Here is a 57,523-nt window from a genome sequence, read left to right as displayed (position 1 = left end):
GTTCCGGAGCCCTTAGCTGCACGGACAATGACCCTTAGTTTACCCGCGGGTATTCGAAGCGACAGGTCCCACCGCCATACCTGTGGCTTAGATTGGACTTCATGACCTTAGCAAGTGCATCCGCCCCTGTCGGGGAACTACCTGCTTTGGTGGCGCCCGGCGCGGACCTCACCCGCGACGAAACCGAACGCTACTCGCGCCACCTCATCATCCCCGGGTTCGGGTCCACGGCACAGCGCCGGCTGAAGAACGCGAGGGTGCTGGTGGTGGGGGCCGGCGGGCTGGGCTCCCCCGCGCTGCTTTATCTGGCTGCGGCGGGCGTGGGCACGCTCGGCATTGTCGACGACGACGTCGTGGATGTCTCCAACCTGCAGCGCCAGGTCATCCACGGCGTATCCGACGTCGGCACCCCCAAGGCGGAGTCCGCGGCCCGCTCCGTGGCGGAGCTGAATCCGCTGGTCGAGGTGGTCCTGCACCGCGAGCGGCTGGACAACTCCAATGTCCTGGCGATCTTTTCCGGTTATGACCTGATTGTGGACGGCACGGACAATTTCGCCACCCGCTACCTGATCAACGACGCCGCGGAAATCCTGGGCAAGCCATACGTGTGGGGGTCGATCCTCCGCTACGACGGGCAGGTCAGCGTGTTCTGGGGCAAATACGGTCCCACCTACCGGGACCTGTTCCCGCAGGCGCCGCCGGCCGGTTCCGTTCCTTCCTGCGCGGAAGGGGGCGTGCTCGGGGTGCTCTGTGCGCAGATCGGCTCGGTCATGGTCAATGAGGCCATCAAGCTGATCACCGGAACGGGCCGGACCCTGCTGGGCCGGGTCCTGGTCTTCAACGCCCTGGAGATGAGCTGGCGCGAGCTGAAGGTCCGGCGGGACCCGGAGGCCCTGCCCGTGACGGTGCTCAGTGATTACCAGGCATTCTGCGGCCTTGCGCCGGCGGAGCCTGCACCCGCCGGGGCGGAAGTGGACGTGGCCGTGCTGCGGGACCTGCTGGCAGAACGCTCGGCCGGGTTCCGGGACTTCGAACTGCTGGACGTCCGGGAGCCGGGGGAACATGACATTGTCCGCATCGACGGCGCCCGGCTGGCGCCGCGGGGCGCCGTGCTGGCGGGGGAGTTCCGGCCGGAGCCGGGACGGCCGGTATACGTGCACTGCAAGTCAGGGGCGCGGTCCGCCGAGGTTGCGGCCTACCTGCGCCGCGTCGGCTATCCGGAGGTCTACAACGTCACCGGCGGCATCCTGGAGTGGGTACGCCGGGTGGAACCGGAGAAGCCGGTCTACTGAGGATCCCTACGCGGACTTCGACTCGGCGTCGTCATCCGAGCCGGCGGCGCCGTCGTCGGCAGGGGAACCGGCACGCTTGGCGGGCGCCGCGTCGTCGCTGCGCTCCACCGTGATCCCGTACAGGGCCTCAAGGCCCCGGATGTAGTCCTCCTGCTGGCCGCTTGCGGCCAGTTCCCGGGCGCGGACGGTGGGAACGTGGAGCAGCTGCTTGACCATGCGGCGCATGGCGAACTCCACTTCCTGTGCCGCTCCGGTGCACCCGTGCTGGGCGCGGACCTTCTCCAGCTCCGATTCCAGCACGTCCAGGGTGTGCCGGCGCAGGGCGACGATGGCTGAGTCCATTTCGCGGCTGAGCTGCTGCTTCGCAAAGTTCTTCGCGGCATCGGCGACGATGGTGCTCGCCTGCTTCAGCGATTCGGCCTGCTCGGCCGGTGCGGCCAGCCGGACGGACTCCAGGGTGATCAGCTCGACGCCGTCGATCTCGCGGACGGCCGGATCGAAGTCGTGCGTCAGGGCAAGGTCAATGATGATCAGCGGCTTGCCGGCCGCTGCACGGACGCGGCGGACATCTTCGGCGCTGACCTGGCTGTCGCTGCCGCTGCAGCCGATGACGACGTCGGCCCGGGTCAGTGCCTCGGGCAGGGACGAACGGGTCAGGGGCTTCCCGCCGCGGGAGGCGGCGAAGGACTCTGCGCGGTTGGAGGAGGAGTAGACACTGATGTCGGTGCAGCCCCGCTCCTTGAGCAGGGCCATGGTGGCGCCGGCGTAGGCACCGGTGCCGAACACGACCACCGACTTCCGGGACCAGTCGCGGTCCTCGGACAGGTCCGTGGCCAGGCCCAGGGCAACCGAAACAATGGAAAGCCCCCGTTTACCGAGGGCTGTAAGGGCGCCGACGTCCTTGGCGGTGCGGGAAGCGGTCTGGAATAGGCGGGTGAGGCCGCCGCTGGCGGTTCCGCTCTCCTGGGCTTCAATCAGTGCCCGGCGCACCTGGCCGGCGATTTCGCGTTCGCCGACGACGGCGGAATCCAGGCCCGCGCCGACGGCAAACAGGTGCTGGGGAACGGACTCGCCGGTGTTCGTGGCAAAGGAGCGGGAGACCAGGTCTTCGCTCATGCCGGAGTGCCGGCTGATTTCTGCAACAACGGCGGAACGGGCGGCTTCAATGTCCGCTTCCGAGCCGGTTTCGCAATACACCTCCAGCCGGTTGCAGGTAGCGAGGACAACGGAGCCGGAGACGGCGGTTCCGGAATCGACCAGCGAAGACGAGACCTCGGATGCGCCGGCGCTCAGCCGGGCGACAGTCTCCAGGTCTACGTCGGTGTGCGTAGCAATGAGGGAAAGTAGAACCACAGTAGGTCAATACTAGCCACGCCCGGGAGGATACCTTCAATCGCACTGCCGGAATTGGCCCCTCACGGGTGTGAGAAGCGCCACTGCGGCCGCCGGGAGTGGCCCGGTTATGGCTTGTCCCCGATTTTGGGGAGAATCAAGGTATGACTCTTAGCGCCACGCACCCGCTGCTGGACGGCCGGACGGCCGATTCCCCCCTGATCACCGCGTACCGCGGCGGAACCCCCGCCCGCCGCCCGGTGTGGTTTATGCGTCAGGCCGGCAGGTCCCTGCCCGAGTACCTGAAAGCCAGGCAGGGGATCGGCATGCTGGAATCCTGCCTCCGGCCCGAGCTGGCGGCGGAGATCACCCTGCAGCCGGTGCGCCGGCACGACGTGGATGCGGGCATCTTCTTTTCCGACATCGTTATTCCGCTGAAACTGGCCGGCGTGGACGTAGACATCGTTCCCGGCGTCGGACCGGTGCTGGGCAGTCCGGTGCGTACCGCCGCCGACGTCGCCGCCCTGCCGCGGCTGACCGAAGAGGCCCTGGAACCGATCCGGGAAGCCGTGCGGCTGACGGTTGCCGAGCTTGGTTCCAAGCCGTTGATCGGATTCGCCGGCGCGCCGTTCACCCTGGCCGCCTACATGGTCGAGGGCAAGCCGTCCCGCGACCACCTCGGCCCGCGCACCATGATGCACGCTGATCCCGATGCCTGGCAGGCGCTGACCGCCTGGGCCGCCGACGCGTCCGGAATGTTCCTGCGCGCGCAGCTGGAAGCAGGCGCCAGCGCCGGCCAGCTCTTCGACTCCTGGGCCGGTTCCCTTGGTTTGGCCGACTACGTCAAGCACGTAGCGCCTGCCTCCTCCCGTGCCTTGGACCATGTGCGCGGCCTCGGCGCCCCGCTGGTGCATTTCGGCACCGGCACGTCCGAGCTGCTGGTGGCCATGCGCGACGTCGGCGTGGACGTTGTCGGCGTGGATTACCGGCTGCCGCTGGACGAAGCCAACCGCCGCCTCGGCGGCACGACGCCGCTGCAGGGCAATATTGACCCGGCACTGCTGAGCGCCCCGTGGGACATCCTCGAAGCACACGTCCGCGAGGTCCTTGCTGCAGGCGCGGACGCTCCCGGCCACGTGGTCAACCTGGGCCACGGCGTGCCGCCGGAAACCGACGCCGGCGTCCTGACGCGGGTGGTCGAACTGATCCATTCTGTGGAGCCGTAGGCATGCCCCACCGTTTCCTCACCAAGCCGGAAAAAGCCGCAAAGGCGGAATCCGCAGGCGGCCCGGTCCCGAGCGGTCCCACGGCCGTTGTTATAGGCGGCGGCATTTCCGGCCTCATCGCAGCCCGGGACCTGCAGCGCGCAGGCGTCCAGGTGACCGTGGTGGAGGCCTCGGACCGGTTCGGCGGCTGCGTCGGCCGGCACGAGGTGGCCGGCGTGCAGCTGGACAGCGGCGCGGAATCCTTCGCCACGAGGTCACCGGCCGTTCCGGACCTGGTGGGGGAACTTGGCCTGGCAGACGCGGTGGTCCTGCCCAATCCGGCCGGGTCGTGGCTGCAGCTGGCGGCCCAGGACCTGCCGTCGGGAGCACAGCAGATGCCGAGCAGCGGCCTGCTCGGTATTCCCGCAGACCCCCGGCATCCGGACATTGTCCGTGCCCTGGGCCGCGCGGGAGCAGCCCGGGCAGCCATGGACAAGGTCCTGCCGGTGGGTAACCTGAGCCGCCGCCCGTCCATGAGCCTGGGGGAAGTGGTGCGGGCCCGAATGGGTGAAGCAGTGCTTCGCAGGCTCGTCACTCCGGTGGTCGGCGGCGTCTATTCCTCCGACCCCGATGTGCTCGACGTCGACTCCGTGGCACCGGGCCTGCGCTCTGCGATCTCCCGGCACGGCTCCCTGGGGGCGGCTGTCGGCGCGATGCGCGCGGCGGCCCCTGCCGGTTCGGCCGTGGCCGGACTCGACGGCGGAATGGGCCGGCTGACCGAAGCGCTGGTCGCCGATCTGGAAACCTCCGGTGCCCGCCTGCGCTCCGGCATCCGTGCCGAATCCCTTGCCAGGGGTGCCGAAGGGTGGCGGATCCACTGCAGCGGCGGGCCGGAACTGGCAGCCGACGCCGTGGTGGTGGCGGCCGAAGGCCCGGCAGCTGTTGACCTCCTGGCCACCGCGCTGCCCGAGGTGGCGGCCTATCGTCCGCAGCCGGGACCGGGGGTTGCCCTGGTAACCCTGGTGGTGGACCTGCCGGAACTGGACGCCATGCCGCGCGGCACCGGCGTCCTGGTGTCCAGGGAAGTGGACGGCATCGATGCGAAGGCAATGACCCACGCCACCGCCAAATGGCAGTGGCTCGCCGATTCCACCGGTCCGGGCACGCATGTGCTGCGCCTTTCCTACGGGCGGGCGCTCTCGCCGGAGGACTCCGCCGCGGAACCCTCGCACGTGGCCCGCGCCGACGACGACCTCTTCCGCCAGGCCGTGGCCGACGCGTCCGGTCTGCTGCAGGTGCGCATCAAGGCCGACGACGTCGTCGGGTGGGATGTGGTCCGGTGGGTGGGCGCACTGCCCTCCGCCGCCGTAGGGCATAAGGACCGGGTGGACGCCGTCCGCGCGGCGGTGGCCGAATCGCCCGGACTGGAAGCGGTGGGAGCCTGGCTTGCCGGAACCGGACTGGCCGCGGTCACCGCCGACACCCGCACCCGAATGGCAGCGCTCGCCAACGCACTGCTGTGATCTTCCGCACTTTCTACACTTTGTAGAAGTGCGGTGTTTCGACTTACCTATACGCAAAGGGCAGACTGTTAAACATGAGTGAGACGATGGACCGCAGCGCCGCCGGAACGGCCGGCAACGACGAACAGTTCTTTACCCTCTGGACCGTTTTCAAGCGGTCCTCCATGCCGAAAGCGCCGGTCTCGAACGGTGCAGTTGATGCCTTCGAGGCCCTGACCAAGGACCTGGCAGCCAGCAACGTCACGCTCCGCGGCCTGTACGACGTCTCCGCCATGCGCGTGGATGCCGACGTGATGGTGTGGCTGCACGGCAGCGCGCCGGAAGCGCTGCAGGCGGCCCTGCGGCAGATCCGCCGGTCCGAGCTGTTTGCCGGCACCGAGATCGCCTGGTCCGCCATGGGCGTGCACCGCGACGCGGAGTTCTCCAAGAACCACTGGCCGTCCTTCGCCCGGGGCATCGATCCCGAGACCTGGATCTGCGTTTACCCGTTTGTCCGCTCCTACGAGTGGTACCAGCTCCCCGCCGAGGAACGCGGCAAGATGCTGCGCGACCACGGCATGCTCGGCCGCGAATTCCCCCAGGTCCTGGCCAACACCGTGGCCTCCTTCGCCCTGGGCGACTGGGAATGGATCCTGGGCCTTGAAGCCCCCAACCTGGTGGACCTCGTCGACATGATGCGCCACCTGCGCGCCACCGAGGCCCGCAACCACGTCCGTGAAGAAGTCCCGTTCTATACCGGCCGGCGTATTCCGGCCGCCGAAGTTGCCGAGGTACTCAAATGACATCCGCTGTTTCCAACGAGCCTGCCTTCGACCCCTTTGAGGGCGTCGACGAAAACGGCCGCATGGCCCCGAAGCATTACGACGCCATCCTACTGGCCTCCTTCGGCGGTCCGGAAGGCCAGGAAGATGTCATTCCCTTCCTGCGCAACGTCACCGCCGGCCGCGGCATCCCCGACGAGCGGCTGGAGGAAGTGGCCACCCACTACCGCGCCAACGGCGGCATCAGCCCCATCAATGAGCAGAACCGTGCGCTGAAGGCTGCCTTGGAAGCAGAGCTGGCGCGCCGCGGCGTCGAACTCCCCGTCCTCTGGGGCAACCGGAACTGGGCTCCCTACATCAAGGACGTCCTGCAGGAGGCCTACGACGCCGGCCACCGCCGCATCCTCATGGTCACCACCAGCGTCTACTCCTCGTACTCGAGCTGCCGCCAGTACCGCGAAGACCTGGGCATGAACCTGTTGAAGACCGGCCTGGACAAGAAGCTGCACGTGGACAAGGTCCGCCAGTACTTTGACCACCCGGGCTTCGTGGAACCCTTCATCGAAGGCGTCCGCGGGTCCGTGGCGAAGGTCCGCGAGCAGCTTGCGGCCCAGGGCGTGGAAAACGGGAAGATCGAGATCCTCTTCTCCACCCACTCCATCCCCACCGCCGACGCCGAAGCCTCCGGCCCGCGCGACCGGGAGTTCGAAGAAGGCAGCGCCTACGTTGCCCAGCACCTGGCCAACGCCCGCGCCATCATGGACCGGATCCCCGAAGCCGCGGGCCTGGACTGGCAGCTGGTCTACCAGTCCCGCTCCGGCGCCCCGCACATCCCCTGGCTGGAACCGGACATCAACGACGCGATTGCCGAACTGCCCGCCAAGGGCGTCAACGGCGTGGTGATTGTTCCGCTGGGCTTCGTCAGCGACCACATGGAAGTCCTCTGGGACCTCGATACCGAGGCCATGGCTACCTGCCGGGAACTGGGCCTGGCGGCTGACCGCACCCCGACCCCGGGCATCCACGAGACCTTCGTGTCCGGCCTGGTGGACCTGCTGCAGGAACGCACCCTGGAAAACAACATCGCCATCCGCCCCGCCCTGACCGAACTCGGTCCGTGGTACGACGTCTGCCGCCCCGGCTGCTGCGCGAACCTGCGCGGCGAAAAGCCGACCATTGCAGGCGCCGATTCCACAGTGGGCGTCCAGTAGTGGCGCACTCGCCCGTCCTGATCGGCACCCGCGGCAGCGCCCTGGCCGTCACCCAAACCACCACCGTGGCCGAGGCCCTGTCCGGGCTCGGCGGCTTCGACGTCGAACTGGTCCGCGTGCGCACCGAGGGCGACATCAACCGTGCCGCCCTGTCGCAGATCGGCGGCACCGGCGTGTTCGTTGCCGCGCTGCGCGAGTCGCTGCTGCGCGGAGACTGCGATGTTGCCGTGCACTCGCTCAAGGACCTGCCCACCTCCCCGGCGGACGGCCTTGCCCTGGGCGCCATTCCGGAACGGGTGGATGTCCGCGACGTGCTGTGTGCCCGTGACGGACTGACCCTGGCACAGCTTCCCGCCGGTGCGAAGATCGGCACCGGTTCCCCGCGCCGGGCAGCCCAGCTGCGGGCCGCCCGCCCGGACATCGAGATCGTGGACATCCGCGGCAACGTGGATACCCGCCTCGGCCGGGTTGCCGGCCTGGTCGAAGGGGCCCCCGGCGACCTCGACGCCGTGGTGCTGGCGGCCGCCGGCCTGGCCCGGCTGGGCCGCCTGAACATGGTTACCGAGTTCATTGATCCCGCCGTGATGCTTCCCGCCCCCGGGCAGGGAGCGCTGGCCGTGGAATGCCGTGCGGACGACGCCGTTGAAGGGCAGCTCGCGACGGCACTTGCCGCGTACGACCACCGCGAAAGCCGCCTTGCGGTGGCAGCCGAACGGGCCATGCTCGGCAGGCTTGAAGCAGGGTGCACGGCTCCGGTCGGTGCGCTGGCCAGTGTCGCAGCCGAAGGCATCACGCTCGAAGCAGTGGTCTGCAGCGACGACGGTACCCGGCTGATGCGCCGCACCGGCGTTGCCGGGCAGCTCACCGAAGACGCCGCCCGCGCCTTGGGCGTGCAGGTTGCCGAGGAGCTGCTTGCGGCCGGCGCCGCGCAGCTCACGGACCTGCCTGCCAGCTGATGCCCCGCTTCCGGAGCTGCTGAGATGGCGGCCAGACACAACGGTCCGGACCTCGCCGGGCTGAACGTTGTCCTACCACGCACCCCGGACCGGGCTTCGGCCATGGTCCGGGAACTGCAGGACTGCGGGGCGTCGGTGACGCTGATGCCCCTGATCGATTTCCAGTTCCCCGCGGACACCGCACTGCTGGACCGCGCACTGAATTCGTTGAAGGCCGGACGGTTCGCCTGGGTGGTCTTCACCAGTGTCACCACCGTGCGGGCCGTGACCCGCCGGTGTGCAGCGCTGGGCATCTGCCCCGAGGCCCTGGTGCCCGCCGATACCCGGATCGCGGCAGTCGGTGCCGGAACGCGGCAGGCCCTGGAAGAAGTCGGCTTCGATATCGATTTCCTGCCGGACACCGACCAGTCCGCCCGCGGCCTGGCCGCATCCTGGCCGGATCCCTCCGGATCGGATCCGGAGGGCGGCGACCTGCGGGTGCTGCTGCCGCAGGCCGATATTGCCGACCCGTCCCTGCATGAGGCACTGACCGCCCTGGGCTGGGAGGTCCGCGCCGTCACCGCGTACTGCACGGTGGACTACCCGGCCACCGGCGTGCGCTTCACCCCCGCGGTGACCGGGGGAGGACTGCTGGACCCCGAGTCCTTCGCCGCGTCGGCACCGGCCGGACGCCGCGCCGTCGTCCTCACCTCCCCGAGCATCGCCCGACGGTTCGTCCGGCGCTGTGTGCCGGTACCGGCCGGAACGCTGCTGGTGGCCATCGGCGACAGCACGGCTGCGCGGATGCGTGAACTGGGTGCGGCGCCGGCTGCCGTGGCGAAGCAGCCAACGCCGGCGGGAATAGCCCACGCACTCTCCGTTGCTATGTCTACGGGTCCTACTCCCTAGTTCCCCATCATTACCGGAAGGCAGAACCATCCCCATGAGCTTCCCCCAGCACCGTCCCCGCCGCCTCCGCACCACCCCCGCCATGCGGCGGCTGACCGCCGAATTCCGGCTGGATCCGGCCGAACTGATCCTTCCGGTCTTCGTCCGTGAGGGCATCACCGAGCCCAACCCGCTCACCTCCATGCCCGGCGTCGTCCAGCACACCATGGACAGCCTGAAGAAGGCTGCTTCGGAAGCGGCAGGGCTGGGCATCGGCGGCATCATGCTGTTCGGCATCCCCGCCGAGCGTGACGCCGTCGGCAGCGCGGGCACCGATCCCAACGGCATCCTCAACCGCGGCATCGCGGCCGTCCGCGGGGAAGTCGGCGACGACCTCGTCATCATGAGCGATGTCTGCCTGGACGAATTCACCGATCACGGACACTGCGGCGTGCTGGACGAACACGGTGTCGTGGACAACGACGCCACGCTGGAAATCTACGGCCGGATGGCGGTGGAGCAGGCCCGCGCCGGCGCGCACGTGCTGGGCCCGTCGGGCATGATGGACGGACAGATCGCCGTCATCCGCCACGCCCTGGATACCGCCGGTTTCACCGACGTCTCCCTGTTCGCCTACGCCGCGAAGTACGCCTCCGCGTTCTACGGTCCCTTCCGCGAAGCCGTGGACTCCCAGCTGAAGGGTGACCGTCGGACCTACCAGATGGACGCCTCGAACCGCCGCGAAGCCCTCCTCGAGGTGGAGCTGGACCTCGAAGAAGGCGCCGATATGGTGATGGTCAAGCCGGCCATGAGCTACCTCGACGTGCTGGCCGACGTGGCCGCCATGTCCCCGGTGCCGGTGGGCGCTTACCAGATCTCCGGCGAGTACGCGATGATTGAAGCTGCCGCCGCCAACGGCTGGATTGACCGCCGCCGGGCCATCGAAGAGTCCGTGCTGGGCATCAAGCGGGCCGGCGCCAACATGATTCTCACCTACTGGGCCACCGAGCTGGCGGCCTGGCTGAAGGAAAGCAAGTAATGTCCTCACCTGTCTCCTCGTCCGAAGAACTCTTTGACCGCGCCCGGGCCCTGATGCCCGGAGGCGTGAACTCCCCGGTCCGGGCCTTCGGCTCCGTGGGCGGCACGCCGCGCTTCATGGTCTCTGCCAAGGGCCCGTACATCACCGATTCAGAGGGCCGCGAATACGTGGACCTGGTCTGCTCCTGGGGTCCGGCGCTGGTAGGCCACTCCCACCCGGACGTCCTGGCCGCCGTCCACGCAGCCGTGGACAACGGACTGTCCTTCGGTGCGTCCACCCCGGCCGAAGCCGAGCTGGCGCAGCTGGTCATGGACCGCGTGCCCGGCGTGAAGCGCCTGCGCATGGTGTCCACCGGCACCGAAGCCACCATGACCGCCATCCGGCTGGCCCGCGGCTACACCGGCCGGAACCTGGTCATCAAGTTCGCCGGCTGCTACCACGGCCACCTCGACGGGCTGCTCGCCTCCGCCGGCTCCGGCCTGGCCACCCTGGCACTGCCCGGATCGGCCGGCGTCACCGAAGCGACCGCCGCGGAAACCCTGGTGCTGCCGTACAACGACGTGTCCGCCGTCGAAAAGGCGTTCGCCGAGCACGGCGCCAACATTGCCGCCGTGATCACCGAAGCCGCCCCGGCGAACATGGGCGTGGTCACTCCGGACGAGGGCTTCAACGCCGCCCTGTCCCGGATCACGGCCGAGCACGGCGCGCTGCTGATCCTCGACGAGGTACTCACCGGGTTCCGCACCGGACCGGCCGGCTACTGGGGCCTGACCGGCGGCGCAGCCGACGCAACGGAACCGTGGACGCCGGACCTGTTCACCTTCGGCAAGGTGATCGGCGGCGGCATGCCCGTGGCAGCCCTGGGCGGCCGGGCAGACGTGATGGATTACCTCGCCCCGCTGGGCCCGGTCTACCAGGCCGGCACCCTCTCGGGTAACCCGATTGCGATGGCGGCCGGCGTCGCCACGCTGAAGGCCGCCACCGCCGAGGTCTACGCCAATGTCGACGCCCGTTCCGCGGAGCTCTCCGCCGCAGTGTCCGCCGAACTGGACAAGGCCGGCGTGGACCACAGCATCCAGCGCGCCGGAAGCCTCTTCAGCGTCGCCTTCGGCACGTCCGCCACCGGCGTGCACAATTACGAACAGGCGCAGGCGCAGGAGGCCTTCCGGTATCGGCCGTTCTTCCACTCGATGCTCGACGCCGGCGTGTACCTGCCGCCGTCGGTGTTCGAGGCCTGGTTCCTGTCCGGTGCCCACGACGACGCCGCGATGAACCGGATCTACGCAGCGCTGCCGGCTGCCGCCCAGGCCGCGGCTGCGGCGCAGCCGTAAGGCCGGCCCGGCTTTTAGGGCAGTAAAAAACCCCGCACCTCCCCTTGAAACGGGAAGTGCGGGGTTTTTGTCGTCCTGCCCTAGAAAGCGGCAGTCACGTCGCCGTTCGGCCAGGTCTCTTCAATGAAGGCCTTGGTTTCGGGGGAGTGGAGCAATTCCTCGAGCTTGTCGATCCGTGCGTCCTTGTTGCCGGTCTTCCAGACCAGGAAGTTGGCGTACGGGTTGTCCTCGGCCGATTCCACCAGCAGGGCGTCGTCGGTGTTCAGCCCGGCTTCGAGGATGTAGTTGCCGTTGATGATGGCGAGGTCCACGGTGGGATCCCCCAGGTCGTTGACCAGCAGCTCAGGGTTGTTTTCCTGGAAGTCCAGGTTCTTGAAGTTCTGTTCCTCGGTGAGGGTCAGCACCGAGGAATCGTCGGCGATGTCCTTCACGAGGTCGGCCTCCTCAAGCATCTTCAGGGCACGGGCCTGGTTGGAGGGGTCATTGGTGACCATCACCCGGGCGCCGTCCCTGATGGAGGAGACGTCGTCGTGCTTATCGGAGAACGCCGCGTACGGCTCCACGTGGATGCCTGCGCCGTGCTCGAAGTCGTAGCCCTGCTTTTCCATCTGGGATTCCAGGTAGGGCAGGTGCTGGTAGAAGTTGACGTCGCTGTCGCCGTCGTTCAGGGAGATGTTCGGCGTGACGTAGTCGTCAAACTCCTGGATCTCGATTTCCAGCCCGGTGCCCTCGGCGAGGTTGTCACGGACAAACTCGAGGATCCGGGCGTGCGGGGTGGGGCTGGCGCCCACGGTCAGGGTTACCGGGTTTGCGGGGTCAAGGCTCTCCACGGCGCTGGAGGCGGAATCGGATCCACCGCAAGCCGTCAGCGCCAGGGCCGTAGCCACACCGGTGGCAACGAGGGTAAGTGCTTTACGCATCGAGTGCGTTCCTTTCACGTGACCCGGGAAGCGGAACTCCGCTGTCCGGGGAAGGTGCAGCTAGCGGCTACTGGCTGCAGATCCGGCAGCGCCGGGGCAGGGCCCCGTACTGCCGAAGACGGAGACTAGACAGAGGTCTTGTCGAATTCGCGGTCCGTGCCGGTCCGGGGAACGGCGGCGGCGTCGGTGACCGCAGCGGCCGGACGGCTGCGCCGGCCGGTGCCCGCGGCGGACCGGTGGTCCACCCGGCGGGAAACGAAATCGCCGGCAAGCTGGATGATCTGTACGAGGGCCACGATGATGATGATCGTGACCACCATGACCTGCGTGTCAAAGCGCTGGACGCCGTAGTTGTAGGCCAGCCGGCCGAGACCGCCGCCGCCGACAATGCCGGCCATGGCGGAGTAGCCCACGAGGGTCACCAGCGTGGTGGTCAGGGCAGCGACGAGGCCGGGCAGGGCCTCGCGCAGCAGCACCTTGGTGACCACCTGCATCTTGGTTGATCCCATCACCAGGGCGGCATCGATCTTGCCGCCGGTGACGTCGCGGAGCGCGTTTTCCACCAGCCGTGCGAAGAACGGGATGGTCGCGATGCTCAGCGAAACGGAGGCGGCCACGGGCCCGATTGAGGTCCCGGTGATGAGGCGTGCCAGCGGAATCAGGGTGACCATGAGGATGGCGAAGGGTACCGACCGGGTGATGTTGACGATGATGTCGCTGACAATCCGGTTGACGACCTTCATCGGGAGCAGGCCCCCGGGCGCACTGACGTGCAGGAACACGCCCAGCGGCAGGCCGATCAGCAGGGTGAAGAAGCCGGAGATGCCGACCATCTGGAGGGTTTCAAGCACGGCTTCGGGCAGTGCCTTGGTGATTCCGGGGTTGTCGAAGAGTCCGGTCAGGAAGTTCATGCTGCCACCTCCACGGTGACGCCCTGCAGGGCGAGGTATTCATGGACGGCGGCCATGTCGGTGTGCGTGTCCAACTGGATGCGCAGCCGTCCGAAGCGGGTGCCGGCCAGCAGCTCGACGCTGCCGGCAAGGACGTTTACATCGGTGTCGAACCGGCGGGTGAGCGCGGAAAGCACCGGGTCCGACGTGGTCTGGCCCGTGAACAGCAGCTCCAGGACCGGGCCGCCGGGCGACGGCGGCGTTACGGGTAGCGGGATCAGCTGTTTGGCCAGGCGGCCGCGCAGGTCGGAGGCAACCTCGCGCAGCGGGCCGTGTTCCACCACCCGTCCTGCCTCGAGCAGGGATACCGAATCGCAGATCCGCTTCACCACATTCATCTCGTGCGTGATGATCAGGACCGTCAGGTCCAGGCGGCGGGTGAGATCGGAGATCAGGTCCAGGATGTCGTCCGTGGTGCTGGGGTCAAGGGCCGAGGTCGGCTCATCGCACAGGAGCACATCGGGATCGGAGGCCAGCGCCCGGGCGATGCCCACGCGCTGCTTCTGTCCGCCGGAAAGCTGGGCGGGGTACGCTCCGGCGCTGCCTTCGAGGCCAACGAGGGCCAGCAGTTCCTTCACCCGGGCGTCGATGACGCTCTTCTTCGTGCCCACCAGCTCCAGCGGGTGGGCGATGTTGGCGGCGGCGGTGCGGGAGTCCATGAGGTTCGCGTGCTGGAACACCATGCCGATCCGGCGGCGGGCCGCGCGGATCTCGGAGTCCTTCACAGCGGTCAGCTCACGGCCGTCGATGGTGACCGAGCCCGACGTCGGCCGGTCCAGCAGGGTCAGGCAGCGGACCAGGGTGGACTTTCCGGCACCGGAGTGGCCGATGATCCCGTGGATCGAACCCTTGGGCACGCTCAGGCTCACGCCGTCCAGTGCAGTGACCATGCGGTCGCCCTGCCGGTAGACCTTGCGAAGGTCGGTAACTGTGATCATTCGTCCTCGTCATATGCGTTCAATGGCCGGACCGGAGCATGGGGAAGGGGGCACGGTTCTGTGCCGTGCCCAAATGCCGGCTGTGCGGAGGGTGCCTGCCAATCTCGTGGCGCGAGACGGTACGCGCGCGTAAGAACACGGGTCCGCCTGGGGCGCCATCAGCGCCAAACACAGTAACCAGTATCGCATGTTGGCCGCCGCGCTCCGGCCAAAGTGACGGCCCGTGAAGGAGCCGGGACGGCGGCCGCGGAGGGGTCAGGCCGGGTCGAGGACGGACCCGGGCGCGTGGTCCGGTGCGGCACGGAACGGCCAGCTGCCGTCGATCACGGCTTCCGGCTCCCGGCGCCGCAGGTATTCCTGGAAGCTGGCAGCCTGGCCTGCGGCCCAGCCGATCTGGGACTCGTGCAGGGTGCGCGCATCGCACTGCAGTTCCGGATACTTCGCGGCCATGACTGCCGCCACGGACAGGGTGGCGGCGACGTCGGCCGCTGAGGTGTGTGCGTTCTCGAACCCCACGCCGTAGTGCTCGGCCATGGCGGTGAGGGTGCGCTTGCCGCGGCGGAACCGGTCCACCTGCTTGTCCAGGATGTACGGATCGATAACGGGAACCGGATGGGGAGCCGTGAGGCCGAAGCGCTCGCATTCGCGGGCCAGGACCGTGAAGTCGTAGCAGGCGTTGAAAGCCAGGACGGGAATGCCGGCTGCGAACATGCCGGCCAGCACGTCGGCCACCTCGGCCGTGACGGCGGCAGGGTTCCCGCCCTCCGCCCGGGCGCGTTCATTGGTGATGCCGTGGATGGCTGCCGCCTCGGCGGGGATCGGGATCTCGGGGCAGGCCAGCCACTCGTGGTGCTGCAGGGTTTCGCCCCGGCCGTTGACCAGGATGATGGATGCGGTGACGATCCGCGCGGTCTGCGGGTCCCGGCCCGTGGTCTCCAGGTCGAAGGCCGCCCGGGGAAGTTCATGCCAGCTGTTCATGCCTCAAACCTATCGGGGAGCGGTGACATTCCCGGGATTGGCGGCGGCGCCGCCGGCGTCGGTACCCTACTGGATATGCGCAGGGACTACGCCGACGCGGTGCTGGCTGTGGCCGATCTCATACCGCCCGGGCGCGTGCTCTCCTATGGCGACATTGCCGAACTGCTCGACGCCGGCGGCCCGCGCCAGGTAGGCGCGGTAATGTCCGCACGCGGCTCCGAGGTGTGCTGGTGGCGGGTCCTGCGGTCCTCGGGACAGCCCCCGCGCTGCCATGAAGGGCGCGCCTGGGAACACTACCGGCTCGAGGGCACCCCGGTGCGCGGGACGGCGGACGATGACGGCGCGGGCTACCGGGTGCGGATCGAAGCCGCCCGCTGGCAGCCCGACGAGGCGGAATGGGACCGTTTGGACCGCCTGCGGACCGGTCTGCAGAACACCCAGCGGGCCGCCCCGGAGGCGCCGGACTCCACCGGCCGGCAACCACCGGCGGCACCGATATCAGGAATGTCGGAGGGACATGATGAAGTGGAACCATGAGCGTTGAACTCCAACTCGTCGGTCCGGCTGCAAGCGCGTTGTCAGCGCCCCGGCTCAGCGCAGACCAGCAGGCCGTGGTGGACCTGCCAACGGGCAGCGGTCCCGTGCTCGTCCTCGGAGCGCCGGGAACCGGCAAGTCCACCGTCCTGGTGGAAGCCGCCGTCGCACGGATTGAACGCGACGGGCTTGATCCCTCCCATCTGCTGATGCTCGCCCCCTCACGGCTTGCCGCTGCCGGCCTGCGGGATGCGCTCTCGGCACGGCTGCAGGGAACCCTGAGCACCGCGCCCGCACGCACCTGGGCCTCCTACGCCTTCGACCTGATCCGGCGCGCCAAGACCGAAGGCCGCCTGCCCTACATCACGCGGGCTCCGAAGCTGCTCTCCGGCGCCGAACAGGACGTCATCATCAAGGAACTGCTGGCCGGGCACGGACAGCAGGGGGTGCCGGAACTGCCCTGGCCGGACAGCCTGGACCTTGCCCTGGGGACCCGCGGTTTCCGGCAGGAAATCCGCCAGCTCTTCGACCGCGTCATTGAATACGGCATCTCCGCCGAGGAGCTGCGCGAGCTGGGACAGCGGCACGGCCGTCCGGACTGGGTGGCCGCCGCGGAACTCTACGCCGAGTACCGGGACGTCCTGGACCTGCGCATGCCGGAGTCCTTTGATCCGGCAGGCATCATCACGTCAGCCCTCAACATCCTGGACTCGGATCCGGAATTCCTGGCCGCCGAGCGGGAACGCCAGCAGCTGGTGCTCGTGGATGACCTGCAGGAAGCCAACCCGGCCATCCACAGCCTCTACGCGCTGCTCGCCGGCACCGGGGACTCCATCGCCGCCGCCTGCCCCGACACCGTGGTGCAGGGCTTCCGCGGCGCCCGCCCGGATCTGGTGGGCCAGCTGGGCAGGCATTTTGACGGCCGTCTCCAGACCCGCGTCCTGACCACCTCGCACCGGCTGACCGGTTCGCTGGCGGGAGCCTGGACCCGGACGGCCTCACGGATTTCCGTGGTCGGCCAGCTGCCGTCCTACCGCACCGCCGTGGCCGATGCCCGGTTTATCGGGAAAGCGCCGGCGCATGTTGCAGCCGACGGCGGAACCCCCGACGACGCACCGGGTCCCGACGCTCCGGAAGCCGATGCCGCTCCGCTGGCGGGTACTGCCGAGGCCCATGTAGTGGACACCCCCATGCATGAGCAGCGCTACGTGGCGCAGCGGATCCTGGAAGCGCAGCTGCTGCAGGGCCGTTCGCTCGAGGACATCGCCGTCATTGTCCGGACCGGTGCCCAGCTGGCTGCCCTCCAGCGCTACCTCACCGGCCAGGGGATCGAAGTCAAGGTCCCCGTCGCCGAGCGGGCGGTCCGCGATGAAGCCGCCGTCCGCCCGCTGCTGGACGCGTTCGCCGTCGTACTGGATCCGGACCTGCTGACCCCTGAGCTGGCGGTGTCCCTCCTGACTTCGCGCATCGGCGGTGCCAGCACGCTGGAACTGCGCCGGCTGCGGCAGGCACTGCGCCGGGAAGAACGCAGCGCCGGCGGCGGACGGACCAGCGACGTACTGCTGGTGGAGTCGCTGCTGGACCCGGAATCGGAATCCGGCCGGGCCCTTGCGGGCCTGAGCTGGGATGCCCGCCCGGCCGCCCAGCGCATTTCAGCCATGCTGGCCGCGGGACGGGCAGCAGTCCAGGAACCGGGAGCCACGGCGGAGACCGTCCTGTGGGCGTTGTGGTCCGTTTCCGGCTGGTCCAAACGCTGGGCGGAAACGGCGCTGTCCGGAGGCCCGGGTGCCTCCCGCGCGGACCGGGACCTGGACGCGATCATGGCACTGTTCCAGACCGCTGAACGCTACGTCGACCAGCTGCCAGGCTCCACCCCGGCCCAGTTCCTGGACTACCTCACCAGTTCAGAGCTGCCCATGGATACGTTGGCCGCCCGTGCCCAGCGCCGCGAAGCAGTGGAACTGCTCACCCCGGCCAGCGCTGCGGGCCGGGAATGGCCGATGGTGATAGTCGCCGGCATCCAGCAGGATGTGTGGCCCAACCTGCGCCTGCGCGGTGAACTGCTGGGTAGCGGCGAGCTGGTGGCGGCGGTCGAGCACGGCGACAATTTCAGGGCACACCGCAGCCCGTTGACACTGATGCAGTCCATCCGCTTTGACGAACTGCGCAGCTTCTCCACCGCCATTTCGCGTGCCCGCGAAGTACTGATCTGCACGGCCGTCTCGTCCGAAGACGAGCAGCCCTCGTCCTTCCTTGACCTCGTGGCGCCGCTGGAACCGGGGGCGGAAAAACGGCAGCGCACCGAAGTCCTTCGCCCCCACACCCTGCGCTCGCTGGTGGCCGAACTGCGCCGTTACGCCCAGCAGCCCGCGGAAGATCCGGAAGCAGCCGCCGAAGCCGTCCATCATCTGGGGACCATGCTGAACCACCCCGTTCCGGTCCCGGGAGCCCACCCGGAGCAGTGGTGGGGGCTCGCCCCGCTGTCCAGCACTGCGCCCATCCTGCCCCCGGACGCGCCGATCCCGGTGTCACCCTCCAAGGTCGACGCAGTGCTGAAGTCACCCCTGAGCTGGTTCGTCTCCGCTGCGGGCGGTGAGCAGGCCACCGACTTCGCCCGTTCCCTGGGCACGCTGGTGCATTCCATTGCGCAGGACATGCCCGACGCCGCCGGCAGCGAGTACGTGCAGGAGCTGCAGAAACGCTGGCCGTCCCTGGGCATGAAGGACAACTGGGAAGGCCAGATGGACTACCAGCGGGCCGAAACCATGGTCCGCAAGCTCGCCGAATACGTCATCACCATGCGCCGCAGCGGCCGGTCCCTCGTCGCGGTCGAAAAAGACTTCGAGGTGGAACTGCCGGTGGAGATCGACGGCGCCGTCCGCACCGCCCTGCTGCGCGGGCAGATCGACCGGCTGGAAGCCGACGAGCACGGCCGGCTGTTCATCGTGGATTTGAAGACCGGCAAATCGGCCCCGAAGAAGGACGACCTGCAGGGCCACCCGCAGCTGGCCGCCTACCAGGAGGCGGTGCGCGAAGGCGCGCTGCCGGACGCCCCTCCGGTGCCCGGCGGAGCCGCCCTGGTGCAGCTGGGCACCACGAACAAGGGTGTTTCCGTCCAGGAACAGCCGCCGCTGGATCCCGATGACACCACGGCGCGGGACATGGTCCGCAATGCGGCGGCGCTGATGTCCGCCGCGTTCTTCGAGACCGTCCACGACCCGGGCCGCAGCGGTTTTGGCGGGAACGGCTGCCGGCTGCCCGAAATCTGTCCCATCTGTGCTGAAGGAAAGCAGGTCACCGAGTGAGCGTGCCCGTAACGGTACCGGGGGAGCTGCCGGAAGCGGCGCCCGTCCCGAAGTACTCCGCCCGGGAGCTGGCGGAACTGCTGCACACCGATCCGAACTCGCCGGTGCAGTACCCCACCGAGGACCAGGCCGGAATCATCGAAGGTCCCCTCGAACCCCTGCTGGTCATTGCCGGTGCCGGGTCGGGCAAAACCAAGACCATGGCCGACCGGGTGGTTTGGCTCGTGGCCAACGAACTGGTCCGGCCCGAAGAGATCCTCGGGGTCACCTTCACCCGCAAGGCGGCCGGGGAGCTGGCCTCACGCATCCGGGCGCGCCTGAACCTGCTCTATCACCAGCTCGACGCCGGGCCGGGCGGTGCCGCGGATCCGGACACCGCCGGCGGCGGCGAGGAACGGATGGAGCCCAGTGTTTCCACCTACCATTCCTACGCGAACGGGATCGTGAACGACTACGGCCTGCGGATCGGCGTCGAACGTGATTCCGTCATGCTCGGCGGCGCGCAGTCCTGGCAGCTGGCCAATGAAGTGGTGGAAGCCTATTCCGGTGAGTACGAACACTTCACCGCAGCTAAGTCCACCCTGGTCGGGGCGGTGCTCCAGATGGCCGGCGAATGCTCCGAACACCTGCGCACCCCTGCCGAGGTCCGTGCCGAACTCGAAGCCCACGTCGCCGCGGTCACGGCCCTGCCGTACCAGTTCGGCAAGCCGAAGGAACCCACCCAGGCGGCCAGGAAGCTGATCAACCGCCTTCGCACGCGCATCTCCGTGACCGAACTGGTGGAAGCGTACCGGCAGGCCAAGGCGGAACGCCGGCAGCTGGACTTCGGCGACCTCGTGGAACTGGCCGCCCGGATTGCCGCCACCATCCCCGAAGCCGTGGAAATGGAGCGCGCCAAGTTCAAGGTGGTGCTGCTGGACGAGTTCCAGGACACCTCCCACGCGCAGATGGTGCTTTTCTCCAACCTGTTCGGCGACGGCCGCTCCGTCACCGCCGTGGGGGATCCGCATCAGTCCATTTACGGGTTCCGCGGGGCCTCGGCCGGGCAGCTGGGCACCTTCCGGGAGAAGTTCCCGCTGTTCACCGACACCGGCCGGGAACTGGCGCCGCTGGCGAACCTGTCCGTCGCGTGGCGGAACTCCACCTCGGTGCTGGCGGCTGCCAACACCGTCTCCACCCCGCTCAACGGGGTTGCCCCGTGGCTTAAGCACCAGCGCCTGCCGCACGTACCCGAGCTGCAGGCCAAGCCCCTCGCCCCCGTAGGCGAGGTGTATCTGGGCCGCTACCTCTGTGATGTCTCGGTGGAGCCGGGCAAGGGCACGCCGGAACGGATCCTGGGGGAAGCCGAGGCCGTAGCCGAGCAGGTGGCGTTCCACCGCAGCCGCAAAGCGGAGCTCGGCGGGCACGACGACCGCGGGAAGGAACTGACGCCCACGGTGGCGGTGCTGTGCCGGGGGCGGAAGCAGTTCGAACCGATACGCAAGGAACTGGAGCTGCGGGGGATTCCGGTGCAGATTGTCGGGCTGGGCGGACTGCTGTCCACCCCGGAAGTGGTTGACCTGCTCGCTGTCCTGCGGGTCCTGGGTGACCCGGGGCGTTCCGATTCGATGCTGCGGATCCTGGCCGGAGCCCGGTGGCGGATTGGACCGGCGGACCTCATGGCACTGGCTGACTGGTCCCGGCACCTGGTCCGCGTCCGTGAACGGGCCGTGCGGGTTGCCGACGCTGCGGATATCCACGGCCCGGACGAAGGTCCGGACCTTGTAGTGGAGGCGGACTTGGTGGAGGCCGGCAGCCTGGTGGAAGCCGTGGACTCGCTGCCGCGTCCCGGCTGGGTGTCCAACGCCGGAAGGTCCCTCTCCGAAGAGGGTCTGAATCGCCTGACCCGGCTGCGGAACGAGCTCCGGGACCTGCGCGGTTTTGTCGGCGAGGACCTGACCACGCTGATCGGGGAAGTGGAACGCCGGATCCTGCTTGACATCGAGGTCGCCGCCAAGCCCGGCGTGACCCTGCACGAGTCCCGGCGGAACCTGGACGCCTTCATCGACGCCGCAGCCACCTTCAGCTCGTCCGCCGAACGGGTGGATCTGGCCGCGTTCCTGGCGTGGCTGGAAGCGGCCAACACCGAGGAAAACGGCCTGCCCGTGACGCCGCTTGAGCCGAGCCGGGAAGCGGTCCAGCTCCTCACGGTCCATGCGTCCAAGGGCCTGGAATGGGACATCGTGGTGGTTCCGGGCCTGAACGAAACCTCGTTCCCCAATGACAAGGATTCGCGCTGGAGCAGCGGTGACGCCGCGATCCCGTGGACGCTGCGCGGTGACAGCCTGGACCTGCCGCAGTGGGACTGGGAACAGGTGGACCAGAAGTCCTGGCTGGAAAGCGAGAAGCTCTTCAGCGAAGATGCCAAGGGCCATGCCGAACGCGAGGAACGCCGGCTGGCCTACGTGGCGTTCACCCGCGCCAAGTCCGTGCTGATCTGCACCTCCTCCGCCTGGGGCGGGGGGCGGTCAAAGGCGTTGGGAGTGTCGCGCTACCTGCAGGACCTCTACGACCTGGAGCAGTCCGGAGCCCCGGGCTACCGGCTCCTGCACTGGGTCGCCACCGAAGATGAGGGGACAGAAAACCCGGCCAACGCCGAGGCGGAACGGGCGGTATGGCCGGTTGACCCGCTGGGACCGCGCCGGCAGGCGATGCAGGCCGCCGCAGAGGCCGTGCTGGAATCGGCCGGAAGCCGGGCGGCAAAGCCCCGGAACCTGAACGGGGCCGTGGGGGAGGGCCCGGGAGAAGAACGTCAGTCCGGGCAGGATTCCGGGCCTGCTGATACCGCCGCTGCGTCGCTGATCGGGCGCTGGAGCCGCGAAACGGAACTGGTGCTGGCGCGGCACCGTCCGCCGAACGAGGTGGTGCAGGTGGAACTTCCCGCCCACATTTCGGCGTCCATGCTGGTGGACCTGAAGGACAACCCGGCGGAGGTTACCCGGCAGCTCCGCCGTCCGGTGCCGAGGCAACCGGGCATGGCCGCCCGCAAGGGCACGGCCTTCCACGCCTGGGTCGAGGAATTCTTCGGTACCAGCGGCATGCTGGACATCGACGAATACCCCGGGGCTGCCGACGCCTATGTGGATGAGGCCTATCAGCTGGAGGACATGATTGCCACGTTCGAGGCCTCGGACTGGGCGCAGCGGACGCCGGCCTTCATTGAGGTGCCGGTGGAGACCAAGGTGGACACCGTCGTCGTCCGCGGCCGGATCGACGCCGTGTTCCAGGACGCGGACGGCACGTGGGACCTCATCGACTGGAAAACCGGCGCTCCGCCGTCGTCGCAGAAGCTCGATGTGCGCTCCGTACAGCTCGCCGTGTACCGGCTGGCCTGGGCACGGCTCAAGGGGGTTCCGCTGGAGCAGGTACGGGCTGCCTTCTACTATGTGGCCGCCGATAAGCTGGTGCGGCCGTACAACCTGGCGGGCGAAGACGAACTCGAGGAGATCATCCGGGAGGCAGCAAAAACCCCGTCCGCCGGATACTGATTCGGCGGACGGGGTTCGGGCGGTGGGACCGGTCGGGGAGGGTCAGGGAACGGCTCGCCGAAGCGTGGCGTAGGACGTGAGGGCAAGCAGCGCGCCGGCAGCCAGCAGCCAGCCGGCCAGGGAAAGCGGCGTCAGCTGCACTATCCAGGCGCCGACGGAGGGCCAGGCCTCCCGCCAGGTGATCAAGGCGATGACTCCCAGCAGGACGGCGCCGGCGCCCACCAGTGCTGCCGTGAGTCCAATCGTCCGCCAGCGCTTGTAGATGGTCGAACTCCAGAAGCCCAGGAGGAACAGCAGGATGGTGACCGCGAAATAGAAGAGGATCTGGGTGTACCAGGCGCCCTCGGCAATCCACGGGATGGCGAAGATGGCGCCCTTCATGCCCCAGCCGTCGGTTGCCTGCTCCACCAGGCCCAGTACCCAGTACAGGACCGCGAGAGCCAGGGCGACCAGGGAGAACAGGCCGATGGTGCCGATGTAGAAGGCTCGGCGGCTGACGCTGAGGGCCTGCGAGAAGGGGAAGAGCAGGGTCATGGCCTGGATGCCCAAGGCAAAGAAGTACCACATCACGGCCTGCCCGGAGCCCGAAATGACGTTCGATGCGTCGTCGGGGATCATCGCGAAGATGGCCAGCGAAATCAGCGTGGAGGCAACCAGGATAATCAGCGGGATCCACAGGTAGATCCATTTATTGGTCAGCTGCATTCGCGCCACGGCTACTGCACGGTTCATTGGAACGCCTCCAGGCTGTCTGTTGCCGCAGTGCCGGACGGCTTCTCTACGCCATCGGCCTGCAGGGTCTTGCGGACAATGAGTTGCTGCAGGGATACCGGGGTCAGCTGCAACCCAAGCTCTGCGGCTTCACGGCGCCCGGCGTCGTCCAGCCGATGCTCTACGGTCACCGAGGCAAGGGACCCCAGGGCTTCGCGGTGCAGCACCGGGTACCCGGTGATGAAGGCCTCGACGACGTCCGCAGTGCCGGTGATGGTTACGGCGCTGCCCCTGATGTTCTCTGCGTCGTCATTCAGGACAATCCTGCCGTTGTCGATCACGATCACGTGCTCCAGGAGCAGGGCGACCTCGTCGATCAGATGCGAGGAAAGCACGATGGTGCGGGGATGCTCTGCGAAGTCTTCAACCAACCGGTCGTAGAAAATCTGCCGGGCCACGGCGTCCAGCCCCAGGTAGGGCTCATCAAAGAAGGTGATTTCCGCCCGCGATGCCAGTCCGAGAACCACTCCGACGGCGGAAAGCTGGCCGCGGGATAGCTTTTTCAACCGGCGCTTGACCGGCAGGTGGAATTCCTCCGCGAGCGAGGCGGCGAACCCGGCATCCCAGTTCGGATACAGGAGCCCGGCGGATGCGAAGGCGTTGGCCGCGGTGAAATCGTCCGGGTACTTCTGCGATTCGCGGACGAAGCACAGCCGCCGCAGCACCCGGTCATTTTCGAAGGGGTGTTCTCCGAAGACCCGTACCTCGCCGGAAGACTCAAAGCCCTGGGCCGTGAGGATGGACATCAAGGTGGTCTTGCCCGCTCCGTTGCGTCCGAGCAGCCCGTAAATGCGGCCGCCGGAGATATCCAGGTCGACGTTGTCGAGCGCTAGCTGGTCCCGGTAACGGCGCGTAAGGTTCCGGGTTTCTATCACGTTCGTGGTGCCGGCAGTCATGGCGCCATGCTCCCTTCGGTGTCGACGGCGCTGCGCTGAATCAATCCGGCGAGCTGGGTGCCGTCAATACCCAGCTTCCGCGCTTCGATTGTCAACGGACGGACGTACTGCTCATAAAACTGTTCCCGCCGCTTTTTGAGGACGGCTTCCCTGGCTCCGGGCGCCACGAACATACCGATGCCCCTGCGCTTATAGAGGATTCCCTCATCCACAAGGAGGTTGATGCCCTTGGCCGCCGTCGCCGGGTTGATCCGGTAAAAGGCCGCGAACTCATTGGTGGAAGGCACCTGGCTCTCCTCCTTGAGGGTTTCGTCAAGGATGTCGCCTTCGACGCGTTCGGCGATCTGCTGGAAGATCGGCCTGCTGTCATCTATCAAAGCGGCTCCTGTGGTTTCGCCCCGGGGACGCACGTCCCTGGTTCGCTACTTACTTGGTTCATTACTGATGTAACTAACCTAGGGCAGGAACCGAGACATTGCAATAGCTCTTAAAAGAAAAAGGTGCCCCGCCGGAATTCGGCGGGGCACCCGAGCGTAGGCGTGCTGGGCTACTTCTCCGGGACCGGGGTCAGCGGGAGGGCCGTTGTTTCGGTCCCCGGCTGGCTCGTGTCGGACTGTCCATCGCGGGATGCGGCGTCCCCGGAAGCGTTGTCCGCCTCGGATGCAGCACCGGTTTCCGGATCGTTTCCGGAGCCGGTGTCCACACCGGAAGCTGCGGCTTCATCCGCTGCGGCTTCCCCTGGTGTTCCTTCGTCGGGGGCTACGGTTCCCCGCACACTCTCATCAGGTTCCGGGCGGTCCGTTGCCGTTGCCATTGCGGTTTCGGTGCCGTTTTCCGTGTCCGACCCTGTGCCGGTATCGACCACGCGGTTGACACTGCCGGTGTCCGGGGCGGAGTCGTTTGCGCCTGACGCCGCGGGTGCCGCGTCCGGAGCAATGGGGACAACGGTAACCTTGGCGGCAGCCGGCCGGGCGGCCGCCGCGGCAGCGGCGTCGGCTTCCGCTGCCCGGGCGTCGGCAGCGCGGGCCTGGCTGTCCCGCCGGTCCGACGCTTCCTGGGCCAGTACGTCTTCTTCGAGGGTGCCGAGCATCTCCACGGCTTCGTCGACCATGGTGGAGTTCTCTGCGGCGACGCCGCGCACCAGCCACTGCGCGAGGGCGAATTCCGCAGACAAAGCTGCCCGGCGGATCAGGTGCGGATCCTCGGGATCGTTGCTGGCTTCCAAATAGGCAGCGTGCACGGTCTCCGTGAACCGGGGATCGTTGGCCGCGATCAACCACGCAAAATCATCTGCCGGGTCGCCCACCCGGAGGTCGGTCCAGCCGGTGACCGCACTGACCCGTTCGCCGGTCAGCAGGATGTTGTCTTCATGCAGGTCGCCGTGGACCACGGTGGGCTTGAAACGCCACAGCGAGACGTCTTCCAGCGCGTGCTCCCAGCGCCGCAGCAGTACAGCGGGGATCTTGCCGGTGGTGGCCGCCTGGTCCAGCTCGTTCAGGCGCCGCTGCCGGAACTCGTTGGCGCTGTAACTCGGCAGGTCCGCGGAGGTGACCAGTTCCCGGGGAATGGCGTGGATCGCGGCCATGGCCCGGCCGATCTCCATGGCGACCGAACTCCCGGCCGTCACCAGGGCATCAATGCTCCGGAGGGCGCCCGGCAGGTGGGAATAGACAAAAGTGCATAGCTCGCCTTGGCGGACGGTGCCGGCAACATACGGCAGCGCGAACGGCAATTCGGCCCTCACCGCCGGGACAAATGTGCGCAGGACCAGCAGCTCGGTCTCCAGGCGCATACTGGCCTCGAGGTGTTTGGGGGACCGGACGCGCCACCTGCGCCCGGCGTCGTCAAGCAGCAGCGCCGCGTCAAAATCCGCAGCGTCGTCCGGGGAACCGGCAACGCCGGTAGGGGTCAGCCCTGGGACGGCAGCGCTGGCCATTGCAGCCAATTCCATGGGGGTCCGTTTCACATCTTCAACCGTAGGGGCAGATGTGGTCCGAATAACCATTGGCGGGCGGCGAGTCGCCCAAACCGTGAGGAAAACCTCAGACCGGGGACGGTGCCCGGGGCCAACTACAGTTTGGGGGGAGGGAGTCAGTACGGTAGGTGGTATGAGTATCCCGGCACCGGCAGCAGAAGCAACTCCCTTGGGTTTATTACCGCTGGCGCGCACGGCCGTGGATCGGGGCTCCGAGCGCCGCGTGGCACCGGATCTCTTCGAAACAATCCGTGCCGACGGCGGAACCCGGGTCATGTACCTGGCAACAGGCCGGACCCTCGTCCGCGACGGCGCCCTGGTGCTCTTTGAACCGCCTGCGGCGGGCTTTGGCGACGTTCCCGTCTATCTGGGCCGGACCCTCGAAGATGCGCAGGTGCCGCTGGGGACCGACGTCGTGCTGGTGACCCTGCCCGAGCCGGATGAAGCGCTCGCCGTGGAAGGCGCCGCCTGGGTGAGCCTGCGTGAAGCCGCAACCCATCTGGGTGCCCTGGACGCAGGACTGTTCGTCGAGGCAGCTTCCATCGCCAACTGGCATTCCGTGCACACCCACTGCCCGCGCTGCGGTGCGCGGACTGTTCCGGAGCAGGGAGGCTGGGTCCGCCGCTGTCCCGAGGACGGCAGCTCCCACTTCCCGCGCACAGACCCCGCGATCATCGTTGCCGTTATCGACGAGCAGGACCGCATCCTGCTTGGTTCGGCCGCTGCCTGGGCGGGGAACCGGTATTCCACCCTCGCCGGTTTCGTTGAGCCCGGGGAATCGCTGGAGGCCGCCGTCATCCGCGAGGTGGCTGAAGAGTCCAACGTGGTTGTCCACAGCCCGCAATACCTCGGTTCGCAGCCGTGGCCGTTCCCGTGTTCACTGATGCTGGGCTTCACCGCCCGCGCGGAGCACGCGGAAGCGAAGGCCGACGGCGTCGAAATGTCCGATGTCCGCTGGTTCAGCCGGACGGAACTCACCGATGCCGTGGCCAGCGGCGAAATCACCATTGCAGGCCCCATTTCCATCGCCCGGAACCTGATCGAGCGCTGGTACGGCGGCACCATTACCGAACCGGAGGCCAACACCCGCGCATGAGCAGTGAATCACCAGAAGCACGAATCCTTGCAGGGCTCGACGACGAGCAACGGGCAGTAGCCACCACCCTTACCGGTCCCCTCTGCGTCCTGGCGGGTGCCGGAACCGGTAAGACCCGTGCCATCACGCACCGGATGGCCTACGGCGTGGCCACCGGCGTCTACAAGCCGCAGCAGGTGCTGGCGGTTACCTTCACGGCGCGGGCCGCAGCGGAAATGCGCACCAGGCTCCGGGACCTCGGGGCCGGCGGCGTCCAGGCACGGACATTCCACGCTGCCGCGCTGAAGCAGCTGCAGTATTTCTGGCCGCATACCGTCGGCGGAGCGATGCCCGGCCTGCTGGATCACAAGGCCCAGATCATCGCGGAAGCCGCCCGGCGCCTGAGGTTGTCCACCGACCGGGCCGCCATCCGCGACGTTGCCGCGGAAATCGAATGGGCGAAAGTTTCCATGCTTACCCCGGACAGCTACGTGCGGGCCGCCGGGGACCGGGAACCCCCGGCAGGGTTTGACCTGACGGCCATTTCGCGGATCTTCCAGTCCTACGAGGACGTAAAAGTGGACCGCAACATCATCGACTTCGAAGACGTCCTGCTGATCATGGTGGGGATCCTCCAGGAAGACGAGCGGGTGGCGGCCATGGTGCGGGACCAGTACCGGCACTTCGTGGTGGACGAGTACCAGGACGTTTCACCGCTGCAGCAGCGGCTCCTGGACCTGTGGCTGGGCGCCCGCAACGAACTGTGCGTGGTGGGCGATTCCAGCCAGACCATCTACTCCTTCACCGGCGCCACCCCGCGGCACCTGCTGGACTTCACCAAGCGGTTCCCCGGCGCCGACGTCGTCAAGCTGGTCCGCGATTACCGTTCCACGCCGCAGGTGGTCGGCCTGGCGAACCGGATCCTCGCGGCCCGCACAGCCGAGGGGGAGCGGAACCGGACGGCACCGGCCTGGCCGACGCCGCTGGAGCTGGTGGCGCAGCGGCCGGCCGGCCCGGAGCCGACGTTTACCGAATGCGCCGACGACGAAGCGGAAGCCGCGCACGTGGCTTCCTCCATCAAGGCACTGATTGAACAGGGGGTCCAGGCCAGCGAGATCGCCGTCCTCTTCCGTACCAACGGACAGTCGCAGGCCTATGAGCAGGCGCTGGCGTCAGCCGGTATCGGCTACCAGCTGCGTGGCGGCGAGCGGTTCTTCGCCCGCCGCGAAGTCCGCGACGCGGTGCTGCAGCTCCGTGCGGCGTCCCGATCCGTGGGCAACGAGCCCGTGCCCCAGATGGTGCGGGACATTCTGGCTTCCCTGGGCTACACGTCCGAGGCGCCGACAGGCGGCGGCGCCACGCGGGAGCGGTGGGAATCCCTGGCGGCGCTCGTGGCGCTCGCCGAAGAGCTGCAGGTCACCCGGACCCGTGACCCGGACAGCATCTTCACCATGCAGGACTTCGTGGCGGAACTGGAGGAACGCGCCGCGGCACAGCACGCACCCCGGGTCCAGGGGGTAACCCTGGCGTCCCTGCACTCGGCTAAGGGCCTGGAGTGGGATGCGGTGTTCCTGGTTGGACTGAGCGAAGGCTTGATGCCCATTTCCTTTGCCGATACCCCGGAGGCCGTCGACGAGGAACGGCGGCTGCTTTACGTGGGTATTACCCGTGCGCGGGAACACCTGGCGCTGTCCTGGTCCACGGCCCGGACACCGGGCGGGCGTGCCAACCGGAAACCGTCACGTTTCCTGGATGGACTGCGTCCCCGTACGGAGCGGGACGCCGGACGGACGGCAGGACCGGCGAAGCAGACCCGGCGCAAGGTCACCGGGCCGGCGAAGTGCCGCAGCTGCGGTGCCCTGCTGAACACCGGCGCCGAACGCAAGGTCGGGCGCTGCGGGGACTGCCCGGTGACCTATGAGGAAGCTACCTTCGACGCGCTGCGGGAATGGCGCCGCGAGGCGGCCGCCGAAGCAGGTATTCCGGCCTTTGTGGTGTTCACCGACGCCACTCTGGTCGCCATCGCGGAAGACCGGCCGCCGTCACTGAACCGGCTGGCCACCCTGCCCGGCGTCGGTCCGTCGAAATTGGAGCGCTACGGCGAAGCGGTACTGAAGGTACTCGCGGAAAGCGCCGGAGCCTAGCTGCCGGACCTGCCGCCGGACCTGGGCGCCGGCTACGCCACCCGGTTGCTGCGTTGCAGACGGCAGCCGCAGGCGGGGTGGTAGTCCAGTTTCCGCAGCTGCGGGTAACCGTCGGATGTCCGCAGCCTCAGGACCGCGGAGAACACAGCCGGTTGATTGATTCCATCCAGGAAGACCAGCGCCGCCATGGCCGCCGCTCCGGCGGCCAGGACCGAGCCGGCAAGTTCCTCGCCCGTGGGACCAGACGAGTCGGGCGTGCCCGCACGCTCCTGCCCGGGGGCTTTATCCTTGTCCGCCGTCAGGGCTTCCAATGCGGCGTACCACCCCGGATCGGTGTCTGCCCGGTGCCGGTCCAGGCATTCCAGGCAGGGTGTGACGCCCGGAACCACCAACGGGCCGATATCCCATCCGCCTTCCTGGGCGGTCAGTACCAGTCGGGGAACACCCTCGTCACCGTCCGGCAGATCCGACTGCCGTCCCGGCCGTCCGGGACCGGCCCCGACCGCCCGCACGGTCACCGCCAGATCCACTGCGGGCGGGACCTGGCGGCTTCCGCCCGGCGCCATCGCCAGCACCTGAAGGGTGGGGTCGATCCGGAACAGATGCCGTTTAACGGCGGCTGCCCGGTTCATTCCGATATCGGTCATCGCATAGGCCGGGCCGACATCTGCCGGGCAGACCACCCCGGGGTCGGTGAGCAGCAGGGTTCCAATGCCTGCGGAGGCAAGGGTGCGTGCCACCAGGGCTCCCGTGCGGCCCAATCCATCCACGGAGACGGCCGCACCGGCCCGCCGCCGGATCGATTCCTCACCGTTGACGCGATAGGCGGACGAAAGACGCTGTGCGTCCGGGAGGAGGCGTTCCGAGCGCAGGGAGGGAATGGGATCCGCGGTTCCCTCCTGCGGTACCAGCAACGGTCCCAGGACCTGCAGGAGCGACGCTGCCCGGTCCGGCGGGAGGGACAGTCCTGCTGCGGTGGCCGCTTCAGCACCGTCCGGAACGCCTTGACGCAGCGCCGCCAGGAAAGCGACGTCGGCGTCCTGGAGGTTGCGCAGCAGCAGGGACCCTGAGCCGATCCCCAGTTGCCGGGCGCCCGGTGAAACTTCCAGCACATGAATTCCAGGATTGATCCGCATGGCCTGCTCCCGTAGTCCGGTTCTTCCTGCGTGTTGCCAGCCTTGCCCGCCCTTGCCCGCCCTTGCCCGCCGGGCTGCCGGCACTGCCCGAACAGCCGGGCTGCTGACCATGCTGGCACGGCGTTCGCAGCCGTTCCGGGTTATCCACAGGCTGCAGGGCCCCCGGCGACGGCGGCTAGGCTTGGAATATGCCTTCCCCGCACCGGACCGCCGACGTTTCCATTCCGGCCACCACCAGCACCGGAATACCGATCCAGGTCCGCCGGTCCGCCCGGCGGAAGCGGACGGTCAACGCCGTCTTCCGTGACGGGGTGGCGCTGATTTCCATCCCCGCGCATTTTTCCACAGCGCAGGAGGCGGAATGGGTACGGCGGATGGTGGCGCGGCTGGAAGAGCGCTCGGCCGGTGTGCCGGACCCGGAAACCAGTGAGAGCGAGCTGATGCTGCGCGCCGGGGAACTATCCCGGACCTACCTCTCCGGCCGTGCCCGCCCGCAGTCTGTCCGCTGGGTAAGCAACCAGAACTCGCGCTGGGGATCGGCCACGCCCGGCAGGGGAACCATCCGGCTTTCCGACAAGCTGCAGGGCATGCCCGAATGGGTCATCGACTACGTACTGCTTCATGAACTCGCCCACTTGCTGGTGCCCTCGCACGGCCCGGCGTTCTGGCGCCTGCTGGAAAGCTATCCGCAGACGGAGACCGCCAAGGCCTTTCTCTCCGGAGCAGCGTTCGCCAGCGCCCGCGGCCTGAAGGGCGAGATGGGGGAGGACTAACCGGTCCTTAAACGCAGCTGCTCCAGAGGCTGTTGCCTCTGGAGCAGTCGCGGGGTGCTGCCGGTGAGCTAGCTGGCGCCGGGTTTTCCGTCGTCGCCCTCGGTCTTGTCCGGGCCGCCGTCGTCGGCCTTATCCGAACCGCCGTCCGAATCGCCGCCCAAACCCTCGTCGGTGTTTTCGGCCGCCGGCGTATCCGTCGCAGTCTCCCCGGAACCCTCTTCTTCAGAGCCCGGTTCGTCGGCCGGCGTGTCGAATCCGCCGTCGAGGAGGCGCTTCAGGGCGGCATCAACGTCGGAGTCGGCCGCTTCGAGAAGTTCACGCCGCCGGCTGAAGCCCTGGGGATCGTCGAGGTCCTCGGAGGTCGGCAGGAGATCCGGGTGCTGCCAGATGGCATCGCGGCCCTCAATGCCGCGTTCCTCCGTGAGATGCGCCCAGAGTGCAGCGGCATCGCGCAGCCGCCGCGGCCGCAGCTCCAGGCCCACCAGGGAAGCGAACGTGTGCTCAGCGGGACCACCGCTGGCACGGCGCCGGCGGATCATTTCCCGAAGGGCCCCCGCCGAGGGCAGGTTCGCCGTGGCAGCGGCCGTGACCTCGTCCACCCAGCCCTCCACCAGGGCCAGGGCGGTCTCCAGCCGTTCAAGGGCGGCATCCTGGGCCGGTGTGCGCTGGGGCTGGAACACTCCGCCGGACAGGGCGGCCTGGATGGACTCGGGATTGGCGGGGTCGATCTCCCGGGCGGCTTCCTCGATCTTGGACATATCGATGTGGATGCCGCGGGCGTAGCTTTCGATGGTGCCGAAGAGGTGGGACGCCAGCCACGGAGCCTGTGCGAAGAGACGGGCATGAGCTGCTTCCCGAACGGCAAGGTACAGGCGGATTTCCGCTTCAGGGATATCCAGGCCTTCGCCGAAGGCTGCAACGTTGGCGGGCAGCAGTGCCATGGTTCCGGCCGCGAGGGGCAGGCCGATGTCGGTGGAGCTCACCACTTCCTTGGACAGTGCCCCCACGGCCTGGCCGAGCTGGATGCCGAACATTGCTCCGCCCATGTTGGCGAGCATGGAGGATGCCCCGCCCATCATGGACTTCATCTCTTCGGGCATCTGCGTGGTGATGGCATTGGACAGGGCTTCCGAAATGCTCACCGCCACCGGTTCCGTCAGGCGGCGCCAGGAATCCATCGTGGCTTCAACCCACTCCGCCCGCGACCAGGCGCGGCCCAGGCTGCCGGTGGACGCGAAATCGGTGGCCGGATCCAGCCAGAGTTCAGCCAGGTGCAGCGCCTCGTCAACCTCGCGGGCCGCCGTCGGGCCCGTGGAAGGGTCGCTGCCGGTTGCCGCCACCCGCCGGGCGTTGTCCTTGGCCAGCTGCCAGTTCACCGGACCGTCCGAAGAAGCGCTGAACATGGCCTGGACCTGCTGGAAAATCATGGCCATGGCGTTGGGGTCCGAGGGCAGCCCGGCCGCCTTTGCCAGCTCGGTAGGATCCATGCCGCCCGCGCCGCCGGCGCCGAACAGGCGCGCGAGCATTTCGGACAGCGGATCCTGCGGGTTGTCCCCGCGGTCGGATGGATTGGAACTCATGGGATACCACCGGTCCTGTGAAAGAAGATAAAGCGGAAAGATACTGCGGAAGATTAATACTGCGGAAGATAGTGTGCGATGCCCGGCACCTGCCGACCATATTCCCCTTACGCTACCCGCAGGGTCCAAGCCCTGTCCCGCACAGGCCGTTTTCGTTCGCTGTAGGCAAAGCCTGCCCTGCACGCCACGGCCGGGGGCCGGGCGTAGGCTTGCAGGGTTGGCAGCCTGACCGCGGGCGCCGGATCTGAACACGAGCACAGCAAAACGAGCACAGCAAAACGAGCACAACAAAACAAGCACAGCACACGAGCGCAGGAAAAGGTTGGTCAGTTGCGCCCCTCTCATGACGACAGCAGGACCGCGGCGCAGGGCCGGCCAGGTAATCCCGTGCCCGGGGAGCCTCCGGTCCCGGCCCCGCAGCCGGACGGCAGCTACTCCGTCTATCCGTACCAGGGCCTGGGTGCGGGCCGCCCCGCGCCCGCGAAACGCTCCGCCCGTTCCCGGGCGATGATTGCTTCCGGTGCGCTTGCCGCCGTCCTCGGTGCCGCCGGACTGCTGCTGCCCGCCCAGTACGTGGTGGAGTCCCCGGGACCTACGTTCAATACGCTGGGCAGCGCCGGCGATGCGGAAATCATCGAGATCGAGGGGCGCCCGAGCTATCCCACGGAGGGCGAGCTGGACCTGACCACCGTCTACGTTTCCGGCGGTCCGAGCACGAACATCAGCATCTTCCAGGCCGTGGGCGGCTGGGCGAACAATAACGACGTCGTCTATCCCACCGAATTCCTCTACGCCCCGGGAACCACCAGCGACGAGGTGGATGAGGAAAACGCCGCCGCCATGACGTCGTCCCAGGAATCCGCCGTCGCCGCAGCCCTGAACCAGCTGGATATCGGCTATACGCAGGAACTTACCGTGGCAGCCGTGGTTGAGGGGTCACCGGCCGAAGGCGTGCTGGAGGCCGGAGACACCGTGGTTGCAGTGGGGGACACCCGAATCGACGGCATCGAGAGCCTGCGCGCCGTCCTGAACGACGGCGGCGGCTCGCCTGCGGAAATCACGGTACGCCGCGACGGGGACGAAGTAACCGAATCCGTGACCCCGCGGCAATCCGATACCGGTACCTATCAGCTCGGCATCGAACTGGCGACCTCCTTCGAGTTCCCTTTCGATGTCAACATCGGGGCAGGAATGGAACGCGTAGGCGGTCCGTCCGCGGGGATGATGTTCGCCCTGGGGATCGTGGACCGGCTCACCCCGGAACCGTTGACCGGCGGCAGGCATTTCGCCGGAACCGGGACCATCGATGCGGCTGGGAACGTGGGCCCTATCGGCGGGATCCGGCAGAAACTGATCGGTGCGTCCGACGCCGGGGCCGAGTATTTCCTGGCCCCCGCGGACAACTGCGGCGAGGTCGTCGGCCATATTCCGGCAGGCCTGGACGTGGTGCGGGTTTCCACCCTGGACGAGGCCATCCAGGCGGTCGAAAAGCTCGCCGCCGGCGGGAGTGCGGCGGATCTGCCGCAGTGCACCCCCTAGTAGTAGGCGGCCCGCCCTAGTTACGATCGGGACAAGGTTGTTTGCGGCACCGGATCTAAGTGGCAGCCACAGAGCAATCCAAGGCAGAATGATTTACGGACGGCTTCCGGGGTAACCGGTGGGGAAACAGGGCTGGAAACACGACCCGAAAGCATTCCCGCCGGTGCATCCCGGCCAGGCCGCGAGCCGACGCACCGAACGATGAGGTAACTGTGACTTCCGGACCAAACGGCCCATTTTCCCGACCCGGTACGGCCACGGCCGTCGGCAGGCGACGGCGGCGCAGCCCGCTGATCGCAACGCTGATCGTCGTTGCCATCCTGGTCATTGGCTTCGTGTACTTTTCCCAGGTCTACGCGAATGTCCTGTGGTACAACCAGCTGGGGTATCTGGAAGTCTTCGTCAAGGAGAACCTGACCCGCATCTCCATGTTCCTTGCGGCCTTCCTCGTGATGGCCGCCGGAGTGTTCACCAGTATCCGGGTGGCCTACACGTCGCGGCCGATCTATGCGCCGGACAGTGCACTCCAGGACAACCTCAACCGGTACCAGGCCCAGCTTGAGCCCATCCGCAAGCTGCTGATGATTGGTATTCCGATCGTTGTCGGCGGCTTCGCCGGCACGGCCGCCATGTCCATGTGGCAGCAGGCCCTGCTCTTCTTCAACCGGCGCGATTTCGGAAAGACAGATCCGCAGTTCAACATGGACTACAGCTTCTATCTGAACACGCTGCCCTTCATCGGGTTCCTGGTGGGCTTCCTGATCAGCGTCGTCGTTATTGCCGGTATTGCCGGCCTGATGACCCACTACCTTTACGGCGGCATCCGGCTGGAGGAAAAGGGTGTGTTCGTCAGCCGCCCGGCCCGTCTGCACCTGGCCATCATCGCGGCAGCCTTCCTCATCCTGCAGGGCATCAACTTCTGGCTCGACCGCTACGACACCCTGCTGAGCACCTCGGGAACCTGGACCGGCGCCCTCTACACCGACGTCGAGGCCGTCATCCCGACCAAGGCCATCCTGGCCGTTGCCTCGGTCATCGTTGCCGTCCTGTTCATCCTCTCCGCCGTCATCGGCCGCTGGCGCCTGCCGATTATCGGCACCGCCATGCTGATCATCACGGCCATCGTGGCCGGCGGCGTCTACCCGTGGATTGTCCAGCGCTATCAGGTGCAGCCTTCGGAGCTGAGCCTTGAGCGCGAATACATCCAGCGCAACATCGACCTCACGCGGGAGGCCTACGGCCTGAGCGACACCGAGGTCATCCCGTACGACGCCACGGTGAACGCCAACGCCGGAGCCCTTGAACAGGACGCCGGCACCACGGCCAACATCCGCCTCCTGGACCCGAATGTCGTCTCCGACGCGTTCGGCCAGCTGCAGCAGTTCCGCCAGTACTACCAGTTCCCCCAGACCCTGAACGTGGACCGCTACGAGATCGACGGCGAGGTCCAGGACACGGTCATCGCCGTCCGCGAACTGAACGTCGGCGGCGTGCCCGCAGGCTGGGTCAACGAACACATCCTCTACACCCACGGCTACGGCGTGGTGGCAGCGCGCGGTTCAACGGTCGGGGCGGACGGCAAGCCCAGCTTCATGGAGTCCGGCATTCCCTCCACCGGCGTGCTCACCGACGGCGGCGAGTACGAGCCGCGGATCTACTTCGGCGAAAACTCTCCGCAGTATTCGGTGGTCGGCGCCCCGGAGGGCACCCCGCCGGTGGAAATCGACCGCCCGCAGACGGGTAACTCGGAAGAGGAATCGCAGACCACCTTCAGCGGCGAGGGCGGCCCGAGCGTCGGGAACTTCTTCAACCAGCTGGTCTACGCGATCAAGTTCCAGTCCACCGAGCTGCTGCTCGCGGACGCCATCAACGAGGAATCCCAGATCCTGTATGACCGCGACCCCCGCGACCGGGTGGAAAAGGTTGCCCCGTACCTGACCGTGGACAGCAACGCGTACCCCGCTGTCATTGACGGCCGGGTGAAGTGGATCGTGGACGGCTACACCACGAGCAAGTACTTCCCCTACTCCACGCAGCAGGAGCTGCAGGATGCCACCACGGACTCGTTGACTCCGGGAGCTGCGGCACTGCCGCAGGAACAGGTGAACTACATCCGGAACGCGGTGAAGGCCACGGTTGATGCCTACGACGGTTCCGTCGAGTTGTACGCCTGGGACGATGAGGATCCGCTGCTGAAGTCCTGGCAGAGCGTCTTCCCCTCCACCCTGAAAAAGTACAGCGACATGTCCGCTGACCTGATGGCGCACGTGCGTTACCCGGAAGACCAGTTCAAGGTCCAGCGTGAACTGCTGGGCAAGTACCACGTCACCGATCCGGATTCGTTCTACAAGAACGACGACGCCTGGAGCGTTCCGGCCGATCCCACGGGCGGCAACGGCAGCGTCAAGCAGCCTCCGTACTACCTGTCGCTGCAGATGCCGGGACAGGATGAAGCGACCTTCTCGCTGACCACGCCGTTCATTCCGTTCGTGAGCGAAGGCGGCGACCCCCGCAACGTGCTTTACGGTTTCCTCTCCGCCGAGGCAGACGCCGGCACCGGGGAAGCGGGTGTCAGGAGCGAGGACTACGGCAAGCTTCGCCTGCTCGCCCTGCCTACGGATACGGCTGTTCCCGGGCCGGGCCAGGCGCAGAATACGTTCAACTCCGATCCGACCGTCTCCAACGCGTTGAACCTCCTGCGCCAGGGTGCTTCGGAAGTCATCAACGGCAACCTGCTGACCTTGCCGGTAGGCGACGGCATCCTGTACGTGCAGCCCGTGTACGTACAGTCCTCGGGTGAGGCCTCGTATCCGACCCTGCAGCGGGTGCTGGTGAACTTCGGCGAGAAGGTGGGCTTCGCACCCACCCTGGAAGAAGCCCTGGACCAGATCTTCGGCGGAGACTCCGGAGCGTCCACGGGAGATGCCGGCAACGTCGGGGCTACGCCTCCGACAGCGGAAGGCGGCGGCGACGTGACCGCCCAGTCCGAACTGGCTACGGCGCTTTCCGATGCCGGGCAGGCCATCCAGGACGGCCAGGCTGCCCTTGGCCGCGGCGACTTTGCCGCCTACGGCGAGTCCCAGGCCCGGCTCCAGGACGCCATTACCCGGGCTACCGCAGCCCAGGAGCGGATGGAGGGTGCTGCCGGTGACGCCACCGAGGCGCCTGCCGACGGCGCCACTGCTCCGGCGGAAGACAGCGACGGCGGCAACTAGCGACGGCGGCAACTAGCGGACGGCGGCGGGGCACCCGGGGTGCCCCGCCGCCGTCTCGCGGGCCGGGGCCCCGGCCCTGCAGCGATGGGCCGGGGTTCCGGTTTGCGTCAGTGTCCTGCGGCGGGTAGAGTTAGATATCACGCCGCGGGGTGGAGCAGTTCGGTAGCTCGCTGGGCTCATAACCCAGAGGTCGCAAGTTCAAATCTTGCCCCCGCAACAAAAGAAAGTCCCTCGAGGATCCGCAAGGAACCTCGGGGGACTTTTGTTTTGCCCGCCGATGGACCCACTAAACTTCCCACATGGGCGATACCCCGGCGGAACGGGACCCGGACCGCGGTGAGACCCCGCTGCAGAAGCAGGACCGGAACTGGACGGACCTGCTGCAGGAGCTGCGGGTGCTCCAGACCGGCATCCAGATCCTGACCGGCTTCCTGCTGACGCTGCCGTTCCAGCAGCGCTTCACCGAACTGAACCCGGTCCAGGTGGGCATCTACCTGTGCCTGGTGGTGCTTTCGGTGCTCGTCACCGCGCTCCTGCTGTCCACGGTGGTGCTGCACCGCGCCTTCTTCCAGCGGCGGATCAAGGGGAACCTGGTGGACAGTGCGGACCTGCTGCTGCGCCTTACCCTGGTACTGGTGGGCCTGATCCTGGTCGGGACCATTGGCCTGGTGTTCGACCTCGTACTCTCCGGTTCAGCCGGTGCCATAGCCGCGGCATCGGTGGCGGTTGTCGTGGCCCTGCTGTGGCTGCTCCTGCCTCTTCTCCTGAGGCGGCAGGCCCTGCGCCGGCGCACGGCCCGGCAACACCGGCCCCGGCGGGAACGCACCAGACGGACGAAGGGCGGGCGCCGGTAGCGGCACCCGCCCTTCGGCAGTACTGGAAGCAGCTGTGGCTAGTCCTCGATGGCGGACTGCGTTGTGCCGGACGACTTCAGGGCCGCCAGGCGGGCTTCGACCTCGGTCTGCTCGCCGAGATCCTCCAGCGACTCGAACTGCGAATCAAGGCTGGAGGACGCCAGCTCGTTGGCGCCGCGGACGCGGGCTTCCTCGCGGCGGATCTTTTCCTCGAAGCGGCCCACCTCGGAGGTCGAGTCCATGACATCGATGCTCTTCATGGCCTCATGCATCTGCGTCTGAGCGGAGGCGTTGCGGGCGCGGGCAATCAGTTCGTCGCGCTTGCTGGTGAGCTGGTCCAGCTTGCCCTTCATCTGGTTCAGGCCGGTCTTGAGGCGTTCAACGATCTCTTCCTGGGAAGCAATGGTCGGCTGTGCGCCCTTGGCTTCGTTTTCGGAGGCGATCTGGCGCTGAAGGGCCACCTTGGCAAGGTTGTCGAACTTCTCGGCGTCGGCGGTGTTCCCGGCCGCGCGGAACTCATCGGCCTTGCGGGAGGCAGCCAGCGCCTTGTTGCCCCAGTTCTGGGCGTTCTGGATGTCCTCGTTGTAGTCGTCCTGGAGCATCCGAAGGTTCCCGATGGTCTGCGCGACGGCGCTCTCGGCCTCAGCGATGTTGTTGCTGTAATCCCGCACCATCTGGTCGAGCATCTTCTGCGGATCCTCGGCCTGGTCGAGGATGGCATTGATGTTGGCCTTGGCCAATTGAGTGATACGTCCGAAAATCGACTGCTTAACCACGGTGTCTGCCTTTCAATCTGCTGTGTTCGGAAAAAGCCCGCCTCCGCCATGGAGCGTTACGGGTACATCTTGGTGCACTTTTGCGTCTTTGGTCCGTGTGGGCTAGAAGTTTCCGCCGGATGAGCCGAACCCGCCGCCTCCGCCGAACCCGCCGCCCCCGCCGAAACCACCGCCTCCGAAACCACCGAACCCGCCGCCGCCCCATCCGCCGCCGTGCGAGCCGCCGCGCAGGATGGAATCAATGAGGATACCTCCGAGGATGGCGCCGCCCAGCCCGTTTCCGCCGCCTCCTCCGCCGCCGAATCCGCCGCCGCCGAAACCTCCGCCGAAACCGTCCACGTCCTGCTGCGCCATTTCCGCGGCCTGGGCCGCCAGCGCATTGGCTTGCTGGGCGTAGGCGAGGGCGCTCACCGGATCCGAGGACTGCATTGCCACGGCCTGCTGCAGATTGCGCTCAGCCTCGGCCAACCGGGTCCGGGCCTCGCTGCCGACGCCGCCGCGGCGTGCCCGGATGTAGTCCGAGGTGCCCGAAATCTGCGCCTGCGCGGCCATCATGGCATGCTGCAGGGAATCCCGTGCCCGGCGCTCCTGCTCCTGGCGGTCACGGATGCCTTCCAACGCCGCATCGAGCTGGTTGTTGGCCGTTTCCAGCCGGCGCAGCAGGTCCACCGGGTCAATGGGACCGGCCTGCGTGGCCTGGTTCACGGCATCGAGGGCGGCACGGACTCCGGCTGCCGGACCGGCGAGACCGGGAGTGGTACCGCCGGCGGCAATAGCGCCGGCCTGTGCCAGGTCCTGGTTGGCGTCGGCAACTGCGCGCTGGAGCTCCTGGCGTGCGGCGTCAAGTTCCTGGCTCCGCTTGTCGATCGCGTCCAGCAGCACGTCGGCCTGGTGGACGGATTCTTCGGCCGCTCGGACGGAAACCACTGCCGAAGAGGTATCCCCTTCAGCCAGCTTTTCATTCGCCGTCGCGGCGGCATTGGACACGAATGCCAGGCGTTCATGGGCCTGGTCGATGTTGTCGCTGATCTGGCTGACGGCGGAGGCGGCGTAGCGGGACCGCAGCGAATCGAGTGTCGCCGCCGAGGTGCTTAGGCGCGAGGCGGTCTGGTCCGCAGCTGCCTGTGCCGCAGCCAAGGCGGCGGGGGCGTTCTTCTCCAGTTCCCGGAGGGAATCGAACTCTTCCTTGTGTGCCTGCAGCGACTCGTTCACTGCCTCGCACCGGCGGATGATTTCCTTCAGCCAGGTACGTTGCTGCTGCTCGGTATCCGGAATGTGGTCGTCGAGCTGCTGCTGCAGCTTGAAGGACTCGCCCATGTGGGCGCGTGCTGCGGCCAGGTCCTCGGAGAAGGTCGTGACCGCGCCCTCGCCGTAGGCGGCCATGGCGAATCCAAGTTCCTGCTCGCTGGACTTGATCGCGTCGTCGGCAGCCACGAGCAGGCTGCCGGCGCGCTTGCGCAGGTCCGGCACGCTCATGGTGTCCAGCGGATCCACCGGGGCAGCGGGGCCCTGCTGCTGCACGGGCGCAGCAGCGGCGGACTTGCGGCGGCGGCTGCGGATCAGCAGGGCGGTCCCCAGTCCGCCGGCGACGACGACGCCGCCCACCAGCAGGGGCGCCACGTCGGCGCCGCCGGATTCCTCCGCGGCGGCAACCTCTCCGTCTCCGCCGCGGGCAATGTCTTCCAGTGACTCCGCAGCGTTCACTGCGCTGTTGGCCCACTGGGCGGAGGAAATGTCCTGGGAGCCCAGCAGGGGGTCGGTCGCCGCAGCAAGAATGGCGTTGCGGCGCGCCTGGTTCAGGACGCTCTGGTCCCCGGTGGAGACCTGGATCTTGCGGTCCTCGGTGGCAATGCTCAGGAGTGCTTCCTTAGCGCCCATGCCCTTGCCCCGCACCACCTGCTCCGACCAGGCGACCGGGTCCGAGGGGCTGGTAAAGGAATCCACGTAAACCACGTAAAGGGTGTACCCGCTGTTCCGCTGCACTTCCGAAATGGCTTCCTCCACCTCGGAAGCATCACTGCCCAGCACATCGGCCGGGTCCACGACGAATTCGCCCGGCGGTATCCGCACGGGGGATTCCGCCGGCACCAGGACCACCGGACCGGCAGCCGCCGGGACCGGCTCCGCGGGCCCCGCAAAAGCAGCGGCCGGGACCAGGACCGTAACTGCGCTCAGGCCTAGTACGGCCGCCAACCTGTTCCGTGACCGCATACAACGTCCTTTGGTTTTCGTCTCGCTCGGTTCCAGCTGCCGTAGGGGGCAGCGCATGCGGCCCCGGACCTTGGTACCGATTCTAGGGGCCGCCCTATGCCGCGTCCACCGCGGCCGGAGCGGGAGAGCCGGCACCGCGGCCGGGGAACGCCGTCCTGACCTGCACCTTTACCCCCTTTCTCGAGTAGCCTGCCAATAGGAAGGCGTTCGGGTTGTTCACAGCGGATGTCCAGCAATCGTCCCCGTACATCCCAGCTAGCACTGCGATAGTGGATAAAAAGAACGATGTGGCTACACCATGGGTAAACGAACTTTGAAAGGACAACCCACATGACTGAGCAACACGGCGGTCCCGAGGGCACCGAACGCCCGTTGCCGCCCCGGCCGCCGGCGCCGCCGTCGTATTCGGGAACCGCTTCGGGGGAAACTTACAGAGAAACACAGGGGGAAACGCCGGGCAACCCGCAGACCGAACCCCTGGCGAATGCCGTCCCTGCGCAGGGACAGCCGGGCCACGGAAACGGCCCGTCCGCCTACGGGTCCACCGCTTACGGGTCCACGGCCTCGGGCAGCGCCTTCCACGCACCGGCCGGAACGACGCCGGCCCCTGAATCCCGGGCAAAGAAGTTCGGGGCGGGAACACTGGTTGCGGGCATGCTGCTTGCAGGTCTGTTAGGCGGCGGCGTAGCCGTCGGGGCCAACACGCTCATGGATGACGGCAATGCCGCCGGCCAGGCCAGCCAGCCGCAGACAGTCGTGGTGAACGACGAAGACAGCGTCAACTCGGTCACGGCGGCGGCAGTGAAGGCCTCACCAAGTGTGGTCACCATTGAAGTTGCCGCCTCCGGCAGCACGGGCACCGGTTCCGGGATCATCCTGGACGAGGACGGCCACATCCTGACCAACACCCACGTAGTGACCCTCGGAGGCACTGCCGCCGATCCCGTCGTCGAAGTCCAGACGTCGGACGGACGGGTCCTGACCGCGACCATCGTAGGGACGGACCCCCTGTCCGACCTCGCGGTCATCAAGGTGGACGCCGCGGACCTGACACCCGCTGCCCTGGGCGATTCCGGGAACCTGAATGTGGGGGACACCGTGATTGCCATCGGCGCCCCGCTCGGCCTGTCCGGGACAGTGACTGACGGCATCGTCTCCACCCTCAACCGCACCATCAGCGTCCAGTCCTCGGCTGCGCCGGAAGAGTCGGAAAGCTCGGACGAGCCCGAAGACAACGGTTTCGGCTTCCGGTTCGCTCCGCCGGACGGATCGTCACAGGACCAGAGCACCGCGGAGAGCTCGATCTTCCTCAACGTGGTGCAGACCGACGCCGCCATCAACCACGGCAACTCCGGCGGCGCACTGGTGAACACCGACGGTGAAGTCATCGGCGTGAACGTCGCGATTGCCTCGGCCGCCTCCGGTGCCGCCGGCGAGGACAGCGGCAACATCGGTGTCGGGTTCGCCGTTCCCATCACCTATGCCGAGCGGGTAGCGGAAGAGATCATCGACAACGGGTCCGCGACCCACGGTTACCTGGGCGTCTCGGTGACGCCGGCAACCGCGTCCGATTCGTCGTCGACGTTCACCGTGGGTGCCGAGGTCGCCGAAGTCGTATCCGGGTCGCCGGGCGAAAAGGCCGGCCTGCGCAAGGGCGATGTGGTCACGTCCGTCAACGGCATCCCGGTCACGGATGCCCAGTCGCTGACTGCAGCCATCAGGATGCAGCCCGCCGGCGGCAAGGCCACCATCGACTTCACGCGGGACGGTAAAACGGACAGCGTCGACGTCACCCTCGGGGATTCGGCAAAGCAGTAACACCGCCATAGCCGGACCGCATAGGTCGAGCAGGCAACGAAGGGCCGCGCCGGGTGCATCCGGGCGCGGCCCTTCCGTTTGCACCCGCCCGGCATTTGCGCGGACGCGAAAGCCCGCCCAGTGTGTGATTAGCTTTAAACGCGCCGCTCCTTGGCGGCGCGCGTCGGCGGGAGGATCTCCAGGCCGCCGGGAAACGATTTTCCTACCGGAAAGGCCGGAATGCAGGAGTCAGCCACCCATCCGCTGAACATTGTTGTCTTGGTAAAGCATGTCCCCGACGCGCAGTTTGACCGGCACCTCACGGGCCCCGGGCATACCTTGAACCGTGCCGAGAGCATCCTCTCCGAACTGGACGAGTACGCCCTTGAGGCAGCACTGCAGCTGGCCGAGGCCCGCGGCGGCGAGAGCGCCGGGAACCGGGTGACTGCCCTGGCCATGGGCCCGGCGGCAGCAGTGAACGCGGTGAAGAAGTCCCTGCAGATCGGCGCCTATGCAGGCGTCCACCTGGCCGACGACGCCCTGGCCGGTTCCGATGCAGCCGGCACCTCGCTGGCCCTTGCCGCTGCGGTGCGCACCATCGCTGAGTCCCAGGGCCCGGTCGACCTGGTCATCACGGGCATGGCCTCCACGGACGGCGAAACCTCCCTGGTTCCCGCGCAGCTCGCCGAAAGGCTGCAGCTGGCACAGATGACCTTTGCTTCCGAACTCGACGTAGTGGACGTCGACGGCGCCCCGGTTGTGAAGGCGCGCCGCGACGGCGACTCCTTCACCGAAACCGTTGAGGCACCGCTGCCGGCCCTGGTATCGGTTACGGACCAGGCCAACAGCCCCCGCTATCCGAACTTCAAGGGCATCATGGCCGCGAAGAAGAAACCCGTTACGGTGCTGACACTCGCCGAGATCGGAGTGGACCCGGCCCAGGTGGGGCACGACGGCGCCTGGACGGCAGTAGCCGCCTCCGCTCCGCGGCCGCCGCGCTCGCAGGGAACCATCATCACCGACGACGGCACCGCCGGCGTGCAGCTGGTGGACTACCTTGCCGCCCAGAAACTGATCTAAGACTTCTCCTGCTTGAAACCGGCGCTTCGCAGGCGCCGCCGCCTACGTCCTAAGGAGCGCACCATGGCGTCCGTCCTGGTTTTTCTCGATGTCCCAGCCCTGCCCCTGCCGCGGGCTGCCCGCGAACTGCTAACCCTTGCCGGCACGGTGGGCGAACCCGCGGTAGCTGCCGCCCACAGGGTGGATCCGGCCATGCTCGACGCACTTGCCTCCCACGGCGCCGTGAAGGTCTATGAGCCGGCCGGGGAACTGGACACCGTCCTAGTGGCCGCGAAGGCTGCCTTCCTGGCGGACGCCGCCAAGAGCGAGCAGCCCGCCGCGATCCTGCTGGGCAACTCCTTCGAGGACCGCGAGATTGCAGCCCGCGCCGGAATCAAGCTCGGCTCCGGAGTCATCACTGACGCCGTTGCGGTGGCGCCGGACCTCGCCGTCACCAAGTCGGTGCTCGCCGGGTCCTACACCTCGACCTGCCGGGTACGCACCGGCACGCCCATCATCACCGTGAAGGCCAACAGCGTCGAGCCCGCACCGGCCGCTCCGTCAGCCCCGGCTCCGCAGCGGGTCGAGGTTCCGCTCTCGGAAACCGGCCCTGCCGCACGGGTCACCGGCCGCTCCGGCAAGCGCGTGAGCGGACGTCCCGAACTGGCCGAGGCACGGGTGATCGTTGCGGGCGGACGCGGCATGGACGGGAACTTCGGTCCCGTGGAGGAACTCGCTGACCTCCTCGGCGGAGCGGTGGGCGCGTCCCGTGCGGCCACGGACGCAGGCTGGATTGAACATTCCGCCCAGGTGGGACAGACCGGCAAGACCGTCTCCCCGCAGTTGTACATTTCCGCCGGCATCTCCGGCGCCATCCAGCAAAAGGCCGGTATGCAGACCGCCAAGGTGATCGTCGCGGTCAACAAGGACGCCGATGCACCGGTGTTCGAGATCGCGGACTTCGGCATTGTCGGCGATGTGTTCTCAGTGCTGCCCCAGGCCGCCGAAGAGATCCGGAAGCGCAGGGCCTGATATGTTCCCGACGTCGGCTCCCGCACGGGCCCTGGCCTTCGCAGCCCATCCGGACGACATCGATTTCGGCGCCGCCGGCACGCTGGCCCGCTGGGCACGCGAGGGCACGGAAATCACCTACTGCATCATGACCTCCGGTGATGCCGGCGGCTTCGACCCAACAGACCGCTCCGGCGTCAGCGCCCTGCGGAGCGGTGAACAGCGGGAAGCGGCCCGGCAGGTGGGAGTGCAGGACATTGTGTTCCTGGGGGAGCGGGACGGCTACTTGGAAGCCAACCACTCGGTGATCGCCCGCGCGGTGGAGCAGATCCGGCGCGTGCGTCCCGACGTCGTGCTGTCCATGCACCCCGAACGGAACTGGGACCGCCTCCAGGCCAGCCATCCCGACCACCTGGCCTGCGGCGAAATAGTGACTCGCGCCGTGTACCCGGCCGCCGAGAATCCCTTCGCCTATCCGGAGCTCGCGGAGCAGGGGCTGGAAGCGTACAAGGTGCCGTGGCTGTGGTTTTACGGGGCGCCGCGGGAGCGGGAGAACACTGCCGTGGATGTCAGTTCCACGGTAGACGTCAAGCTTGCCGCCATCCGGGTCCATGCGAGCCAGCATCCGGACATCGAGGGCATGGACGCCTCGGTCCGGCGGTTCCTGCAGGACAACGCCCGCCGGCACGGCCTGGCCGAGGGCGTCAGCGCGGAAACCTTCCACGCCGTAGGCGTGAACACCCCGGAGACCATCGCCGGATTCTAGCTGCCGCAGCTATCGCCTGCTGTGCTGCCCGCCGTCCCTGCCGTTGGCCGGCTACGGGCGGACAGCCGTGGCGATCAGGGTGTCGGTATTCAGTGCGAAGTCGTCACCGAGTTCGGCCAGGAACGCGGTCCGGACCCGGTCCACGGCCGCCGGATCTTCGGGCAGCAGCATCCGGTAACCGCCGCCGAGCACCAGCGACCAGGCGAGGGACGGGCTGAGCTGGACCTGTCCCGGCGTGGGGGCCACGGTGATTTCGGTCAGGCCCAGGGACTCGAGCCAAGACGTGAGCTGCTCCGGCGTCTGGAGCCGCTGGACGTTTTCGGCTCCCGACTGGGGGAGGGCGTCAAGGTCGGGCCGTTCCTGCAGGCAGGCTTTCCACAGCAGCTCCCTGAAGGGCTCCCAGGAACCTTCGGCCCACGTGCTGAGGGCGAAGCGCCCGCCGCTGCGAAGCAGCGACACGAGGTGGGCGGCGCCGGCGTCCATTTCCGGAACGAAGAACAGGGAGTAGGCGCAGACCACCGCGTCGTAGGGTTCCTCCGCCTGCCACGAGGTGAGGTCGGCCTGTGCAAGGTGGACGTTGTTGAGCGAGAGCGTGTCTGCCTTGGCCTGGGTCAGGGCCAGCATCCCTGCACTGAGGTCCACCCCGTCGACGACGCCGTCGGGACCGGCGAACTGCGCGGCCGGGATAGTGGATGCACCGGTGCCGCAGCCTGCGTCCAGGACCCGGTTGCCGAGCGTGATGTCCGCCGCGGCCACGAGCGCATTTCCCATGGGATTCCAGAGCGACGGCGCGAGCCGCTCGAAGTCGGCGGCGCCGTCGTCGAACGCGTTGCCGATGTGGAGTTCAGGCATGGGAAGAATCCTTCGCTAGAGCTGGGCGCCGGCGAAGCCGTGCTGGCGCCAGGCTTCGTAAACGGCTATGGAGGCGGAGTTCGCCAGGTTCAGGGAGCGCAGGGTGGGCAGCATGGGCAGCCGTACCCGGGCGGTGACATGCGGGTCCTTCTTTACCTCGTCCGAAAGCCCGACCGACTCGCGGCCGAACATCAGGACGTCTCCGGCACGATACTCGATATCTGTGTAGGAAGTGTCACCGTCCGAGGTGAAGGCATATACGCGCTCGGGTTTCAGGGCGTCCCAGGCGTCCTGCAGGCTCGCATGGACATGCAGGACGGCGAGGTCGTGGTAATCCAGGCCTGCGCGCCGAAGTTTGGAATCCTCCAGGCTGAAGCCGAGGGGCTCAACCAGGTGGAGCTCGGCCCCCGTGATGGCGGCAAGGCGAATGGCATTTCCGGTGTTGCCGGGGATTTCAGGGGAATGGAAGAGGATACGGAACACGAATACATCCTATGCCCGTCACCGGGGCCCCAACGCATCAGTCAACGGGTGGTCGCGTCGATCAACGGCGCCAGCACCGGCAGCTGGACGGTGTTCGGCTGGGGGCCTTCGGCAAAGAACCTCCGCAGCTCCCGCAGCAGGCCGCCGGGATTGGCGACATGCAGGGTCGCGGGCGCTGAGCGGCTCAGCCTCGGCGGGTAATCGACGATGGGCTCGAAGGGATTCCCGTTAGGGCTGTGGAGGACAAGCCAGCCCGTGGCATTGCACTCCGGAAAGCGGGACTGGAGGGTGCGCACCGCATCGGCCAGCCGCAGGGTGGACACCTCCCGGCCGCGGTGCAGCAGATGCTGTCCGTCCCACCGGTAGTTGCCGGGCGAGGCCATCAGCGAACCCAGGACTGCCATGCGGTAGCCGCCCAGCAGCACGTGGCTGACATCGAGGTTGCCGCCGCGCGGTCCCGTGTCCGGAATATGGAGGCCGTTGATTAGGCGCGCGGCCGGGTAGTCCTCCAGCAATTCGCGTTCCAGCAGGTGGATGGTCCGGTTTTCGGCCTCGAAGCGTCCCGCGGCGTTGGAGCCGATCCGCGAGAAGAAACCCGGACGGCGCGGTGCGCCGTGGACCTGCTGTCCGGCCAGGACCAGGGGGATGAGGGGAGGATTCTTCGGGGAGAAATCCGGGACAAACACCGGCGGCCGGTCCAGGTCTGCCGTGGTCCGTTCGGGGGCGGACCCGGTTCCCGCGGCCCGGCTGGACGGGCTGCCGGAGCTGCTGCCGGCAGCGGCGCCGGTGCTGCCGGCGTCCGTGCCCTGGCCGAACCGGCGATCGTACGCGGCCTTTCGCCGCGGATCGGAGAGCACCCGGTATGCTTCCGTGACCCGGTGGAAGCTCTCGCTCGTGCCGCCCTGGTCCGGATGGGCGTTCCGGGCTGCCTTCCGGTAGGCGGTCTTGATTTCGACCGCCGATGCCGCGCGGGTCAGGCCTAAAACCTCATAGAGCGTCGGGTCTGACGGGCTCAAAGCGGTTCCTCTCGGGCGGCTGGTCCGGCTGCGTGAGGCAAGTCTACCGGTCGTCCCTGCACCGCAGCCTGGGCGGGGGAAGGGGTATCCGGGACGATGAATTTTCCGCGCCGGGGCAGAGGAGGACAGGGTGTGTCCTGCGGGATCCGTATCGTCGGCGTACATCGGGGATCTGTCCCCGACCTACGACCGGCGGAGGAACCCGTGAATGAGCAGATCCAGCCCTTCAGCATCCCGATCGACCCGGCTCTGGTAGGCCGGCTCAGCCACAGGCTCCGGGGAACACGGTTCGCGCCCGCACTGCCAGGGGAAGAATGGGCAACGGGTGTCCCGTCCGGCTACCTCGAACGCGTGGTTGCGTACTGGGCCGATGAATACGACTGGGCGTTGCATGCAGCTGCCCTGAACGGGCTGCCCCAGTTCACCACTGTCATCGACGGCCAGCAGATCCACTTCCTCCACATCCGCTCGAAGGCCGAGGGCGCGTTGCCGCTCCTCCTCACCCACGGCTGGCCCGGTTCCTTTGTCGAGTTCCTGGATCTGATCGGCCCGCTCACCGATCCGGCCGCGCACGGACGGGACACTGTGGATGCTTTCGACCTGGTGATCCCCTCACTCCCGGGGTTCGGGTTCTCTACCCCCGTGACCGAGGCAGGTTGGGACACGGCGCGCATCGGCCGCGCCTGGGCAACGCTCATGGGCCGGCTGGGCTACCGCCGGTACGGGGCACACGGGGGAGATATCGGCGCGGCGGTCTCGCCCGACGTCGGACGTGCCGCTCCACGCAACGTGGTGGGTGTCCACGTCAACGGGTCGATAGGCATGCCGCTGCAGACACCCACCAGCGATGATCTCGCCGCTTTTACCCCGCTGGAGCTTGATCGGCTAAGCCGGGTGCAGCGTTTCCTGCAGGACGAATACGGGTATATCGCGATCCAGTCGACGAGACCGCAGACGATAGCCGCAGCCCTGGTCGATTCCCCGGCCGGCCTGCTCGCCTGGATCCTGGACAAGTTCCAGAAGTGGACTTTCCCGGACAAAGCCCTCCCGGAGACGGTCATTGACCTCGAGCGCATCCTGACGAACGTCATGCTGTACTGGATCACCGGTTCCGCAGGAACGGCTGCGTTTATCGGCTACGCCCAGCAACCGGCATGGGGAGCCCGCAGGGAGCCGTCGGGTGTGCCTACCGGCGTCATCATGTTTGCCCACGACGTCGGTATCCGCCGCTATGCCGAGCAGGAGAATACGATCACGCGGTGGACCGACATCACCGACCGTGGCGGACACTTCGCCGCCCTCGAAGAGCCCGCCCTGCTTATGGACGATCTCTCCGACTTCTTCCGTCCGCTTCGGTAAAGGGCAAACCGCGGTTCCCGCTCACTCCGTGGCCGAGCGGGCGGCGCGGGCGGCTACGCGTCCGAATGCTTCGCGCAGCTCCGCAGGCTCGATGACGTCGATGTCCGCCTGCACCAGGAGGAGCCAGCGGGCGATCGCGTCGTAGCTGTCCGCTCCTGCCCGCACAATAACGGACCCCGCGCCGTCGTCTTCGACGGTTCCCCACGCCGGCGCCACCCACCGGCTCACGGCCTCCAGCGGGGCGTGGACCCGTACAGTGGCCGTGACCTGCTGCCAGCCGGTGCGGAGCTGCTGAGTCACCCATGCCTCGACACCTGTGCCGGGGAAGACGCGCTCGCGGACCGGCGCTCCGGTCACCGTCACGGTGGAGATCCGGTCGACCCGGTAGGTGCGCCATTCGTCCCGGTTCAGGTCGAAGGCCACGAAATACCAGCGGCGGACCGTGTTGACCAAGGCGAATGAATCCGCTGTGCGCATCTCCTCCTTCCCGTTGCGCTGCGTGTGCAGGAACTCCGCGCGGCGGTGCAGGACACAGGCCCGGGCTAATTCCCCGAGCACGCCGACGTCGACCGGGGCCGGCTCCGGTTCCCTGAGGCCGTCAATTTCGAGATCGACTGCTGCCTGGTCGAGGGCCGTCATGATCCACTGCACGCGTTTGGGCATCGAGGCGAGGACCTTCTGCAGCGCGCCGGCCGCCAAGTGCGGTTCAGCCGCCTCGTTCCACCGGCGCAGTGCGAGGGCGCAGGCCAACGCTTCATCCATGCTGAGGAAAATCGGCGGGAGCACCGTGCCCGGTTCCAGCGAGTAGCCGCCGTCGATACCCAGGCGCGTGTCGATCGGGTACCCCAGGTCGCGCAGCCGTGCCACGTCGCGGCGGATGGTGCGGGTTGTCACCCCGAAGTCGAAAGCCAGGGTCTCGCCCGCAACGAAACCCCTCCGCTGCAGTTTTCGAAGGACCTCGAATGAGCGCGATGCTGTATCCCACATGACGTAATAGTGGTCCCTATTGAGGACAGCCCGCGTCCTCAATAGCACCGGGTGCTGCGACGGACCGGTGCCGGTCAGGAAACTGTTGCGGAGCGGGACCGGACACGCCGCGGGAAACGTCAGGAAAGTCCCAGCCGCCCGAATCGGCAGGAGCCGCCATGACCGCTAGAATTGGTTGGTGCCCGTGTATCTAGATCACGCGGCGACCACGCCGATTTCGGCTTCGGCCCTCGCCGCACTCACCGCAGAACTCAGCCGCAGCGGCAACCCTTCGTCCCTGCACGGTTCGGGCCGACGTGCCCGGATGGTCGTAGAGGACTCCAGGGAAGTCCTGGCCGCCGCCGCAGGCTGCCATCCCTCGGAGATCATTTTCACCTCCGGCGGTACCGAAGCGGACAACCTGGCCGTCAAGGGTCTTTTCTGGGCCCGGCGCGATGCCGACCCGGTACGCAACCGCATCCTGGTCTCCGGCATCGAACACCATGCCGTGCTGGACGCCGTCGAATGGCTGGAGAAACATGAAGGCGCGGTGCCGGTGTGGATCCCGGTGGATCACGAGGGCGTCATTTCCCTCGACGCCATCCGACGCGAACTCGAAGCCAACGCAGACAGCACAGCGCTGCTCACCGCTATGTGGGCAAACAATGAGGTCGGGACCGTCCAGGACATCCGGGCCATCGCTTCCCTGGCCCACGAATACGGCGTCCCGGTCCATTCGGATGCGGTCCAGGCTTTCGGCGCGCTGCCGATCGGCTTCCGGTCCGCCGGCCTGGACACGATGGCCCTCAGCGCCCACAAGATCGGTGGCCCGGTGGGAGTGGGTGCACTGGTTGTTGGCCGTGCCGTCAAGCTCACGCCCGTCCAGCACGGCGGCGGACAGGAACGGGACATCCGCTCCGGCACCTTGGACACCGCGGGAATAGCAGCGTTCGCCGCGGCAGCGCAGGACGCCGCCGAGCACCTGACGGACGAGGCCGAACGCCTGCGCACGCTCCGCGACTACCTCATCACCGGCGTCGAGCGGGCCATTCCGGAGGCAGTCCTGCGGGGCGCGCGGGACGACGACGGCGGCGGACGCCGGCTGCCGGGCAACGCCCACTTCACCTTCCCCGGCTGCGAAGGCGATTCACTGCTTTTCCTGCTGGATCTGGCCGGAGTGGAGTCCTCGACCGGGTCTGCCTGCACAGCCGGCGTCCCGCGGCCTTCGCACGTACTCCTGGCGATGGGACTGACCGAAACCGAGGCCCGCGGTGCCCAACGGTTCAGCCTCGGGCATACAACCACCGCCGAAGACGTTGACACTTTGTTGCAGGCACTTCCCGAAGCATATGAGCGGGCCAAGAAGGCCGGCATGGCCGGACACGTAAGCAGCATCCAAACAGCAGGAACAGGTTTTACTTCATGAAGGTTTTGGCAGCAATGAGTGGCGGAGTCGATTCCGCCGTGGCCGCGGCACGGGCAGTGGAGGCCGGGCACGACGTCGTCGGCGTCCACCTTGCGCTGTCCCGGATGCCGGGCACCCTGCGCACCGGCAGCCGCGGCTGCTGCACCATCGAAGACTCCCGCGACGCCTGGCGCGCCTGCGACATCCTCGGCATTCCGTACTACGTCTGGGACTTCTCCGAGCGGTTCAAGGAAGACGTCGTGGACGACTTCGTGGCCGAATACGCCGCCGGACGCACACCCAATCCCTGCATGCGCTGCAACGAACGGATCAAGTTCGCCGCCCTGCTGGAAAAGGCGCTCGCGCTGGGCTTCGACGCCGTCTGCACAGGCCACTACGCCAAGGTGATCACGAACGCCGAAGGCAACCCGGAGCTGCACCGTGCCGCCGACTGGGCCAAGGACCAGTCCTACGTGCTGGGCGTGCTCACGGAGGAGCAGCTGCGCCACTGCATGTTCCCGCTGGCCGAAACCCCGTCCAAGGCCGAAGTGCGGGCCGAAGCCGAACGCCGCGGCCTGTCCGTGGCGAACAAGCCCGACAGCCACGACATCTGCTTCATTCCCGACGGTGATACCCGCGGCTGGCTCGAAGAGCGCATCAACATGACCGAGGGCGACATCGTGGACGAGACGGGGGAGAAGCTCGGCACCCACCCCGGCGCGAACGCGTTCACCGTGGGCCAGCGGCGCGGACTGAAGCTCGGCACGCCCGCCGCGGACGGCAAGCCCCGCTTCGTCCTGGAAATCCGGCCGAAGGAAAACAAGGTCGTGGTCGGACCCGAGCAGCTGCTGAACATTGACCAGATGCGCGGCATCAAGATTTCCTGGGCCGGACTGCCGATCCCCGAGATCGCCGCCCGGACCACCTTCGACTGCAAGGTCCAGGTCCGCGCCCACGGCGACCCCGTGGCAGCCACCGGCTGGATGGAGGACGTAGCCGACGAGGCCACCGGTGCAACACGCGAAGAGCTTGTGGTCCGGCTGGTCGAACCCATGCGCGGGGTTGCCCCCGGCCAGTCCATGGTGCTTTACCAGGGAACCCGAGTGCTGGGACAGGCGACCATCGACTCGGCACGTTCCCTTGAATGGGACCCCGCAGCGGTTTCCTAAAGCCCTGGTTTTACGGCCGTTTCCCGGTACCGGCGCAGCGCCTCGCCGAAGCCGGGCGTAATCTGCTCCGGGCCGGGAGCCGCTCCACCTAAACTGGTCCAATGAGCCAGACAGGACCAATGAGCGAATCACCGGACCATGAGTTCGATCCGCGGGCAAGTTCCCTCTCCGGGAAGGTCGCCGAGGATGTCATGGAAGAGCTGCTTGCCATGCGCAGCAGCATCGACAACATCGACGCCACTCTCGTGTACCTTCTTGCCGAACGCTTCAAGGCGACCCAGCGGGTGGGCCATCTGAAGGCGGAGCACCACTTGCCGCCGGCGGACCCGGGACGGGAAGTGGCCCAGATTGCACGCCTGCGCCGCCTGGCCGCAGACGCCCATCTGGACCCCGCCTTCGCGGAGAAATTCCTGAACTTCATCATCAGCGAAGTGATCCGCCACCATCAGGCAATCTCCCAGACCCGCAACGGCGGAACAGATGTCCCGGAGGCCTGAGGACCGGCGCGGGGAAGCAGTTCCTCCGGAGCAGCCCGCCCGACCCGAAGCACGAAACGGCATGGTTACGGCGACGGCGCTCGGCAGCTGGCCGGGGACCGATCCGGTCGAATCGAGCCGGGTAGTCCGAGGTGAGCTGGGCGACCCGCACCTGCCCTTCCTGGTTGAACTGCCGCAGCGCGGGCCGGGGGCCGACGCGCTCGGACGGAGCGCCGCCCTGCTTGTGGACCTTTTCGTGGATGTCCAGCCGCACGGCTGGCGCCTGGTGGAGCGCCCGGGCAAGGACCACCGCCGCGCGGTGTCCCTGCTGACCCAGGACCTGAACGCACTTGCCGACGTCGTCGGAGCCGAAGAACGCACAGGCGAGGCGTTGAAGATCTCCGTCCGCGGACCGCTCTCGCTTGCCGCGAATCTTTATCTGCACAACGGCGAGCGGGCGTTGTCCGACGCCGGTGCCCGCCGGGACATTCTCCAGTCCTTCACTGCCGGAGTGGGCGACTATGTGGCCCGCGCGTCGTCGTCGGCACCGGGCGCACGGATCACGGTGCAGGTCGACGAGCCTGACGCCGCCGCAGTCCTTGCCGGCGGGATCCCCACCGCCAGCGGCTACCGCACACTGCGTTCCGTACCGTCTTCGGAGGTATCCAGCGCCTGGCAGCAGGTCCGCGAGGCAATCGAAGCCGTCGGCGCGGACACTGTCTTCACCCTGCCCCGTGCGGAGGCATTCGGACCGCTGCGGCCCGGCGCCCGGTCACCGTTCGAGCTCGCCGTCGGCGCCGGAGCGCAGGGCGCGGCCCTCGCAGCCGACGGGCTGGACGCCCGCGACTGGGAAGGCATCGCCGAAGCCGTTGAAGGCGGACGCCGGATCTGGCTGGGCATCCTTCCGGTTCCCGCGGACGGAGCCGCACTGCCCCAGGTCACCGACCTGGTGGAACGGGTGCTGCGGCCCTGGCGGAAACTGGGGCTCCCGCAACAGGACCTGCCGGCGCTTCGCCTGGCACCTGCCGCCGGGCTGGCCGATATTTCACCGGAGGCGGCGCGGAAAGTCCTGGCCCGCCTCACGCAGACTGCGTCGGCATTGAACCAGGTGGTAGCCGAGGGGTAAACCTGCCGGGGACGGGTCCGCGCGGACCTAGGTCCGGCGCTCCCAGCGTGCCGGTTCGACGTCGGCAGGCAGGCCGCCGTCGAAATCGCGGCTGGCGTAGCTGAACGCGCCGTCGTACTCGAATACCGTGCCGACCTGCCGCTGGATGACCCGGGTGCGGATCCGGAACCGGTCCTGCTGTTCGTCCCACCACTGTTCCACCTGCGCGTCGGCACCGGCGAAGTCCGGCAGGGGCAGCCGCAGCGGACCGAGGAACAGCCGGCTTCCCGGGGAATTCATGTGCAGGTGGCCGTCGTCCGAGACCCGCAGCAGCAGGTTCGTGGCCAGGTTGCGGCGGCGGCCCAGATAGTCCGTCAGGACCCCGGGCCCGGTCAGCACCGTGGTGTCCTCGAAGGTCCGCTGCCGGCCCGGGAAGTCAAAGCGGCGGACCGCAGTCAGCGCCGGCCGGCCCCACGGGTCGCGATGCGGATAGTTGCGGATGGAGAAGGGGACGGAGGTCCCGTACTCCGGGAAAAAGGCGTTGGACACCGGAACCAGCGGCAGCAGCGGACGCAGCCAGGGCCGCGGGCAACCGGCGCGGAGAAAGACGCCGGTTCCTTCACCGAACCGGGCGGCGTCCGGGCCGAGGCTGAAATACGCCTGCAGCTGGGGCTGCAGGCGAAGGAACCCTGCTCCGAGGACCTGCTGGTACACCGAGTCCACGGCTACAGCCTTCCGGTGGCCTTGAGGCGGAGATACATATCAGCAAGTTTCGGAGCCAGCTCGTGCGGCGGCTCATCCACCACTTCCGCTCCCATCGACCGCAGCTGCGCGCTGACCGCAGCCCGGTCGAGGAGGGCCCGCTCGGCTGCCGCGGCACGGAAGACTGCCGGCGTTGTGCCTCCGCCGGAACGCAGCTCGTCCAGGCCGGGATCCCGCACGGAGGCAACCACCACCACATGCTTTTCCAGCAGCCGGGGCAGGACCTGCACCAGCCCCTCCTCGACAGCTCCGGAATCCAGTGCGGTGATCAGGACGACCAGGGAACGGCGGGCGGACACGGCGTGCACGGCTCCGGGCAGCAGGGAGAAGTCCGCTTCGATGAGTTCCGGTTCCAGCGGTGCCGCGGCAGTGACGAGCCGGCTCAGCAGGTTTTCCTTGCCGCCGGAGTCCACGCGCGCCCGGATCCGCCGGTCGAAGGCCAGGAAGTCCACCCGGTCGCCGCCGCTGCGGGCAAGCACGGCCAGGAGCAGGGTAGCTTCAATGCCGGTGTCCAGGCGGGGTTCGTCTTCGATCCGGGCGGCGGACGTCCGGGAGGTGTCCAGGGCAATGACCACCCGGCGGTCGCGTTCGGGCCGCCAGGTCCGCACCACGGTGTCCTGGCGCCGGGCGGTGGCACGCCAGTCGATGGAGCGGACGTCGTCGCCCCGCACATATTCGCGCAGCGAGTCGAATTCGGTCCCGGCCCCGCGCAGCTGTACCGAGGCGTTCCCGTCCAGCTCCCTCAGCCTGCGCAGTTTCGAGGGCAGGTGCCGCTTGGCATGGAAGGGAGGAAGCACCCGGATTTCTCCGGGCACAGGCAGCGTCCGCTGGCGGGCCGCGAGTCCGAAAGGCCCGAAACTGCGGACCGCCACATGTCCGCTTTTCAGGATCCCGCGGCGGGCAGGTTCCAGCACCACGTCCATGGCCCGGGCTTCACCGGCCGGAACGGCCAGGCGCTGCTGCGGGTTGCGGGCACCGGCGGAAGGCTGCCAACCGTCCCGGACCACGGCCCGCAGCCGGGCCTTGGCGTCATTGCGGACCACCAGGGTTCCCGCCGTCGTTTCGCTCAGCCGCACGCTGTCCGGCAGGCGCCGCTCCACGCGGAGCCGCCGCACGGGGGCAGCCAGCAGCAGGTCCAATCCGGCAGCGGCAGCCAGGAAAGCCAGCCAGAGCAGGATCGAGGCGGCACCGGGATAAAGCACCACGGGTACGGAGCCCAGGAGTGCCAGCAGGACAAAGCGGCCCGAAACAGCCATCGGGGCTACCGGGGAACCGGCACTGTGGCGAGGATGCTTCCCAGCACATCGTCCACATTGACCCCGTCCATCTGGGCCTCGGGCCGAAGCGCCACACGGTGCCGCAGGGCGGGAAGGGTGAGCGCCTTGACGTCGTCGGGAGTCACGAAGGCCCGCCCCGAGAGCCAGGCCCAGGCCCGGGCAGTATTCAGGAGGGCCGTGGCTCCGCGGGGGGACACCCCGAGCTGGAACGACGGCGCCGACCGCGTCGCCCGGACGAGGTCCACGATGTAGGCGAGGACCTCGGGCGCAACGGTCACCCTGGCCACTGCCTCGCGTGCCAGTTCCAGGTCCCGGGCCGAGGCGACCGGCCGGACACCGGCCGCGGCGAGGTTCCGCGGATCGAAGCCGCCGCTGTGCCGGCGGATCACTTCGATCTCGTCCTCGC

Annotated in this window: 47 protein-coding genes and 1 tRNA gene (1 of these 48 cut by a window edge); 28 read left to right on the top strand and 20 right to left on the bottom strand. The window is 67.7% G+C overall.

Annotation, left to right across the window (positions count from 1 at the left end; translation table 11 throughout):
• The first annotated feature begins 101 nt into the window (after positions 1-101).
• Positions 102-1,292, top strand: coding sequence for a molybdopterin-synthase adenylyltransferase MoeB (gene moeB / locus NNX34_RS01255; RefSeq protein WP_255764776.1), 1,191 nt, complete (start codon positions 102-104; stop codon positions 1,290-1,292).
• A 6-nt stretch (positions 1,293-1,298) separates the two neighbouring features.
• Here moeB and NNX34_RS01250 read toward each other — a convergent pair whose 3' ends face one another.
• Positions 1,299-2,645 carry a glutamyl-tRNA reductase gene (locus NNX34_RS01250; RefSeq protein ID WP_255764775.1) on the bottom strand — a complete coding sequence of 449 codons (1,347 nt, stop codon included), beginning with the start codon at positions 2,643-2,645 and terminating at the stop codon, positions 1,299-1,301.
• Positions 2,646-2,788: 143 nt separating this feature from the next.
• Between NNX34_RS01250 and hemE the strand changes: the two genes are divergently transcribed.
• The 8 genes from hemE (at position 2,789) to hemL (ending at position 11,517) form a co-directional block, all read left to right on the top strand.
• Entirely contained in the window at positions 2,789-3,850 is a 1,062-nt protein-coding gene (gene hemE / locus NNX34_RS01245) for a uroporphyrinogen decarboxylase (protein ID WP_255764774.1), read from the top strand.
• A 2-nt stretch (positions 3,851-3,852) separates the two neighbouring features.
• Positions 3,853-5,352, top strand: coding sequence for a protoporphyrinogen oxidase (hemG, locus tag NNX34_RS01240; protein WP_255764773.1), 1,500 nt, complete (start codon positions 3,853-3,855; stop codon positions 5,350-5,352).
• 74 nt (positions 5,353-5,426) lie between these two features.
• Positions 5,427-6,134, top strand: a complete 708-nt coding sequence (gene hemQ / locus NNX34_RS01235; protein WP_255764772.1) for a hydrogen peroxide-dependent heme synthase — start codon at positions 5,427-5,429, stop codon at positions 6,132-6,134.
• Positions 6,131-7,324, top strand: coding sequence for a ferrochelatase (locus NNX34_RS01230; RefSeq protein WP_255764771.1), 1,194 nt, complete (start codon positions 6,131-6,133; stop codon positions 7,322-7,324). Before hemQ ends, NNX34_RS01230 begins: the two co-directional genes overlap by 4 nt.
• Positions 7,324-8,280, top strand: coding sequence for a hydroxymethylbilane synthase (gene hemC / locus NNX34_RS01225; protein ID WP_255764770.1), 957 nt, complete (start codon positions 7,324-7,326; stop codon positions 8,278-8,280). Before NNX34_RS01230 ends, hemC begins: the two co-directional genes overlap by 1 nt.
• A gap of 24 nt (positions 8,281-8,304) precedes the next feature.
• The gene (locus NNX34_RS01220; RefSeq protein ID WP_255764769.1) at positions 8,305-9,168 is read left to right on the top strand and encodes a uroporphyrinogen-III synthase; all 864 of its coding nucleotides are present in this window, start codon (positions 8,305-8,307) and stop codon (positions 9,166-9,168) included.
• A 34-nt stretch (positions 9,169-9,202) separates the two neighbouring features.
• Entirely contained in the window at positions 9,203-10,186 is a 984-nt protein-coding gene (gene hemB, locus NNX34_RS01215; protein ID WP_255764768.1) for a porphobilinogen synthase, read from the top strand.
• The gene (gene hemL / locus NNX34_RS01210) at positions 10,186-11,517 is read left to right on the top strand and encodes a glutamate-1-semialdehyde 2,1-aminomutase (protein WP_255764767.1); all 1,332 of its coding nucleotides are present in this window, start codon (positions 10,186-10,188) and stop codon (positions 11,515-11,517) included. The genes hemB and hemL overlap by 1 nt, the downstream gene beginning before the upstream one ends.
• A gap of 80 nt (positions 11,518-11,597) precedes the next feature.
• Here the strand turns inward: hemL and NNX34_RS01205 are convergent, their stop codons facing one another.
• The 4 genes from NNX34_RS01205 to NNX34_RS01190 all read right to left on the bottom strand — a co-directional run bounded on the left by NNX34_RS01205 (position 11,598) and on the right by NNX34_RS01190 (position 15,303).
• The gene (locus tag NNX34_RS01205; RefSeq protein WP_255764766.1) at positions 11,598-12,437 is read right to left on the bottom strand and encodes a MetQ/NlpA family ABC transporter substrate-binding protein; all 840 of its coding nucleotides are present in this window, start codon (positions 12,435-12,437) and stop codon (positions 11,598-11,600) included.
• A gap of 125 nt (positions 12,438-12,562) precedes the next feature.
• Positions 12,563-13,348, bottom strand: coding sequence for a methionine ABC transporter permease (locus tag NNX34_RS01200; protein WP_255764765.1), 786 nt, complete (start codon positions 13,346-13,348; stop codon positions 12,563-12,565).
• Positions 13,345-14,325 carry a methionine ABC transporter ATP-binding protein gene (locus tag NNX34_RS01195; RefSeq protein ID WP_227918405.1) on the bottom strand — a complete coding sequence of 327 codons (981 nt, stop codon included), beginning with the start codon at positions 14,323-14,325 and terminating at the stop codon, positions 13,345-13,347. The genes NNX34_RS01200 and NNX34_RS01195 overlap by 4 nt, the downstream gene beginning before the upstream one ends.
• A gap of 255 nt (positions 14,326-14,580) precedes the next feature.
• Positions 14,581-15,303 carry a 3'-5' exonuclease gene (locus NNX34_RS01190; RefSeq protein WP_255764764.1) on the bottom strand — a complete coding sequence of 241 codons (723 nt, stop codon included), beginning with the start codon at positions 15,301-15,303 and terminating at the stop codon, positions 14,581-14,583.
• Between the two features lie 75 nt (positions 15,304-15,378).
• On the opposite strand from NNX34_RS01190, the gene NNX34_RS01185 reads away from it, so the two are divergent.
• The 3 genes from NNX34_RS01185 to NNX34_RS01175 are packed head-to-tail and all read left to right on the top strand — an operon-like array spanning position 15,379 to position 22,669.
• Positions 15,379-15,840 (top strand): MGMT family protein, encoded by a 462-nt coding sequence (locus tag NNX34_RS01185; RefSeq protein ID WP_255764763.1) that lies wholly within the window; start codon positions 15,379-15,381, stop codon positions 15,838-15,840.
• Positions 15,837-19,142, top strand: a complete 3,306-nt coding sequence (locus tag NNX34_RS01180) for an ATP-dependent DNA helicase (RefSeq protein ID WP_255764762.1) — start codon at positions 15,837-15,839, stop codon at positions 19,140-19,142. The genes NNX34_RS01185 and NNX34_RS01180 overlap by 4 nt, the downstream gene beginning before the upstream one ends.
• A gap of 2 nt (positions 19,143-19,144) precedes the next feature.
• Positions 19,145-22,669 (top strand): ATP-dependent helicase, encoded by a 3,525-nt coding sequence (locus tag NNX34_RS01175; RefSeq protein ID WP_370647234.1) that lies wholly within the window; start codon positions 19,145-19,147, stop codon positions 22,667-22,669.
• Between the two features lie 42 nt (positions 22,670-22,711).
• Here NNX34_RS01175 and NNX34_RS01170 read toward each other — a convergent pair whose 3' ends face one another.
• The 4 genes from NNX34_RS01170 to NNX34_RS01155 all read right to left on the bottom strand — a co-directional run bounded on the left by NNX34_RS01170 (position 22,712) and on the right by NNX34_RS01155 (position 26,302).
• Positions 22,712-23,401, bottom strand: a complete 690-nt coding sequence (locus NNX34_RS01170) for a hypothetical protein (protein ID WP_255764760.1) — start codon at positions 23,399-23,401, stop codon at positions 22,712-22,714.
• Positions 23,398-24,336, bottom strand: a complete 939-nt coding sequence (locus NNX34_RS01165; RefSeq protein ID WP_255764759.1) for an ABC transporter ATP-binding protein — start codon at positions 24,334-24,336, stop codon at positions 23,398-23,400. Before NNX34_RS01165 ends, NNX34_RS01170 begins: the two co-directional genes overlap by 4 nt.
• Complete coding sequence (locus NNX34_RS01160) at positions 24,333-24,713, bottom strand: GntR family transcriptional regulator (RefSeq protein ID WP_227918398.1); 381 nt, start codon at positions 24,711-24,713, stop codon at positions 24,333-24,335. The genes NNX34_RS01165 and NNX34_RS01160 overlap by 4 nt, the downstream gene beginning before the upstream one ends.
• 170 nt (positions 24,714-24,883) lie before the next feature.
• Entirely contained in the window at positions 24,884-26,302 is a 1,419-nt protein-coding gene (locus tag NNX34_RS01155) for a phosphotransferase (RefSeq protein WP_255764758.1), read from the bottom strand.
• A gap of 142 nt (positions 26,303-26,444) precedes the next feature.
• Here NNX34_RS01155 and nudC point away from each other — a divergent pair, with 142 nt between their 5' ends.
• Together nudC and NNX34_RS01145 are read left to right on the top strand one after the other, a co-directional pair.
• Entirely contained in the window at positions 26,445-27,407 is a 963-nt protein-coding gene (gene nudC / locus NNX34_RS01150) for an NAD(+) diphosphatase (protein WP_255764757.1), read from the top strand.
• Positions 27,404-29,530: an ATP-dependent DNA helicase UvrD2 gene (locus tag NNX34_RS01145; RefSeq protein WP_255764756.1), complete on the top strand. Its 2,127-nt coding sequence runs from the start codon at positions 27,404-27,406 to the stop codon at positions 29,528-29,530. The genes nudC and NNX34_RS01145 overlap by 4 nt, the downstream gene beginning before the upstream one ends.
• 32 nt (positions 29,531-29,562) lie before the next feature.
• Here the strand turns inward: NNX34_RS01145 and NNX34_RS01140 are convergent, their stop codons facing one another.
• Complete coding sequence (locus NNX34_RS01140) at positions 29,563-30,666, bottom strand: ThiF family adenylyltransferase (RefSeq protein WP_255764755.1); 1,104 nt, start codon at positions 30,664-30,666, stop codon at positions 29,563-29,565.
• 188 nt (positions 30,667-30,854) lie between these two features.
• Here NNX34_RS01140 and NNX34_RS01135 point away from each other — a divergent pair, with 188 nt between their 5' ends.
• Positions 30,855-31,439: a M48 family metallopeptidase gene (locus tag NNX34_RS01135; RefSeq protein WP_255764754.1), complete on the top strand. Its 585-nt coding sequence runs from the start codon at positions 30,855-30,857 to the stop codon at positions 31,437-31,439.
• A gap of 68 nt (positions 31,440-31,507) precedes the next feature.
• Here the strand turns inward: NNX34_RS01135 and NNX34_RS01130 are convergent, their stop codons facing one another.
• Positions 31,508-33,019 (bottom strand): zinc-dependent metalloprotease, encoded by a 1,512-nt coding sequence (locus tag NNX34_RS01130; protein ID WP_255764753.1) that lies wholly within the window; start codon positions 33,017-33,019, stop codon positions 31,508-31,510.
• 387 nt (positions 33,020-33,406) lie between these two features.
• Here NNX34_RS01130 and NNX34_RS16100 point away from each other — a divergent pair, with 387 nt between their 5' ends.
• The 4 genes from NNX34_RS16100 to NNX34_RS01110 all read left to right on the top strand — a co-directional run bounded on the left by NNX34_RS16100 (position 33,407) and on the right by NNX34_RS01110 (position 38,627).
• Positions 33,407-34,558, top strand: a complete 1,152-nt coding sequence (locus NNX34_RS16100) for a PDZ domain-containing protein (RefSeq protein ID WP_255764752.1) — start codon at positions 33,407-33,409, stop codon at positions 34,556-34,558.
• Positions 34,559-34,770: 212 nt separating this feature from the next.
• On the top strand, positions 34,771-37,773 hold the full coding sequence (locus NNX34_RS01120) for a UPF0182 family protein (protein ID WP_370646909.1): 3,003 nt from the start codon (positions 34,771-34,773) through the stop codon (positions 37,771-37,773).
• Between the two features lie 143 nt (positions 37,774-37,916).
• Positions 37,917-37,990: transfer RNA gene (locus NNX34_RS01115), tRNA-Met, on the top strand.
• Positions 37,991-38,072: 82 nt separating this feature from the next.
• On the top strand, positions 38,073-38,627 hold the full coding sequence (locus NNX34_RS01110) for a DUF6328 family protein (protein ID WP_255764751.1): 555 nt from the start codon (positions 38,073-38,075) through the stop codon (positions 38,625-38,627).
• 38 nt (positions 38,628-38,665) lie between these two features.
• On the opposite strand, the gene NNX34_RS01105 is transcribed toward NNX34_RS01110, so the two are convergent.
• Together NNX34_RS01105 and NNX34_RS01100 are read right to left on the bottom strand one after the other, a co-directional pair.
• Complete coding sequence (locus tag NNX34_RS01105) at positions 38,666-39,403, bottom strand: PspA/IM30 family protein (RefSeq protein ID WP_227918389.1); 738 nt, start codon at positions 39,401-39,403, stop codon at positions 38,666-38,668.
• Positions 39,404-39,505: 102 nt separating this feature from the next.
• A complete protein-coding gene (locus tag NNX34_RS01100; RefSeq protein ID WP_255764750.1) occupies positions 39,506-41,614 on the bottom strand; it encodes a YgcG family protein in 2,109 nt (702 codons plus the stop codon).
• A gap of 330 nt (positions 41,615-41,944) precedes the next feature.
• Here NNX34_RS01100 and NNX34_RS01095 point away from each other — a divergent pair, with 330 nt between their 5' ends.
• The 4 genes from NNX34_RS01095 to NNX34_RS01080 all read left to right on the top strand — a co-directional run bounded on the left by NNX34_RS01095 (position 41,945) and on the right by NNX34_RS01080 (position 46,247).
• Positions 41,945-43,432 carry a S1C family serine protease gene (locus NNX34_RS01095; RefSeq protein ID WP_255764749.1) on the top strand — a complete coding sequence of 496 codons (1,488 nt, stop codon included), beginning with the start codon at positions 41,945-41,947 and terminating at the stop codon, positions 43,430-43,432.
• Between the two features lie 219 nt (positions 43,433-43,651).
• The gene (locus NNX34_RS01090) at positions 43,652-44,491 is read left to right on the top strand and encodes an electron transfer flavoprotein subunit beta/FixA family protein (protein WP_255764748.1); all 840 of its coding nucleotides are present in this window, start codon (positions 43,652-43,654) and stop codon (positions 44,489-44,491) included.
• A gap of 63 nt (positions 44,492-44,554) precedes the next feature.
• On the top strand, positions 44,555-45,502 hold the full coding sequence (locus tag NNX34_RS01085) for an electron transfer flavoprotein subunit alpha/FixB family protein (protein ID WP_255764747.1): 948 nt from the start codon (positions 44,555-44,557) through the stop codon (positions 45,500-45,502).
• 1 nt (position 45,503) lies between these two features.
• A complete protein-coding gene (locus NNX34_RS01080; RefSeq protein ID WP_255764746.1) occupies positions 45,504-46,247 on the top strand; it encodes a PIG-L deacetylase family protein in 744 nt (247 codons plus the stop codon).
• A gap of 51 nt (positions 46,248-46,298) precedes the next feature.
• Here NNX34_RS01080 and NNX34_RS01075 read toward each other — a convergent pair whose 3' ends face one another.
• Genes NNX34_RS01075 through NNX34_RS01065 form a run of 3 tightly spaced genes read right to left on the bottom strand, consistent with a single transcriptional unit; the run spans position 46,299 to position 48,598 of the window.
• Positions 46,299-47,099 (bottom strand): class I SAM-dependent methyltransferase, encoded by an 801-nt coding sequence (locus tag NNX34_RS01075; RefSeq protein WP_255764745.1) that lies wholly within the window; start codon positions 47,097-47,099, stop codon positions 46,299-46,301.
• Between the two features lie 15 nt (positions 47,100-47,114).
• The gene (locus NNX34_RS01070) at positions 47,115-47,582 is read right to left on the bottom strand and encodes a tRNA (cytidine(34)-2'-O)-methyltransferase (protein WP_255764744.1); all 468 of its coding nucleotides are present in this window, start codon (positions 47,580-47,582) and stop codon (positions 47,115-47,117) included.
• A 41-nt stretch (positions 47,583-47,623) separates the two neighbouring features.
• Positions 47,624-48,598, bottom strand: a complete 975-nt coding sequence (locus tag NNX34_RS01065) for a J domain-containing protein (RefSeq protein ID WP_255764743.1) — start codon at positions 48,596-48,598, stop codon at positions 47,624-47,626.
• A 204-nt stretch (positions 48,599-48,802) separates the two neighbouring features.
• Here NNX34_RS01065 and NNX34_RS01060 point away from each other — a divergent pair, with 204 nt between their 5' ends.
• On the top strand, positions 48,803-49,957 hold the full coding sequence (locus NNX34_RS01060) for an epoxide hydrolase family protein (protein WP_255764742.1): 1,155 nt from the start codon (positions 48,803-48,805) through the stop codon (positions 49,955-49,957).
• Positions 49,958-49,978: 21 nt separating this feature from the next.
• On the opposite strand, the gene NNX34_RS01055 is transcribed toward NNX34_RS01060, so the two are convergent.
• Positions 49,979-50,944: a YafY family protein gene (locus tag NNX34_RS01055; RefSeq protein WP_255764741.1), complete on the bottom strand. Its 966-nt coding sequence runs from the start codon at positions 50,942-50,944 to the stop codon at positions 49,979-49,981.
• Between the two features lie 178 nt (positions 50,945-51,122).
• On the opposite strand from NNX34_RS01055, the gene NNX34_RS01050 reads away from it, so the two are divergent.
• The 4 genes from NNX34_RS01050 to NNX34_RS01035 all read left to right on the top strand — a co-directional run bounded on the left by NNX34_RS01050 (position 51,123) and on the right by NNX34_RS01035 (position 55,099).
• On the top strand, positions 51,123-52,349 hold the full coding sequence (locus NNX34_RS01050) for a cysteine desulfurase family protein (protein ID WP_255764740.1): 1,227 nt from the start codon (positions 51,123-51,125) through the stop codon (positions 52,347-52,349).
• Positions 52,346-53,497 carry a tRNA 2-thiouridine(34) synthase MnmA gene (gene mnmA / locus NNX34_RS01045; protein WP_255764739.1) on the top strand — a complete coding sequence of 384 codons (1,152 nt, stop codon included), beginning with the start codon at positions 52,346-52,348 and terminating at the stop codon, positions 53,495-53,497. The genes NNX34_RS01050 and mnmA overlap by 4 nt, the downstream gene beginning before the upstream one ends.
• Positions 53,498-53,616: 119 nt before the next feature.
• Positions 53,617-53,994: a chorismate mutase gene (locus NNX34_RS01040; protein WP_255764738.1), complete on the top strand. Its 378-nt coding sequence runs from the start codon at positions 53,617-53,619 to the stop codon at positions 53,992-53,994.
• A 61-nt stretch (positions 53,995-54,055) separates the two neighbouring features.
• Positions 54,056-55,099, top strand: coding sequence for a hypothetical protein (locus tag NNX34_RS01035; RefSeq protein ID WP_255764737.1), 1,044 nt, complete (start codon positions 54,056-54,058; stop codon positions 55,097-55,099).
• Positions 55,100-55,126: 27 nt separating this feature from the next.
• On the opposite strand, the gene NNX34_RS01030 is transcribed toward NNX34_RS01035, so the two are convergent.
• The 3 genes in view from NNX34_RS01030 to NNX34_RS01020 are tightly spaced (at most 5 nt apart) and all read right to left on the bottom strand, a layout consistent with a single transcriptional unit that may run on beyond the window.
• The gene (locus NNX34_RS01030; protein WP_255764736.1) at positions 55,127-55,801 is read right to left on the bottom strand and encodes a DUF4166 domain-containing protein; all 675 of its coding nucleotides are present in this window, start codon (positions 55,799-55,801) and stop codon (positions 55,127-55,129) included.
• Between the two features lie 2 nt (positions 55,802-55,803).
• Complete coding sequence (locus NNX34_RS01025; RefSeq protein ID WP_255764735.1) at positions 55,804-57,096, bottom strand: DUF58 domain-containing protein; 1,293 nt, start codon at positions 57,094-57,096, stop codon at positions 55,804-55,806.
• Positions 57,097-57,101: 5 nt separating this feature from the next.
• Positions 57,102-57,523: the 3' portion of a MoxR family ATPase gene (locus NNX34_RS01020; protein ID WP_255764734.1), read on the bottom strand. 613 nt of this gene lie beyond the right edge of the window; 422 of the gene's 1,035 nt are visible here — the last part of the coding sequence; the start codon falls outside the window, past its right edge — the gene reads right to left on this strand; the stop codon is at positions 57,102-57,104.

Source organism: Arthrobacter sp. zg-Y1116, assembly GCF_024385485.1.
Lineage (GTDB): Bacteria > Actinomycetota > Actinomycetes > Actinomycetales > Micrococcaceae > Arthrobacter_B.
The sequence above is the reverse complement of the archived record's forward strand: the minus strand, read 5'-3'. Positions and strand labels throughout refer to the sequence as shown.

What these genes read in the sequence shown, in the direction of transcription:
- NNX34_RS01040 (WP_255764738.1), top strand. Translation starts at nt 53,617, where the DNA reads ATGAGCGAATCACCGGACCATGAGTTCGATCCGCGGGCAAGTTCCCTC.
- moeB (WP_255764776.1), top strand. Translation starts at nt 102, where the DNA reads ATGACCTTAGCAAGTGCATCCGCCCCTGTCGGGGAACTACCTGCTTTG.
- NNX34_RS01170 (WP_255764760.1), bottom strand. Translation starts at nt 23,401, where the DNA reads ATGAACCGTGCAGTAGCCGTGGCGCGAATGCAGCTGACCAATAAATGG.
- hemQ (WP_255764772.1), top strand. Translation starts at nt 5,427, where the DNA reads ATGAGTGAGACGATGGACCGCAGCGCCGCCGGAACGGCCGGCAACGAC.
- hemG (WP_255764773.1), top strand. Translation starts at nt 3,853, where the DNA reads ATGCCCCACCGTTTCCTCACCAAGCCGGAAAAAGCCGCAAAGGCGGAA.
- NNX34_RS01135 (WP_255764754.1), top strand. Translation starts at nt 30,855, where the DNA reads ATGCCTTCCCCGCACCGGACCGCCGACGTTTCCATTCCGGCCACCACC.
- NNX34_RS01230 (WP_255764771.1), top strand. Translation starts at nt 6,131, where the DNA reads ATGACATCCGCTGTTTCCAACGAGCCTGCCTTCGACCCCTTTGAGGGC.
- mnmA (WP_255764739.1), top strand. Translation starts at nt 52,346, where the DNA reads ATGAAGGTTTTGGCAGCAATGAGTGGCGGAGTCGATTCCGCCGTGGCC.
- NNX34_RS01180 (WP_255764762.1), top strand. Translation starts at nt 15,837, where the DNA reads ATGAGCGTTGAACTCCAACTCGTCGGTCCGGCTGCAAGCGCGTTGTCA.
- NNX34_RS01220 (WP_255764769.1), top strand. Translation starts at nt 8,305, where the DNA reads ATGGCGGCCAGACACAACGGTCCGGACCTCGCCGGGCTGAACGTTGTC.
- NNX34_RS01080 (WP_255764746.1), top strand. Translation starts at nt 45,504, where the DNA reads ATGTTCCCGACGTCGGCTCCCGCACGGGCCCTGGCCTTCGCAGCCCAT.
- NNX34_RS01035 (WP_255764737.1), top strand. Translation starts at nt 54,056, where the DNA reads ATGGTTACGGCGACGGCGCTCGGCAGCTGGCCGGGGACCGATCCGGTC.
- nudC (WP_255764757.1), top strand. Translation starts at nt 26,445, where the DNA reads ATGAGTATCCCGGCACCGGCAGCAGAAGCAACTCCCTTGGGTTTATTA.
- NNX34_RS01195 (WP_227918405.1), bottom strand. Translation starts at nt 14,325, where the DNA reads ATGATCACAGTTACCGACCTTCGCAAGGTCTACCGGCAGGGCGACCGC.
- NNX34_RS01100 (WP_255764750.1), bottom strand. Translation starts at nt 41,614, where the DNA reads ATGCGGTCACGGAACAGGTTGGCGGCCGTACTAGGCCTGAGCGCAGTT.
- NNX34_RS01025 (WP_255764735.1), bottom strand. Translation starts at nt 57,096, where the DNA reads ATGGCTGTTTCGGGCCGCTTTGTCCTGCTGGCACTCCTGGGCTCCGTA.
- NNX34_RS01185 (WP_255764763.1), top strand. Translation starts at nt 15,379, where the DNA reads ATGCGCAGGGACTACGCCGACGCGGTGCTGGCTGTGGCCGATCTCATA.
- NNX34_RS01110 (WP_255764751.1), top strand. Translation starts at nt 38,073, where the DNA reads ATGGGCGATACCCCGGCGGAACGGGACCCGGACCGCGGTGAGACCCCG.
- NNX34_RS01085 (WP_255764747.1), top strand. Translation starts at nt 44,555, where the DNA reads ATGGCGTCCGTCCTGGTTTTTCTCGATGTCCCAGCCCTGCCCCTGCCG.
- NNX34_RS01190 (WP_255764764.1), bottom strand. Translation starts at nt 15,303, where the DNA reads ATGAACAGCTGGCATGAACTTCCCCGGGCGGCCTTCGACCTGGAGACC.
- NNX34_RS01140 (WP_255764755.1), bottom strand. Translation starts at nt 30,666, where the DNA reads ATGCGGATCAATCCTGGAATTCATGTGCTGGAAGTTTCACCGGGCGCC.
- hemE (WP_255764774.1), top strand. Translation starts at nt 2,789, where the DNA reads ATGACTCTTAGCGCCACGCACCCGCTGCTGGACGGCCGGACGGCCGAT.
- NNX34_RS01205 (WP_255764766.1), bottom strand. Translation starts at nt 12,437, where the DNA reads ATGCGTAAAGCACTTACCCTCGTTGCCACCGGTGTGGCTACGGCCCTG.
- NNX34_RS01075 (WP_255764745.1), bottom strand. Translation starts at nt 47,099, where the DNA reads ATGCCTGAACTCCACATCGGCAACGCGTTCGACGACGGCGCCGCCGAC.
- NNX34_RS01200 (WP_255764765.1), bottom strand. Translation starts at nt 13,348, where the DNA reads ATGAACTTCCTGACCGGACTCTTCGACAACCCCGGAATCACCAAGGCA.
- hemL (WP_255764767.1), top strand. Translation starts at nt 10,186, where the DNA reads ATGTCCTCACCTGTCTCCTCGTCCGAAGAACTCTTTGACCGCGCCCGG.
- NNX34_RS01130 (WP_255764753.1), bottom strand. Translation starts at nt 33,019, where the DNA reads ATGAGTTCCAATCCATCCGACCGCGGGGACAACCCGCAGGATCCGCTG.
- NNX34_RS01095 (WP_255764749.1), top strand. Translation starts at nt 41,945, where the DNA reads ATGACTGAGCAACACGGCGGTCCCGAGGGCACCGAACGCCCGTTGCCG.
- NNX34_RS01090 (WP_255764748.1), top strand. Translation starts at nt 43,652, where the DNA reads ATGCAGGAGTCAGCCACCCATCCGCTGAACATTGTTGTCTTGGTAAAG.
- NNX34_RS01055 (WP_255764741.1), bottom strand. Translation starts at nt 50,944, where the DNA reads ATGTGGGATACAGCATCGCGCTCATTCGAGGTCCTTCGAAAACTGCAG.
- hemB (WP_255764768.1), top strand. Translation starts at nt 9,203, where the DNA reads ATGAGCTTCCCCCAGCACCGTCCCCGCCGCCTCCGCACCACCCCCGCC.
- NNX34_RS01145 (WP_255764756.1), top strand. Translation starts at nt 27,404, where the DNA reads ATGAGCAGTGAATCACCAGAAGCACGAATCCTTGCAGGGCTCGACGAC.
- NNX34_RS01165 (WP_255764759.1), bottom strand. Translation starts at nt 24,336, where the DNA reads ATGACTGCCGGCACCACGAACGTGATAGAAACCCGGAACCTTACGCGC.